A 57,671-nucleotide genomic window follows, 5' to 3' on the forward strand; every position below is an offset into this window, starting at 1 on the left:
TTCATCCGCTTTTGCACAGCAGGCATATAGGGTTCAAAATACTGCTCTAATTCGGTTTGGGTATAGCCTAATAAGGTTGCTGCACTGTAATCCATCGTCAGATCAAACAGGTTATTTAAATCGGAAAAAATCGACACACGACTGAATTTCGATACCCCCGTAATCAGCAAAAATTCCAGATGTGGGTCACTATCTTTGAGTACCGAATAAAAGGTTTTCATCACCTGCTGATTGGTTTTAGCTTGGGGAATGTCATCAAGGTAATCAATCAAGGGTTTGTCGTATTCGTCAATGAGCAGCACAACTTTGCCATCACGAATAGCCAGTTGACGGAGTAATTCACGGAACTGGCGGTCAATTTCAGTGGGAGGTAGTACTAAACCCAATTGTTGGGCTAGGGCTTGCAATTCGGCTGCAATCGCTGCTTCTAAGCCCATGGTACGGTAGCCCATGCTAGCAAAGGATAAGTGAATGACCGGATGTACCTTGTTCCAATTCCACTGATCCGCAATCCATAAACCGTCAAATAGAGTGCGCTTGCCTTGGTAAATTTCCTTGATGGTGGAGAGCAGTAGGGATTTTCCAAAACGGCGCGGGCGTGAAAGGAAATAGTAGCCTGCATTGCTACAGAGTAGCTGATGGATGGCTTCGGTTTTGTCTACGTACAAGTAATTGTCTTGCCGAAGTTTCTCAAAGGTTTGGATACCGACGGGTAGGCGTTGCAACATAGCGAGACTCTGTTTTCAGTGGCTATGGGGTTAGGATAGCATTTTGTAGTTAAGTCCCCAACCTGCTGATCTTAACCGAACCATCGAGCCAAACCCTTTTAGCATGCTCAAGATATTGCCTTTAGTAGTTTGCTAGACACCCGATGTCTAACGCTGAAACAAGGTGCAGACTAGATTGAGTATTGCCCTAGCGAAATGGTAAGAATCGTATTTTTAACACTAAAGCCTATGTCTTTTTAGCCAGTAGAGTACACCCAGATTAACAACACTAAGCCCAACTATAGCGGGCACTAGATGCGCCAATGCTGCATGCTTATCAAAAATAACCAATGTCCATAGGATCTTGATAAGCACCATAGCATTGATAACGAGTAGACCTAGCATATAAGAGCGCTTCCAAAATGCCGCCGCAAGAGCAATAAAGCTTGCTGGCACTAATAGGGCTAGCAATAGTTTCCAAATAGTCCAAGAGCCAAGCAAATATTCCTTTTCAGCTTGTAATGCTGACAGTACCTCAGTACTGACGGTCTTGGGTGCTGGAAACCAGAACATGCTGGTAGCCAGAGCAAGGACTGTAATGAAAATACCCAACCCAGAGCGTCGATAGGCGAAATAGCAAAATGGTAGTAGAAACAAAGGGCGAATATACCAGCTCAATATGTTGTGATGTCTAGCCCAAGCCCATTCTATGAAAGTATCTATAAACGCCATTATGTTACCTGTCATGCCTAAACAAATATTACCGGAACAGCCCAAGCCGATATTACAGTGGTCACACACTACCTACTCGCCTTGCAAACCGTGGAAATCTTTTGGATATTGCATTAACAACTAAGATCCACCGGAGTACAACAATGGCGATGATCAAGCGCTTCTAGGAGGCGGCAATGTTCAGCATTATGACTGTTACATCCTTGTAATTGTTCTAAAACCTGTTGGATCGCTTGTAAGTCACGGATTTTAGCTTTGACTTCATGCAAATGATTTTGCACCAATTCATCCGCTTGAGCACAAGGTTGTTCGGGGTGAGCTGCCAATTGTAATAAGGTCTTAAGCTCCTCAATACTAAAACCTAAATCTCGTCCACGCCGGATAAAACGTAATCGTTGGGTATCGGCTGAGCTATAGCGTCTATAGCCATTGTGACTGCGTTTGGCTTTAGCTAGTAAGCCGCTTTTTTCATAGTAGCGAATAGTCTCAATCGCAACACCCGATGCGCTACTTAATGCGCCTATGGTTAATTCCTCAGTCATGGCTTGACCCTGTAGTGACTACAGGCTTTAGCATAATCCTAATGTCAATTGAGGAGCAAGAGATTATGGCTTGTGATCATGAGCACGGTTGTAGTGTGGAGTCCGCACCAAGTAATCGTTATCGTAAAGTATTGTGGGCAGCATTGATTATTAATGCGCTGATGTTTGTCGTTGAGATTAGCTACGGTTTAAAGGCTAATTCCTCCGCATTACTAGCCGATTCACTCGATTTTTTAGGGGATGCGGCGAACTATGGGATTAGCCTATGGGTATTAGGTTTAGCTGTTACTGTGCGGGCGCGGGCTTCATTGATTAAAGCAGCAACGATGGTAGCGTTTGGTATTTGGGTTTTGGGTGATGCACTCTGGGGTTTGATGACTAATAGCGTGCCTGAAGCGCTGACGATGGGAACGGTAGGGGCATTAGCTTTGGTCGCCAATTTGACCGTAGCTGTTATGCTCTATGCGTGGCGTGAGGGTGATAGCAATATGCGTAGTGTGTGGTTATGTAGTCGTAATGATGCGCTAGGTAATATAGCGGTGATGTTGGCGGCATTAGGTGTGTTTGGTACGCAGTCCGGCTTACCGGATTTTATTGTGGCGATCATTATGGCAAGCCTCGCTTTAAGTGCTGCCTATCAAATTATTAAGCAAGCACGGAGTGAGTTGGCGATAGCGTAAGCGCCTAAAAGCCATTATGTGTTTCTGGAGCAGTTTTGGCGGCAAGGATGCCGCCTTGAAGCGTACAAGGATGTATTCACAGCGTCTGCGGAGGAAATGCATAATGGCTTTTAGGCGGGTGCTTTGCACTCAATCACTATTAGCAACCATTATGTAATTTCCATTTTTCCGCGTGCCCCATTTTGACTGCCCAGTCGGGTGGGGTACAGTCTTTAGTAGGATGCGCCTGTGGGGTTGAGGTAGCAGGAGCGCTCATGACGGTAGGTTTTAATAAGGTATGACTCATAGCGAAGAGTAACCCGCTAACACTAGCTAAAATTAGCCATTGAACTAGGCTAACCGATTGCGGTGTATGGGTTTCACAACTTTGTCCCGCACAGTACTGAGGTGTTGAGCGTCGGAAGAGTTGATAAAGCTTACAGCCTAAACAAATACCAAATACACTTTCAAAGCCTAATAAAATCAGGCAGGTAGTACAAACTAAGATATTAATAGGTCCTACTACCTGATTGAGTACCACCAGATAAAACATAATCAAAGCGAGTACTAAACCAATCGCCCAAGCGAAGCGTTTTTGGGGTGCACCCACATAGTCAGGTGCTTGGTGACGGACGATAAAGCGCCCTACAATCATACTAGGCGCATAGCGCGGATTAATCAGTACTCGAATAATGAAGTCGATTAAAAAGCCCGTGACCATTAAACGTGTCCAATAAAAATCACCTACTAGCCACGCATTCATAAAAGCAATCAGCCCTAAGACTAATAAAATACCCGCCGCAGCCCGCACTTCGCGTTCATTCAGTACCGGAATATTATAACCCGCTTGCTGTTCGCCAAAACCTAATATTGCCATAGTCACTCTTTAAGCTAAGACCTATAAATTAGTTGGTATCTTGCCAGTAGCAGACCGTGCATGACATGATCGTGATCATGTCTGATTATTTAATTGACCAATTTATGGCGTTAGCGGGTGGGCGTGAACGTGAGTTTGCGGCAGGTAGCTTTCTGTTTCATCAGGGTGAGGTGGTCGATTATGGAATGATTGTATTAGCGGGTCAGGTAAGTCTAATACGTCACCAAGTCGACGGCTCAAGTGTGATCTTACAGCGGGCAAGCGTACAGCAAGTTGTAGCGGAAGCCTCACTGTTTTCAAAAGTCTATCATTGTGATGGACTCGCGGAAGTTGATTGCCGTTTATGGCTGACGCCTAAAGCGGGTTTACTGACGGCGCTACAACACGACACTACTTTAGCCTTTAGTTGGATGCAGTACTTAACTCAACAAGTGCAGCAAGCCCGTTTTCAACGCGAATTACTAGCCTTAAAAACGGTAGCGGCTCGCCTTGATGCATGGTTGAATTGGCATGAAATACCATTGCCACCGAAAGGTGAGTGGAAACCATTAGCAGCTCAATTGGGTGTGAGTCCTGAAGCGCTGTATCGAGAGCTGGCTAAGCGAGATTTAACCCACTAGAGAACTAGGCATTGAAAGCTAGCTGTGTTATTACCGTTGTAGCGCAATCAATAGGAGGAATGTGATGATAACTTTACGTGCTGTTTGGGTTTCAGTGGTGCTGTATTTGAGCTTGGGGCTAGCTCCCTTATTCGCTCAGGAGGTTACGGTTAAACAAGATCATTTGACCCTACGTGCGGATCTTAATTTAGCCAGTGATAAAAAAATTCAAGATGGTGTTGTGCTGCTGTTACACGGCACATTGGCTCATAATCGGGTGGAGATTATTAAAACCGTCGCGGAGTTGTTAAATGACAAAGGCTTTAATACGCTGAGCATTAATCTGAGCTATAGCCTTGATCAGCGCCCTTCACAAATGCTGGATTGCGCCATTGAGCATCAACATCAGCATGAAGATGCCATGCAAGAAATCGGTACTTGGATGCGATGGCTCAAAGAGCAGGGAGTAGAACAAGTCTATCTGATGGGGCATTCACGCGGCGGTAATCAAATCGCGTGGTATGCCAGTGAGCAAGATAATGATCTGATTAAGAAAATAGTATTAATTGCCCCTGCGACTTGGAGTGCAGAAAAAAGCGCTAGTGATTATGAGGAGCGCTATAAGACACCTTTAGTAGAGTTGGTGAATAACGCTCAAGCTAAAGTAGCGGCTGGGCAAGGTGCTGAGGTATTAGATACAGCGGGTTTTGTGTACTGTGAAAAAGCCAAAGTGAGTGCTAAGTCTATTGTGTCTTATTACCGTGCTGATGAGCGTAAAAATACCCCTAGTCTATTATCTAAAATAACTAAGCCTACTTTGGTCATTATGGGGTCAGAGGATACTACTATGCAGGACTTACCGGCTCAGATGGAACCCATCAAACAAGCTAATGTGCAAGCCGTTATGATTGAGGGGGCAGACCATTTCTTTTTAGATTTATATGCCGATGAATTGGTTGAAAAAACAGTAGAGTTTTTTGAGTGATTTTCAATAGGTAAACTCATAAATCAGTGCTGAGCAAGCAGATGCTTAAGGTATTGCCAAGAGGTTGTAGGATTAGTCGGTGGCTAATAAGTTTTTCACCCGTGCTTTAAGCCCTAGCTGTACATCGGACCAAAAATCATCTTTATGAGACCATTTAGTTAAAGGCAGACCTTTAGTAGGTAGGGCGGTAATATCGCCTAGCTTAAAGCCGTTTATAGCTTGTTCTGCCCAGTCGGGTGTATCGCGCACAATGATGGGTATGACAATCGTTTGATTAGCTTGATAGCGCTCTAGGGCTAAGGGTAGCTCAATCTCATAACAGTAGTCGGTAGCCATAAAATCAGGGCTGATCAAGAGTAGAATCAAGTCGGCTTTAATCAGTTGCTCCTTAATGTCCGCATGAACTAGCCCACCTGCTAATAATTGTGCATCAGTCCACGCTTGAACCTTAAACTGACGGCTAATATTTTTAAGACGTTTTTCTAGTTCTAGGCGATGCTCTTTATCTTCTTTAGAGTAAGAAATAAATACCTGAATCGCAGGTTTGGCTATCGGTTTATCTAAGCGTGAGGTCATAGTGTCTTGCTCCTGAAAGGCGGGCAAAGGGCTAGGTTCTGTACAAGGCTCTTTTTGTAGAAACTCTTGATAACGCGAGTGAGGACTGATTTCTTTAACTAATTTACGCAAGGCATAGAGTAAGCGTTCTTGATCACTACCGCGTAGGCTAAACTGCAAATAGCCCTTGTTGGATTGGGTTTTATCGGGAATCTGAGACACTAAAGACACTTGTCCCCATTCAGTCTCACAATAAATCCCCTCGCGCCAAGGTTGAGCATTATCTTTATAGGTTTCGCCCAAGCGAATAATCAAACGCTCGATAATGCTGCGGTGTAGGAAGGGATAGTGAACGTTATACTGCCAGTCCTTACTAGGCTCATAGCGCCATAATTTCTCCGTCGGATTTTTCTCTGCTAAAAAGGCTGGAATGATATATTCGCGCTCTTCAAAGGGAGTGTTCCAATCACGATTGATCTCATAGCAAATATGGCAATCGCGCATGAAATTGAGATAAATTTCCCGCTCGGACTCCTCGGTATTTTGCCAAATCAATTGAGTCTCAAAACCTGATAAGCGCCCCCCTTTTTTAAATAGTCGTTGTCGATAGGGGGCGTTACGGTCAAACACTTTATAAACCGCTTCGATGATCCAGTTTTGATCTAAGATCATGTGATCTTGAAATGCGCCTTGTTGATAAAACACCACTCCCGTCTTATGCAAATAGTCGGCAAACCACTCGGCATAATCAATCTGGTGCTGTTGGCAAAGTGTGGTAAAGCTGTCAAAGCTCAGAGTTTTTTGGGTGGGCTTGAGTTGGTTAATCGCCTCCTCGACAGCTAGCCATGAGCGTGGCAACTTGAGGCAAACCCGCCCTTGGAGTTCTTCAATCACATCGTGGATCATGCCCTTTAAGCTATTAATATTCTTATACTGCAAGGCTGAAATTTTGGCAGCTTGGCGAATTTGATCAGCGCCTAGCATCGTACTATTGACATCAGCGGGAGAAGCGTTGGGGTATTTATCAGAACGATCTATCTGATTTTTTACTAAAATCACGGGACTATGCGGGGCGAGATCATGAATAGCTTCCAGCCAGTAACTCACGGGATGATTAATTTCGTCGGGTTGCTCTTCGGTTTCTTCTGCCCACACCAATATATATAAACAGTCGTCACTTAAAAAAAGTCGATGGGTCGCATGATAGATTTCTTGTCCACCAAAATCCCAGAGTTGCCATGTGATGGGTGCATCACTGTGAGGGGTGGGTGAGCAGGTTTCGATGGTAATACCATGCGTTGAGGGCATTTGTGGGGGCGCGGCTTTTTGGTGTTGTAGGGTATAGGCTAAACTACTCTTGCCTACCCTCCCATTGCCTATGAATTGAATTTTTAGTTGCCGCTTCCATTCATAGCCCCGCTCTAGTGCCTTGTAATAGCGTAATAAGTTCTCATAACAATCCTCGTATTCACTGCCTAATATAACGCTAGGTAGGTAATCAATTTTAGTTCCTGCTAAATACAGTATCCTTTCGCGTTCATAAATAAATTGATCAATATGGTGTGGGTCGATCACTGAGCATTCATTTGCAGTCAGCTGACTTAACAGAGGAAATTGTTGCTCGCCAAAGAAGGTTAACGAGGGAAGCTTTAGCCTACTGCAATCAAGCTCTACTAAATAGGGCAAAGCCACTAAGGGGCTGATGTCATCGATGGGGTTGTAACCGCAATTGAGAGATTGTAATTGTGTGAGGGCTTGCAGGGGGCTGAGATCGGTGATTTTATTGTGACTGCAATCGAGGTATTGTAATTGGTTAAGGGCTTGCAGGGGACTGAGATCGGTGATTTTATTGCCACTGCAATCGAGGGATTGTAATTGGTTAAGGGCTTGCAGAGGTCTGAGATCACTCAAGCGTTGCCCCGCTAGGTTTAAATGTGAAAGTCGACTTAAACGAGTTATTTCAGGAGGAAGTACCTTAATAAATCCTCTGAGCCAAGGAAACATCTGATGTTGGATAGATAAGTCTAACTCCTCTAACCACACCAGCTCGAAAACACTGGGCGGTATTTCCTTAAGCAATAAATTACTCAAATCCAAGCGAGGCGCTTGAGTTTGGCGGCACACGTCAATACGTTCTAAAGCAATCTCAAGGGGACTGAGCATAATAGACCTAGGGTTAAGGGCGCGGATTGCTGAAGTTTAATGCAACCTACTAGAGCGAGTAAATCAGTAAACACTGACTGCTAATACACTTATTAATTAAGCCGTTCTTGTCAAAGTACAGACGAGTAATGATAGACACTCATGGACTTTCTAGAGAGTGGTGAGTAGTATGGTATACAATGAATTACAAAAAGAGGATTGAACCATGAAAATACAGACCAGTATGCGCATTGAAGAAGAAACCTTTAATGAAGCTAAAGCGATACTTGCCAGTTTAGGGATGAATTTTACTGATGCGGTCAATATTTTTGTCAGCATGGTGGTACAAACCAAAGGATTACCCTTTGAAGTCAAGATACCTAATGCTGAAACCCTTCAAGCCATGCAAGAAGTCAGAGAGGGCAAAAATATCGATGATTTCAAAGTTGAAGAGTTGCAATGAAACTAAAGCGTCATTGACTATTCATCAGAGATTTTAGGAATGTAAACCTTGCGGATTCACAGTTTGATAAGCTCATCTACTTTTTGAGTGTGTTACGCAAGGGAGAGTTACTACCGGAGGAGGCAAGAGACCACGCGCTATTAGGAGAATGGAGCGACTTTAGAGAGTTTCATGTAGGTGGTGATATGTTGGTGATCTATCGAGTCATTGATGATGAAGTAGTATTGACACGATAGGTACACACGCACAGTTATTTCGTTAGCCTAGAGCTTGTTCAGCTTACTACACGAAAATTTAGGCTCTAGTGGTATTTGGCAGAACGTAAGCGGACAATAAAACTAGGGTAAAGTGCTGATTTTTGAAGGATTTAGGACGCTATAGAACGATAAGGAACGAATGACTGGAGCGGGTGAAGGGAATCGAACCCTCGTATGCAGCTTGGGAAGCTGCCGTTCTACCATTGAACTACACCCGCTTGAGAGGCTTGCTATTGTAGGTATTCAAACCCTAAATGGCAATGCTCTTTTACTACACCATCGCTAGGCTAATCCCTCACACCCCTCTAAAACACAGTACACTTAGCCCATCAACCACAACAACGGATGACGCTCAGCATGTATCGCTTTAGAAGCTATTGGTATTACTGGTATACCGGACACAAAACTATTGCCGTGATTAGCATGATACTCACCGCAATGGTTTTAACCCTAGGGCTATTAGTCAATGCACAATTTGCACTCTGGGCAATCATTACCGCCGTATTGCTCGATATACTAGGCATCTGGCTCTTGATCCTCTACGTACTCATCATTCGCGCTCAAATACCCGCCCTCATGCTCGCCCTCATGCTCGCCCAAGCTGATCAATGGGTAATACATCAACTCATGATTCCGGTACTCATAGCCTTTTTCGTGGGGCGCTTTGTGACCTATATTGTCGCCAAGCAAAGCATAAGCGCTACTTCCACCAAGCGCCCGCTGCCATGACTATTGACCTAGCGCTACACCATCACGACGTGGATCAGCACCCCCCTCCAAACCATCAGCCTTAATCGCCACCGCATGTAAACCTGAATTGAGATTATCGACTTTGACGGTATAGCCCATTGCTTCAAACTTAGGTTTATAGTCCTCAGCGCTAGTACCTTTTTCTAAATAATAATCACCAGTGCGATTCACCATATGCGGCATAGAGACTGCTTGTTGCACATCCATGCCCCAATCAATCACGCCAATCAGCGCTTTAGCCGTATAAGATATAATATTACTCCCGCCGGGCGAGCCAATCGCTAATACAGGTTTCCCACTTTTCAGCACAATAGTCGGTGACATAGAGGAGCGTGGGCGCTTATTTGGCTCGATTTTATTAGCCACAGGTAAACCATTTTCTTCAGCAACAAACGAGAAATCGGTTAGCTCATTATTCAATAAAAAGCCGCGTGTCATTAAGCGTGAGCCAAAGCCATTTTCAATAGTGGTAGTCATCGATACGATATTGCCGTCTTTATCGACAATGACAAAATGGCTGGTAGAGGGCAATTCTAAAGCACGATCATCCGCAAAGCGTTGCGTCAAATACGGATTAGTAGCGGGGTCTCCCGGAAACACCGATTTAAGCGGTGCACCCGTTAATAAGGCTTGTGAACGTTCTTCCAAATAATCGGCGTTAAGTAATGCATCGACCGGAACATCGACAAAATCACTATCGGCTAAATAACGATTACGATCCGCAAAGGCGAGACGGGTAGCATCACCCATTAAACGCCAGCTCTCAGTGCTGTCATAGCCCGTCTGCGCTAAATCGAAATGGCTTAATATACCTAGAATCTGGGCAATGGCGACACCACCTGAAGTGGGTGGTCCCATACCGCATACATCATGTGCACGATACTCCATACACACAGTCGAGCGTTCTTTGACGGTATAGTTAGCTAAATCCGCTAGGCTCAGTGACCCCGCATTAGTCGGTGCTTCATTAACCGTTTTAACTATATCCTGAGCAATTTCACCTTCATAAAATACCTTGGCTCCTTGTTCGGCAATGAGCTTTAAAGTGGCGGCATAGTCTGGATTAGGACGTAAAGTACCGGCTTTGAGAGGAGCACCTTCAGCATCAAAGAAATAAGCTTGGGTTGCAGGAAAGCGTTGTAAGGATTCAGCCGAGCTAGCAATTTGTTCAGCCATATGCGGGCTGACGATAAAACCCTGTTGCGCTAATTGTAAGGGCGTTTTAAATAAGTCTGCCCATGCTGCTTTGCCATACTTTTTATGTAAGTGCTCTAGTAGTTTCAGAGTGCCCGGTGTGCCGACTGATTTACCGCCTACCACTGCTTCCATAAAGGCGAGTGGCCTACCCTCTTTATCCAAAAACATATCAGGCGTTGCCGCTTGGGGTGCGGTTTCGCGTCCATCTAAAGCGACTAAATGTTTTTCCTGATTATCCCAGTAAAGTATCAGTGCACCACCGCCTAACCCTGAGGATTGCGGTTCAACTAACCCTAAGGTGAGCTGTACCGCAATCGCAGCATCCGCAGCAGAGCCTCCCGCTTGTAACACTTCTAAACCCGCTTGAGTAGCATAAGGATTAGCGGTCACTACCATAAACTCTTGGGCTTTGACTAATTGCTTAGTGATATTAGTGGTAGCGATTTGTGGATTGATAGTGTCGCTGGTTTGTTTGGCGTAAGTGCTAGGTATTAAAAGCGCACTAATAAGCACACTGAGGGTTAATAGTTTCATACTGATCCTTGCCCTTGTGGTAGGGCGATTGAAGAGAGTCTGTCAAGGTGCAGAGTTTTATATCAGATTATGAGTGTAACCGAAGATCAGTGAATCGAGGAAAACCTTAGAAAAAACGTTAGAGCAAGAGTTAAGGGGCTACCTAAAAGTAATTGCGTGTTTCTGGAGCAGTCTTGGCGGCATGGATGCCGCCTTGTAGCGTACAGGGATGTATTCACAGCGGCTGCGGAAGAAATGCGCAATTACTTTTGCTCAAGTGCTTGCTGATATTCGTAATCAAGAACTAAGCTGTAGAGTAGCGTATAGCTCTACAGCTTAGTTAACAGGAGATAGGCTAAGATTTTAAAAACGTGTGCCAAAACTAGGATCTGTTTCATTACCGAGAGGGGGTAAGTTGGCTAGTTCGTGAATGGTAGACAGTGGGCCACTAGGAAACAGTTGATACAAATATTTTCTTCCCCCTTCCATCGCAAATTCTGCATCCAGCAGATCGGCTAATTCACGGGCATTTTCGCAATCATCACAGTGCTCATAAAAATCTAATACAAAATCAATCACCTCTTGGTGATCATCCGTGAGGTCTAGGTGATGCGCTTGAGCATTATGTTGAATGAGCTGATAGGTAGCAGGGGTCTTTAATTTAGGCAAGGGAGCGCGAGTTACCACCTCAGCGCGTGGGAACATTTCGTCTAAAGTAGCGGTATGAGCCATAGCAGACATTAGTATCCTCCTTTTTTTAATAACTAGCGGTAGTTGAGTTAAATACTCAACCTTAAAGCTACGCCGAGCCTTTGCAGGGGTCAAGGCTGGTGAAGAGATACTCCTTACTGCGGAAAACTTGATAGTTTCGTGAAACTGCCCGCATTTTTGGTTATGATTGCCCCTTTTCATAGCGCTGATGCTGGATGAGCTAGACCATGCAAAAATTCTTGATTGAAGGTGGGGTCGCCTTGGAGGGCGAAGTTGAAATTTCGGGAGCTAAAAATGCCGTTCTGCCCTTGTTGGCAGCTACTTTATTAGCTAGTACCCCCATGACCATTCGCAATGTACCGCGTTTAAAGGATGTAAGCACCTTAGCGGCGGTGATTGCGGGTATGGGTGTCACCCTGAATACCGATGAACATAATAATATTCATACGGACACCTCCACGATTCATACCTTTAAAGCGCCTTATGAATTAGTTCGCACTATGCGAGCCTCGATTTTAGTCTTAGGGCCTATGGTGGCGCGTTTTGGTGAAGCCGAAGTGTCACTCCCCGGCGGCTGCGCGATTGGTGATCGTCCGGTCAATCTGCATCTCATGGGCTTAGAGGCAATGGGCGCAGAAATTGTAGTCGAGGAAGGCTATATTCGCGCCAAAGCTAAACGCCTCAAAGGTGCGCGTATTGTGATGGATATTGTCAGTGTCACGGGGACTGAAAATCTACTAATGGCGGCGGTACTGGCTGAAGGGACGACTGTATTAGAAAATGCAGCGCGTGAACCGGAAGTGGTCGATTTGGCGAACTGCCTAGTCCAAATGGGCGCCAAGATCGAAGGCATTGGCTCTTCTAAAATCACGGTTGAAGGAGTCGAGAGCTTAACAGGTTGTGATTACACCGTGCTCCCTGACCGTATTGAGACAGGTACTTATCTAGCCGCCGCCGCGATTACGGGGGGGCGAGTCAAAGCGCTCAAAGCAGCGCCTGATACGCTGGATGCGGTATTACAAAAATTCCGCGAAGCCGGAGCTTTAGTTGAAACGGGTGCGGACTGGATTGAGCTGGATATGCGCGGTCGCACCTTAAAAGCGGTGGATATTCGTACTGACCCTTATCCCGCTTTTCCCACCGATATGCAGGCGCAATTCATGGCGATGAATGCGTGCTCGCAGGGCATTGGCGTGATTGTCGAGACTATCTTTGAAAATCGCATGATGCATGTCGCTGAATTGAAACGTTTAGGGGCGAATATCCGCTTAGAGGGCAATACGGCGATTGTAGCCGGTATGCCGAATCTAAAAGGTGCTCCCGTCATGGCAACTGACTTACGTGCTTCAGCTTGTTTGATTTTGGCAGGCTTAGCCGCGCAGGGTAAGACCTTGGTAGATCGTATTTATCACACGGATCGAGGTTATGAGCGTATTGAGCAAAAGCTTGCACAGTTGGGCGCTAAGATTACGCGAGTGAATGAGTGATGAAAGATAAACTCACCATAGCCTTATCCAAGGGGCGTATTTTTAAAGATACTGTTCCCCTGTTGAAAGTGGCTGGTATTGAGCCACTCGATGATCCTGAAACCAGCCGTAAACTGATTCTCGATACCAATCATCCTGATGTGAAAATCGTCATTATCCGCGCTACCGATGTGCCTACCTATGTGCAATATGGGGCGGCTGATATGGGAGTAGCGGGTAAAGATGTCTTGATGGAGCACGGTGGACAGGATATTTACGAAGTGCTCGATCTTAAAATTGCTAACTGTAAATTGATGGTAGCGGGTTTTACGGATCGTCCTTTACCTAAAGAGCATTTAAAAGTCGCCACTAAGTTTGTGAATTGTGCGCGGCATTATTTTGCTGGCCAAGGTCGGCAAGTAGACATTATTAAATTATACGGCTCGATGGAATTAGCGCCTTTGGTAGGATTAGCCGATTGTATTGTCGATTTAGTCGATACGGGCAATACCTTACGCGCCAATGGATTAGAGCCTTTAGAGCATATGGCAGACATTAGTTCCCGTTTAATTGTGAACAAAGCGTCTATGAGATTAAAACACGAGCGCATTCAAAAGCTGATTAATCACATTGAAGCCGCTGTGCAAGTAAAGAGATAAGCATGAAATATTTAACCGATGACTTGCGTATTGTAGGTATGCACGAATTAATTGCACCCGTAGAGCTATTGCGTGATCTTCCTTTAAACGAAGATGCGTCAATGTTGGTTTTTAATGCCCGCCAAGAGGCCCATGACATTATTCACGGTCAAGATGATCGTTTATTAGTGGTGGTCGGACCTTGTTCCATCCATGATGTGGATGCGGCCCTAGAATATGCAGGACGCTTAAAAGTATTGCGCGAAAAGCTCAAAGCAGATTTGCATATTATTATGCGCGTCTATTTTGAAAAGCCGCGTACTACGGTGGGCTGGAAAGGCTTAATTAATGACCCTGATCTCGATAATAGTTTCCATATTAATAAAGGTCTGCGTCTAGCTCGTCAGTTATTACTCGATTTAGCTAAGCAAGGTATGCCTGCTGCCACGGAATATCTGGATTTAATCAGCCCGCAATATATTGCCGATTTAATTAGCTGGGCAGCGATTGGTGCAAGGACGACTGAAAGCCAAGGGCATCGTGAATTATCCTCAGGTATTTCGTGCCCGATTGGGTTTAAAAATGGCACGTATGGCAATCTGAATATTGCGGTCGATGCGATTGCTGCTGCTTCCCGTCCCCATCATTTCTTGTCTGTCACCAAAGAGGGGCGCACTGCGATTTTTGCCACACGCGGGAATGAAGATTGCCATGTAATTCTGCGTGGTGGGCGTGAGCCTAATTATGATGCAGCTAGCGTACAAGCGGCGGTAGATGCCTTAGTCAAAGCTAAGCTACCCCCTTATCTAATGGTCGATTTCAGCCACGCCAATAGTAATAAAGACTATCGCCGTCAACCTGAAGTCGCCAATAGCGTGGCGGAGCAAATCGCCTCTGGTTCTAAAGCCATTACTGGAGTGATGATTGAGAGCCATTTGGTAGAAGGCAATCAAAAAGCCGACGGCAAAAAACGTGAAGAGTTAGTGTATGGTCAAAGTATTACCGATGCCTGCATTAATTGGGATACTACCGCGCAAGTGCTAGAGCAATTAGCCGAAGCGGTGCGCCAACGTAGGAGAGTCAATGCATGACTAGGGTACGAGAATTAAATTCCACTGCTCCCAGCTTTTGGCAAGACTTACAACAGCTATTAGCTTGGGAAAGTGTTTCAGACGATGCGGTATTTAATACCGTGAATGGTATTTTGAAAGACGTGCGTACTCGCGGCGATGCGGCGGTGGTGGACTACACCAATCGCTTTGATCGTATGCAGGTCAGCAGTATGAGTGAGCTAGAAATACCCTTAGCTCGCTTACAGCAAGCTCTGGCTAATTTGCCCGCTGAACAACGTTCTGCCTTAGAGCAAGCCGCTAAGCGTATTAAAGCCTATGCTGAGCGCCAAAAGCTGGAGTCATGGAGCTATGTTGAGGCGGATGGTACGTTACTCGGTCAACAGGTGAGCTGTTTAGATCGGGTGGGGTTATATGTGCCCGGTGGTAAGGCGGCTTATCCGTCTTCGGTACTAATGAACGCTATCCCTGCCAAAGTTGCAGGTGTTCCCGAATTAATTATGGTAGTTCCGACCCCAGCGGGTGAAGTGAATGAGCTGGTATTAGCCGCCGCCGCGATTGCTAATGTGGATCGTGTATTTGCTATCGGTGGCGCTCAAGCAGTGGCTGCTTTAGCGTATGGTACAGAAACGGTTCCCGCAGTAGATAAGATCGTAGGCCCCGGCAATATTTATGTGGCGACCGCTAAGCGTATGGTCTACGGCACGGTGGGCATTGATATGATCGCAGGGCCTTCGGAAATTCTGGTGGTGTGTGATGGTAAAACCAACCCTGATTGGATTGCTATGGATTTATTCTCACAAGCCGAGCACGATGAAGATGCTCAAGCCATTCTAGTCTGTCCTGATGCCGCCTTTATTGAACAAGTCAAAGCTAGCATTAATAAGCTCGTTGAAACCATGCCACGTAAGGACATTATTAATACCTCACTGGAGGGACGCGGAGCTTTGATTCTGGTTAAAGACATGGCTGAAGCGGTTGAGGTTGCGAATTACATTGCACCAGAGCACTTAGAATTATCGGTGGATAATGCGCGTGAAGTGGCTCAACAAATTCGTCATGCGGGAGCTATCTTTATGGGACGTTATACCGCTGAGGCTCTAGGAGATTATTGTGCTGGACCTAATCACGTATTGCCTACTTCGCGCACGGCACGTTTTTCTAGTCCTTTAGGGGTGTATGATTTCCAAAAACGCTCCTCATTAATTGATTGCTCGGCTGTGGGGGCATCTAGTTTAGGTAAGATTGCTTCCGTATTGGCGCGGGGTGAGGGTTTAATCGCTCATGCGTGCTCGGCTGAGTATCGGATTTAATAGTTAAGTAGTCATACAAAAGCTATCGAGCATTGCTTCAGCAGTCGCTGTGAATACATCCTTGTACGCTTCAAGGCGGCATCCGTGCCGCCAAGACTGCTCCAGAAATACTCGATAACTTTGATTCAAGTACTTAGCTACTAAAAAACCACTGAAAGCAAAAGGGAGCCTAGGCTCCCTTTTGTTTGGTTAGGTGAGTGAGATTAGCTTAAACAAACTTACCATTCACACTAGAGCCAATGGTGCTATTACCATAAACCACTGAACCAGTGCCACCTAAGTTACCAGTGATGCTGATAGGGCGACCTAAGGTTTGAGTCAGCATATTAATTAAGCTATTTACTCCCTGTGGTGAGGTAAGTAGCGCATTGAGGCGGGTATTGCTGATACCAAGACCATTAAACAATCCTGCTAATTCAGTCGCTGGCATGGCTAGATTAGTGGCTAAGCTATTCAATACTTGCATAGCGCTGGTATTTAAACCGCTGATCGTCACATTGCCAGTAGCATTAATGGTATTACCAGAAACATTGGACGTATTAGTCACAGTGGTGCTGGTGGTTGGTGCTGTCGTGGTGCTAGTTGTACTGGTAGCACTGGTGCTTGGGGTCGTAGTTGTGCTAGTAACACTAGCGCTAGTTTGACCTTGACCACTCATCGCTTGCGTCACTAAGCCCATTAAAGTACTTAAACCGCTAGGTGTGCTGAGTAGGGTATTCAATTGGCTAGAGCTAATACCTAAACCATTAAACATTGATACTAAGTCAGCAACTTGCATTCCCATGCCAGTGGCTAAAGTAGTTAAGGTACTTAATGTGGCACTATCTAAACCTGCTAGACCTGTACTAGCTGTAGTTGAACCTGTGCTGCTAGTGCTAGTTGGGCTGGTGCTAGTAGTACTGGTAGTTGTAGTGGTTGAAACCGGTGTTGTACCAGTGCTGCTAGTAGTACTGGTGCTAGTAGTGGTACTAGGTGTTACAGGTTGTCCACTTGCAGCTTGAGTTAATAGACCCATCAAGTTATTCAAACCCTCTGGTGTACTGAGTAAGCTATTTAATTGTGCAGTGCTAATCCCTAAGCTATTAAATAAGCCTGCTAATGCATCAGCAGACATACCTAAACCGGAGGCTAGACTCGTTAAAGTAGCTGTCGCTTCGGTGCTTAAGGTAGTGGAGCTAGTAGTAGTACTGGTAGTAGTGCCCGTTGTGGCAGAACCAGAAGTTGTACCTGTAGTCGCTCCGGTTGTGGTAGAACCAGAAGTTGTACCTGTAGTAGTTCCTGTCGTGGTGGTTCCAGTAGTAGTGCCTGAGGTAGTAGTGGTACTAGGTGTGGTTGTTTGACCACTAGCAGCTTGAGTTAATAAACCCATTAAGCTATTCAGACCGTCAGGAGTACTTAGTAAGGTATTTAGCTGAGCAGTGGTGATACCAATGCTATTAAATAAGCTTACTAGAGCAGTAGGTTGCATACCTAAACTAGAGGCTAGGCTCGTTAAAGTCGCAGTGGCTTCAGTACTTAATGTAGTAGAACTAGTGGTTGAGCCAGAGCCAGTAGTAGAACCTGTTGTTGATCCAGAAGTTGTACCTGTGCTAGAGCCAGCAGTCGTTGAACCCGTGGTTGATCCTGAAGTAGTGGAGCCAGTCGTTGATCCAGAAGTAGTAGAGCCTGTTGTTGTACCGCTGGTAGAGCCACCTGTGCTACCTGTAGTAGGGCCTTGAGATAAAATTTCAGTCAAAGCACTCATCAGTGCATTAACACCTTCTGGACTACTGAGTAATAGGGTGAGTTGATCAGCACTCAGCCCGACACTAGCAAAAATACTCATTAAATCTGCCGCAGAGATACCAATGCTGGTTGCTAAGCTAGTCACCACGGCATTCAGATCAATGGGATTAGTAGAGCCTGTACCTGAGGTAGATCCAGTACCAGTAGTTGAACCCGTCCCTGAGGTAGAACCGGTTCCAGTGGTTGATCCAGTACCTGTTGTAGAGCCGCTACCAGTAGTGCTGCCGGGAACAGTCGTACCCACAGGACGTGAGCCGTTAATAATGAAGTTAGCTGAGGCAGTACTATTGCCGGGGTGTTGTAATACATTGCCTAAAATAACGTTGGTATCGTTATTAGGACCTGCGTAAATGGTTTTACCGTCTAAGTTTAAGTCAGTATTTTTATAACCATTTAGAATATAGTTTACGTTACCACCGCTATTACCTAACGCGGTTAACACAGCGGATAACACTAAATTAGGGTCGTTATTCGGGCCTGCTGCGATGACATTATTATTTCCATTAGCATCCCCTGCCCACATTAAAGCAGTACCATTTTGAGTTAAGGCTTGTGCATTCGTGCCATAAGTTTGAGTAGTAGCTTTGGTAAAGTCTACTGCTACGGTTTTATCATCCATGATAGTCACAGGCGCTTTAGTCATTACGCCTAAGTGATTGCGATGGGTTAAGGAGATGAAGTAATCGCCTTCTGGAATATCTTTAAAGCTCAATACAGGGTTATTAGTGGCTGCATTCGCTACATCACCATCACGTTGTAGAACAGCAGCTTGGCGCGTAATGATTTTAGAAGGATCGTTTTTATCACGTAATTCCACCATCACCCAATCGACAGGTGCATCATTGCCAGTAGTTGATGCGGTAGCAGCGGATAAGGTCTCACTTCCATTATAACCCATGCTGGTATAGGGTTGGTTAGCGGGTAAAAAGCCTTGAGTGCGTAAATCATCACGCATTAAACCATTGGCTGAATTATAAGCACCTTGTAATAAGCCTTTTACCTGAACAGTGACCGTACCACCACTAACAGTAGGAGGAGGAACGACTTCAGTAGGAATAGGTTTCGGTGCTGGTGCGGGAACAGGTGTTGGTACAGGGATCGGTGCAGGTACTGGTTTAGGCGCTGGCACAGGGGCAGGCACTGGTACAGGAATCGGTGCAGGGACGGGCACTGGTTTAGGCGCGGGTTGTGGCGCTGCATTTTTAATAGTGACCGTGACATCATTATAGTCTTTATCATTAGGTGCTTTAGAGCCAGTACGATCCTCGAAAGCCATAACAATAGTGCCATCAGTGGTGATATTAACCTTTACCCCATTATTACTGGCACTAGCGATAGAACCTTGGGTTTGGTTGTACAAACGCACATTATTGGGATCTAGTTTGATGCTAGGAGGGTTTCTAGGGTCAAGCGTTTTCCATTGACCGGTGCTGTCTTGGTATTGGATAACATTGTTATCGGCAGTGCGACCATCTACCGTGATGCTCACAGTAGGTTTACCTGCAATCGTAGTGCCTGTCACAATTACCGGACTAGGAGTGGGCGCAGGAGTGGGGGTAGTAGTGCTATTGGGGCTAACATTACTAGGTTTAGGAGAGCTACCACTGGTAACACCACCTAATAAGGAGCTACCCATACCTGTAACTTGACCTAACAGCGATCCCGCTAAATTTTGCACACTCCCAAATAAACCACCTGAGCTTTGAGTAGTAATAGGGGAGGAGGTATTACAACGATTAGTCGTAGTGGGGACTGGAGCAGGTGCTGGAGTACGAGTACTTTGTGTAGTACGAGTGCCAGAACCAAAAATATTAAATAGGTTAAACATTAAGGTAGCTCCTTATTGTGATTTTTCACTAAGAATTGTTAATTAATTACGCACGGAGTTATTAGTGCTGCTCTTATAGTTTCTATTTATTCATATAATGGTAATTTTTATAATAGCAATTAGGATAAGCTGCATTTATAGGGATATGATCGGCAAGTAGTGCTAAAAAGTGTTGTTTTTTTAGGCTTTAAACGGCGGATTTTGGGTGGAGTGTGGAATAATGAGTCGTAAAATAAGAAGTTTCACAGGTTTTAATGACCCTGTGTCTGTATGGGAGTAGTTTAAGCACTAAGTGTAATCTAGAGACCTCAGCTACCTCTTTCTATGAAACCTATAATAGCTATACTAATCAGTATCTTAATCATTACCGTGGGGTGTGATTCATCTACCTCTCCACCTCCTCCGCAACCCATGCCTAGTCCTAGTCCTAGTCCTAGTCCTAGTCCTAGTCCTAGTCCTAGTCCTAGTCCTAGTCCTAGTCCTAGTCCTAAAGATCCTATTCGGACTGAAATAAATACTTCAGACCCAAACTTAGCCGTCTTACCTTTTGAGCGAGCAGCACCCGCTGTAGGCACTAAAATACAAGACCTTATTCCTAGTGGTGGTGAGGGTGAAGCGCCAGATCAACCGAGTGTCTATCCAGTCATTGCTTGGGAAAGTTTAGAGCTTCCCGGACAAGGGATGGCAGATATTATTAAACATTATCAACCGCTTATTGATCGTATTCCCGAAGGTGATCCCGAAGAAGACAAGGTGATGGAAGAGATGCAAAAAGCACTGGACACCGCACCGGTTAATCCCGCTATGCACGGTAAAAAGGTTAAGTTACCCGGTTTTATTGCGCCCTTAGAAATTGATGAAACTAAAGGGCTGGTTAAAGACTTTTTATTAGTACCTTATTATGGTGCTTGTATTCATTTACCACCGCCGCCGTTGAGTCAAACGATTTTAGTCCAACCACAAGCAGGTAAAGGGATTGGTTTAGAGCGTATAGCTGAGCCAGTTTGGGTATATGGTACATTAATTGCTGAAAAAGCGACCACGGATTTAGCTTATGCAGGCTATCAAATTAAAGACGCCTATGTCGAAATTTATCAAGATAGTAAACTAGATCAATCACTTAGTTTTAACCCTACGCCTCAGTAAGTACTTGAGTGAAAGTTATCAGGTATTTCTGGAGCAGTCTTGGTGGCACGGATGCCGCCTTGAAGCGTACAAAGATGTATTCACAGCGACTGCGGAAGAAATGCTCGATAACGTTTGAATCACTACTTAGACCTTGCTTTTATTAGTCATAAAGTCAGGTGATAAAAAATTTGATTTAATAGGGCTTTAGTTGATGATTTCAGGACTCACGATGACTACTACCTCAAAAGCACGTATTCCCGTCACGCTATTAACGGGCTTTTTAGGCAGTGGCAAAACTACTTTACTCAACCAATTACTACAATCTGATTGGGCACACGGCGAGCCAGTAGCCTTATTAATCAATGAGTTTGGGAGTGTCGGATTAGATCAGCAATTAATAGGGGAAACGGGTTTTCCTATGGCGTTATTAGCAGGAGGTTGTGTGTGTTGTGCTATGCAAAATACGCTATTGCCGACCCTAAAAAATCTCTGGATGGAACGCAATAGTGGCAAATTCAAGCCCTATCAACGCATTATTATTGAAACCACGGGTTTAGCCGATCCTACCTCTATTTTAGCCACGTTTGTGCAAGCTAAATGGGCAGCCGAGCGTCACTATATTGATGGAGTCATTACTACCGTTGATGCAGTATTTGGTATGCACCAATTAAATGAGCATTTTGAAGCAGTACAACAAGTCACCCGTGCCGATAAATTACTAATTACCAAAGCTGATTTAGTAGATTCGGCTAACTTGAAGATACTACAACAGCGCTTACAAGCATTAAATCCCTTAGCCATTATTCAAACGGTACAACACGGACAAATAGAGCCTGATCAATTATTTAATTTGCGCAAGACCATTACTAGTTTAGTCAGTGCCTTTAATCCCCCAGCATTAAAATTACTGAATATAGACTACAAGTTGCCAATTTTATATTTGAATGATAAGGCTTCTATAAAAACAGATAAGCGTATCCAGAGTTTTATAGTTCAATTCGATCAACCTGTTGATTTAGAGCGTATCAAATTAGGTTTATCAGTAGTAATGGGTTTTTGTGATCAGCATTTATTACGCATGAAAGCGATTTTGCATACTGTGCAGTATGCTAATCCCGTAGTACTTCACGCTGTGCAGCATTTGCTCTTTCCAGAGCAAGTACTAGAACATTGGAGTAAGGCAGATCAAACCAGTCGAGTGGTGTTTATTACGGCTGATAGGGAGGAGCGAGCGATGGAGGGGGTATTGCAAGAGTTTAGGGCAGTCATAGAGCGAGGGGCTTAGCCCTCCTATTTAGTCTCAAGACCAATGTACTTTTGAAGTATAATAATCACATGATCACTAGGCGCTATACACCATGACTACAACTAAGGCAATTGAGTATTTAACCATCAAAGGTTTTAAATCTATCAAGCAGTTAGAGCGGTTTCCTTTGCGAGAGTTGAATGTGTTGATTGGAGCGAATGGTTCGGGGAAAAGTAATTTTATTTCGTACTTTCGGATGCTCAGTGAATTAGTTGAACAACGTTTACAAAGTTGGGTAGCTAAGCAAGGGGGGGCAGATAGAGTTTTAAGTTTTGGAGTGAAAGAGACTAGTAAAATCGAGTCTTTTATCCTATTCGGTCTGAATGGATATAAGTTTACTTTAGAGCCTGATTTCATTGGTGACTTTTTCTTTTCAACTGAAGCTCTCTATTTTAAAGGTGTATATTTTGGGAAAACATGGAGAAACCTAGGAGATAGTCATGTAGAGTCTAAATTAAAGCATGAATATTACGAAAGACCTCAAAATGATATGGTTGATTATTGCTACGAGTCTATTTCTAATTGGAAAGTTTTCCATTTTCATGATACCAGTGATACCGCTGGAGTAAAGCGTTTAGGTTCCTTGCATGATAATGAGTATTTGCGCCAAGATGCTTCTAATTTAGCTGCGTTTTTGTATCGTTTAAAACTAGAGTACCCCGATGTTTATCAACAAATTCGCAAAACGGTTAGTCTAGCTATTCCCTTTTTTGATGACTTTGTTTTAAAGCCTAATAAACTACCCACAGAAGAGGAGCAAATTCGTTTACTCTGGCGACAGAAGGACAGCGATTATGCTTTATGGCCTAGTCAACTATCAGATGGCTCTATTCGATTTATTTGTTTGGTCACTGCATTATTACAACCAGAAGCGCCCTCTACCATTATTATTGATGAACCTGAGTTAGGTTTACATCCTTATGCGATTACTTTATTAGGCTCACTATTACGCTCCGCTTCTAAACGTATGCAGGTCATTGTTTCGACCCAATCAGTGCCCTTAGTCAATGAGTTTAGTTTGGAGGATTTAATTATTGTGGAGCGGGAGAAGGGCGCATCTATTTTTAAAAGGCTTGATGCTGATGAATTTGACCTGTGGTTAGAAGAGTATTCGACAGGCGAATTATGGGAGAAAAATATTCTCGGCGGGAGACCACAACCATGATTCGTATTCATATTATTTGTGAGGGACAAACTGAGGAATCTTTTATTAATGAAGTACTAGCTGATTACTTTATTGCCCGTAATATTTACTTAACTCCTTCATTAATTGGTCGTCCAGGACATAAAGGTGGTAATTTTCGCTTTGAGCGCTTATTTCAAGATGTGCGTGGTCGTTTACTAGGTGATAAATCTGCTTATTGTACTACCCTATTTGATTTTTACGGTTTACCAGAAGACTTTCCCGGAAAAGAGGATGCCTCTTACTGTGTTGATTTTAAAGTTAAAGCTGAGACAGTCGAAAATGCTTTAAAAAGTGAATTGCAAAATAAGCTGGGTAGTGAGGTATTGCAACGTTTTATTCCTTATGTGCAGATGTATGAGTTTGAGGGTTTATTATTTAGTGATGTGAATGCATTAGCTAATGGTCTAAGTCAACCACAATTGCTGAGTGCATTACAAGCAATTCGTGACTCTTTTGTTTGTCCTGAAGTGATTAATAATAGTCGAGAAACTGCCCCTAGTAAGCGCTTATTAAAATTATTTACTGCCTATGATAAACCATTGCATGGTTCACTGGTCGCTTTAGAAATAGGGTTAAGCACAATTCGTGCTCAATGCCCACGTTTTAATCAATGGTTGACTCAATTAGAACAGTTGCCGGCCTTGTAAAAGCCCCTTCGAGCCTTGCCCTATCTCTTGCTATGATATTGAGCCTTTAGATTGAATTGAGAGCATAGCAATGACCATTAGCCTAAATGCCTACAGTGCGCAGTTTGGTGAGCATTTTATTTTACAGCCAACCGATTGGCAGATAGAGCTAAACCAACATTGGGTGATTTTAGGCGCTAATGGTTCAGGTAAGTCAGCATTAGCGGCGACCCTAGTAGGAGCAGGTGAGTGCTTATCCGGTACGATCACAGGCTTACCCCACGAGGTGGCTATTGTGTCGTTTGAAGCTCAGGCGGAACTGATCGAGCAAGAACGACGCAAAGACGACGCTGATATTCTCGATATTATTAGTGAAGGTACTCCAGTATTTGAAATACTCACCGCAGAGCCACACAATACCGAATTGCTGCAACAACTGATTCAAGCCTTTCAATTTGAGCCATTACTCCAGCGTAGTTTCCGCAAACTCTCTACCGGAGAAACGCGCAAAACTTTACTCATCAAGGCACTATCTAAAAAGCCGCAACTACTTATTTTGGATGAACCCTTTGATGGCTTAGATATCGATTCCATGGGATTTTTGCAGCAGCTATTACAACACTACTCGCAAACAACACAATTGATTTTGGTATTAAATCGTTTAGATGAAGTACCTGATTTTGTTAATCATTTTGCTTATATGGATCACGGCGCTTTAGTCCATCAAGTACCTCGCTCTGATCAGGTTGCGTTAGATAATCTCTATCAATTACTGCATTTAAAAACCTCTAACCTCACCATTCCACCAGCCATCAAAAGTACCGCACCTGCACTAGATCCCGCTCAACCTCTAGTCAAAATGCGCCATGTTCGGATTGCTTATGAGGAAAAAGTAGTCTTAGACAACGAGGAGTGGACTATTGAAAAAGGACAACATTGGCAACTTACAGGGCCTAATGGAAGTGGTAAAACCTGCCTACTGAATCTGATCACGGGTGATCACCCGCAATGCTATGTGAATGACATTTTCGTGTTTGGTATGCAACGCGGCACGGGGGAGAGTATTTGGCAGATTAAGCAGTATATTGGCTATGTATCGAGCGCTTTACAGTGGGAATATCGGGTCAGTATTAGCGTGCGCAATGTGATTATTTCCGGCTTTTACGATTCGATTGGCTTGTACCAGAAATATACTGAAACTGAAAAAGCACTGGCTAATCAATGGCTTGATGTATTAGGTATGCGTCAACGTGCCGATCAGCCTTTTAATCAACTCTCATTTGGTGATCAACGCTTATTACTGATTGCCCGTGCTATGGTTAAGCATCCTGCCTTATTGATTTTGGATGAACCGTGTTTGGGATTAGATGATATGAATCGACGTTTAGTGTTAGCCCTGATTGAAAAAATTTGTGCGGGGACTGAAACTACGGTGCTTTATGTCAACCACCATCCGCATGATCGTATTGCTGGGATTACCCACTATAAAGCATTAGGATGAGTTAAGAACCAAGGATAATGAATTAGTTATGACGATACCCTCTTCTGAGAACCCAACGCATAGTAAGCATTTTAAAGCCTTTAAACCCATGAGTGGACGTTCACCACATGAGCACCCGCGTGTAGCGACCACACTGGAGTTATTTTTTGATTTAATTTTTGTGGTAGCGATTGCGCTAGCTGGAGCACAATTGCATCATGCCATTACCGAGAATCATGTAGCTCACGGTGTTGTGAGCTATGCCCTCGTGTTTTTTACGGTGTGGTGGGCATGGATGAATTTTACTTGGTTTGCCTCCTCCTTTGATAACGATGATGTGCCCTATCGGATTGCAGTCTTTGTCCAAATGGCGGGCGCTCTAGTGATTGCAGCGGGTGTACCTAATGCCTTTGAGGGTAACTGGTGGGTGCTGACCTACGGTTATGTACTCATGCGGGTAGCGTCTATTAGTCAATGGTTGAGAGCTGCTAAGCAAGCCCCGCAATATCGTAAAACCGCTTTACGCTACGCATTAGGCATTTTTGTGGCGCAAGTGGGTTGGATGGTGGTGGTTACATTGCCTAAAGAATCGGTGATGTTGCCATTTTTATTCATGATCGGTGTTGAGTTATTAGTGCCTATGTGGGCTGAAAAAGCAGGTATGACCGCGTGGCATCCGCATCATATCAGTGAGCGCTATGGACTATTGACGATTATTGTCTTAGGCGAGTCGATTTTAGCCGCTGTGATGGCGATACAAAAAGTAGCTGCCGATACTAATATGATGAGTTTAAATCTAATAGCGTTTTGTGTCGGGGCGCTATTGATAGTGTTTTGTATGTGGTGGATTTATTTTGAGGATGAGGCCGCCGAGTTTTTACGGGATTACAAAACCGCGTTTTACTGGGGCTATGGTCATTATTTGATTTTTATGGCAGCAGCAGCGGTAGGCGCAGGTTTGGCGGCGCAAGTAGATTTTAATACCGGATCAGTAGCCGCCAGTGCTTTAACGATTGGTTATGGTCTAGCTTTACCTGTGGCTCTATTTGTCATGACCCTGTGGTTAATTCATAAGCGGGTGAGTCAGGCTCAAGGGGTATGGGTTTACCCACTAGCTTCCGTATTAATTCTCATAGTGCCTTGGTTGCCCGGCTCGAATACCTTACAAGTGGGATTAATTTTGGCTGGAGCGATTGCAGTACGTTTAAGTATGTGCCATCGAGCGCAGCAAAAAGCCCAATAATATTAGTATTTTGTAAATGGTTAATAAAAAGTAATCGAGTATTTCTGGAGCAATCTTGGCGGCAGGGATGCCGCCTTGTAGCGTACAAGGATGTATTCACAGCGACTGCGGAAGCAATGCACGATTACTTTTAGGTCGCTCCCTATCACAATAGGTAGGGAGTATGCATGACAAGCTTATAAAGCCTTTGGGCCTAAGCAATATACTTTCTCATGAAGATAGGTAATACCTGCATTTTTAAAGCCCGGACTTTGCGGCAATATGTCCACATCCAACCACAAATCCACTTGGAAATCGTTTTGATATAAAGCTCTCACTTCTGACTCCAATACCGCGAAGGGAGGTCCTGGACGTTCGGTTTGATCATATTCAAAAGTGATTAATAAAGTCGAGCAATCAGGGGGCGTAATACGTTTAACATGTTGCGCATAGTGTTCACGCATAGCAGGGGGTAAGGCTACTAATGAGGCACGATCATACACACTGCCACAGGCTGCTAAGTCTTGTGCACTCAAAGCAAAGAAGTCACCTACTAATATAGCAATACCTTCGGCTTCCCAGCGTTCAAATACACCTTGAGGGGTAACATTGGGAATAATATCTTGTTCTTTAAAGAAATCACTGACAGCAATCGGGCTAATTTCAACCCCTAAGACTGAATAACCTTGAGTACGCAACCAAACCATATCGATGCTTTTACCACATAAAGGCACAAATACGGCTTTATCATGAGGAGCATTCAGTTGTGGCCAAAAAGGCTGTAAATAAGGGTTGATTTTACTTTGATTAAAGCCTATTTCATTGTTTTGCCAGCGGGCATGCCAAAAGTCTGCTTCCATAGATACCTACACTCACACATCTAAAAGCTCAGTAGTGTAGGGCAAAGTGTTGGGTAGTCCTAGTTTATCCCTAGGGTCGAGTGTTTTCGCCGGAGTAGCCTCTTTACATCCTGTAAGTCCGAGCCTTAATCCTTAAGTACTAGCTCCATTGAAAACACTCGACCCTAGGGATAAAAAACAGCAATACTTCCCTAGGTGTTAGCAAGCGGCGTCGCGGTATTGCTCCAGAAATACCGGCTTAATTTTAGTTAGGTATTTCAATTAATGAAATTTAATTAGCTCAATCGAATATAAGAAGCTTGACGATTAAATAATTGTGTCAATGAGTCAAAAGCCACACGTTTAAAACCATGCAAACCTAATTGATGCTTTTTATATAGACCATCGTACATCAAACGTGCAAAGTATCCTTTCACAAATACCGTTTTTTGTTCCTGTAAATGATTTAATCCACCAATAGCTCGATTTTTGCCTAATGAAACTAAAGAACCATGATCAGAGTAGTGAAAGCTTTTTAAAGTTTTACCCTGTAAATGATAGATCAGTTGCTGGGCTAAAAAGCGAGCCTGTTGATGGGCGACTTGAGCGCGGGCGGGTACGGTTTTGCCGCGTTCTTGTCCTAGCCACGGAGCAGCCGCGCAATCACCAAAGGCGAAAATCTGAGGGTCTCTAGTAGTTTGTAATGTGCTTTTAACTACTAATTGATTAACGTGATTAGTTTCTAAACCATTTAAATGCTTCAAAAAGGCAGGTGCTCGTACACCGGCTGCCCACACCATAATTTCCGCCGGAATAAATTTACCACTATTAAGCTTCACGCCTACCGGTTTGACAGCTTCCACGCGTGCATTAGTCAGTACATTAATTCCTAATTTCTCTAACGTTAATTCGGCTTCTTGCGACATTTCTTCGGGTAAAGCCGCTAATAGACGTGGGGCAGATTCAATAATAGTTAAGCGTACATCTTTTTCAGGATTGATTTGATTTAAGCCATAAGCAATTAAAGAGCGAATACTGTAATAAAGTTCAGCAGCCAGTTCTACTCCGGTTGCGCCGCCACCCACAATCGCAATGTGTAGTTGTCCGGGTTTAAGCGGTTGTTGTTGGTTATGCGCTCGCATAAAGGCACTGAGCAATTTGCGGTTAAAGCGTTCAGCCTGTTGCACATTATCCATGCGCACCGCGTAGTCGGTGACTCCCGGAGTATTAAAATCATTCGTGCTACTCCCCACCGCAATCACTAAAGTATCGTAGTGTAGCGTGCTACGTTGGGGCATAGTGGTATCTTCATCATTATTCGACTCAAGGTAGATCATTTGGCGCTGGCGATCTAAACCACAAAGTGAGCCTTGGCAAAAGCGAAAATGATGCCAATGGGCTTGTGCCATGTAGTCCACTTGATGGTGTGCTTGATTGAGGCTACCGGCTGCCACCTCATGCAGCATGGGTTTCCACATATGAGCACGGTTTTGATCAATTAAGGTAATGCGAGCTTGTTGCTTTTTGCCTAGTGAATCGCCGAGTAGAGTTGCTAGTTCTAGACCACCTGCGCCGCCCCCTACAATAACAATATGATGAATACTTTTAGGTCTGAGAGTATGAATACGTGTGCTCATAAGTTTTAAGGGTGCTTTGTTGGTGTTGTTATAGTGTGATTAGGTGAGAGGGGAGGTTTTTGTAATTAAGTACGGGGATTCTGCCGCTAATGAGCACACTTTAGGTGTCTAGTTCAGGTTTGATGGTTTGATTTTTCCGTTGAGAAGGATAAAACAGGGGTAAAATACAGATGAGCTGTAGTAACCTTGATCTAGGTAAGTTGATACGGTTTTTAGGTTAAAATTTAACATCCCTTGCAGGATAACTAGCATTATACGGTCATGTATTAAGCCTACTTGGTGGTAGGCTTCCATCATTTCCAGCAGTGGAAAATCTAGTTAAAGTTGATTTTGGCATCCAATTTTCGTTCGGCAAGGCTTTTAGACCGAGCTCACCGGTTTTCATGTGCTCAAGCTTTAACGGTGTCTAGGGGTGCTGATAGTGGTGGTAGCACACGACGCTGTTGAGCAGATAAAAATCATGCTACATTCATGCTCCACTTAATCTTGGAGGAGAGTTTTGATGCGCGTCACCATAAAAGCCTTGTTTATCAGTCTGTTTCTAGTATTGCTGTATGGCTGTTCTACCCTAGAACAGACCGACAACAAACCCGCAGACACTTCTTATCGGACTACCAATGCGGATTGCCATATCATGTATGATGCAGGTAGCAGTGGTACACGTCTGTACATTTATCAGCGACAAGGTAAGTCATGGGCGGAGCACGCAGGTCCCAAGGTTAGTGCATTGGCAGATCCAGTAAGATCTATTCGTGGTAAAAGCCCCCGCGATCTAGATGCCGTTACGACTGAGGTAGTTGCCGCTTTGGACAGTATCCAACAAGATGGTCCATTGAAAGATGGTAAACCCAAATGGCAAGCATTTGACTGGACCAAGCAATGTCATCTAGTTTCTGCCAACGTGTTTGCGACTGCTGGTATGCGCATTGCCGAACAGGAAAATCGTGCTGCCAGTTCCACCCTATGGAGCACCCTGAAGCAAAAGCTGCAAGCCAAGGTAGGTAGCAATGTGACAGTCAATACTCGTACACTGACTGGCTTTGAAGAGGGTTTGTATGCGTGGCTAGCAGCTCGTACAGAGCAAAAGAGCAACCAGTTTGGTATTGTCGAAATGGGCGGTGCGTCCACCCAGATTACTTTCCCTTGTGCCAGATGTAATAGCACTAATGATGCAGTGCGAACTGTACGGGTAGAAGGTAAACCACTGCAAATGTATAGCTACTCCTTCCTTGGACTTGGACAAGATGAAGCACCAAAATCATTGGGATTGGCTTCCTCTTGCGCATACGGTATCAAAACCATACTACCCGAATGGCGGGAAATGCTATGTGCACGAACCATGCGCCTAACCGATAAGTTGGGTATTCGTGACCCTTACAATTTCGCAGGCAATCGGCGTGGGGCGTATGAACAGGTTCCCACCCAGCTAGCAGATGCAGGGAAATGGTATTTGACAGGGGCATTCAATTTTATGGATGACAACAATATCGATACCTGTTGTGGTAATAAAGGTCAGTGCTTTGAAAAGCAGACTTCTTGCTTTCGTGCGGTTTACCTGAAGGAGTACCTACGCAATCTGAAGGTTCCTGCTAATTCAGCAAAACTGGATGTCAGTTGGACACTGGGCGCGGTGCAATGCACGGCAGATAATTGCTTGCAACAAACCAAACCACCTACCTGTGATTGGACAAACAAGGGATGTCTAAAATAAATAACTAAGGCTCATCTGATTTCAGAGGCCTTATCCCATTAAGTACAAAGGGAGTGTAGCACAGCACTCCCTGACTGAAATTCGTCAGGCTAATGTTAAACACTATTACAACCACTTGAGAGTTTGCTATGAAAACTATAATTAAGGCTTTATTACTAAGTACTTTAGTATTCAATACCCCTAGTTTTGCAGATAGTGTTAGTTTGAGTGCTCAGCCTAGGGTGACTATTAAAGCACCCTTAGCCCCAGCCTTACTAAAAGCTCAAGCACAACTTAATCAAGCACAGGCTAAATGGAAAAAAACACAACCTCAGCATTATAGCTATTATTTACAACGCTCCTGTTTTTGTACTCCTGATTATACTAAGCCTATTATGCTCAGAGTCTTCAAAGGTAAGGTGCAACAAGCTACTTTAATGCCGGAAGGTAAACCTTTACCTGCGAATCGGAAAACAGAAGCTATACCGATGGAGGGCGTATTTAAACTGATTCAAGAGGCGATTAATCGGCGTGCCGCTAAAATCACTGTCACTTATCATGTTCAGTATGGTTATCCTAAACAGGTGAGTATTGATTACGATCAAAGGATGGCAGATGAGGAATTATATTTAACCATTAGTAATTTTAAAGTCGCTAGCGGTTTAAAGCCCAATCAGAACACTAAGTAGTGATTAAATACGTGTTTAGCTAAAAGTAATCGTGTGTTTCTGGAGCAGTCTTGGCGGCCGGGATGCCGCCTTGAAGCGTACATGGACGTATTGATAGCGTCTGCGGAGGAAATGCAGGATTACTTTGGCTCAAATACTTAGCTTAGAGTATGAAAGATTAGATCATAATAGTTGATGTATGATCTAATCAGCAAAAAAGTGATTTGAATAAAGGATACTAGCATTAAGTTCTATTCTTCAGGAGGTTGTTTATCCTTAGGTATATCGTAAAGATTACTCAATAATCCAAATAAATACATTAGGCGATTCGTGGTGGGTACTCCCAAGCGCCTTCTAAGCTGTAACAGCAAATTATCGGCATAGTTTTTACTGATCCCTGTTGACTCTTTAATGCGTTTCATTGGGCTACCACTAGCTAGGTAACGTAAAATCATACGCTCTTTATCAGTTAGGCTGTCAAATACAGGGGCAATAAATTGGTTTGGTCAGTTCCTACTATTAAAGTTTATATCATGAAAGACGCGTACCATGGCTAAGAGCGTATCCATTTGCTCTTGCTTGATTTTTTTATATTCGTCGTCGCCTTTATTACTAATCACACTCATGCCCGCAGCTCCATGCTCACGGGTGGTAGGAATAGATATAGCATTTAAAATGCCATAACGCTCTCGTGCTAAACGAATTAACTCTACTTCTTCATTTAATAGCTCGCCAGTTAGTTCATACTCCCGCCAGTCCATAGGGTGTGTTTCACCATTTAATACTTTACGCACCGTAAAGTCGCTACGGTCAAAACGCTTTTCACTATAGTCTTGTAGAAACTCTGTGGGGAAGGTGTCGGTGCGCAAAAATACCATGGGTAGTTGCCGCAAAGCTTCCATCTGCATGGTGGGCGCAAAGGTATAAGTCGCACCGGTAAAACCTAAAATTTGCAGATAGCGACTGAAAATCTGGAAGCGCTCTTCAATCGACTGCACTTCATACATTTCCGCTAAATACTTACCCAGTAAAGCATAATTGATAGCCATCAGCAAACACTCAATAAAATAAGAATAGCAACCTCGCTGTCGCTGTCCTAGTAGTTCTAACGTACTTAACATCCCTTTGTCAGTACTAGCTAATTCTAATCGCCTTTTAGCCCTAAAACTAACCTGTCATAGATAACGCTCATACTGAGCCTGCGGTTGGCATAAAAATACAAAATATTTCTGGCAAATAAAAATATCTCAAGCGTATTTAGCGACGCGGAGTGCTAGTTAGCAAGTTCTAACGGATACAGTTCTTAAAATCAAAATTAGGATGAAAATTAATGCTATATTTAATAGTAAGCATTAATTTTTCGATACTTATTAATCCTATTATCGTTCCTAATGAGAGGCTAGAAGCGGGGCATAAAGCATTAATAATCGCCATCCTTTTTGTTGCTTAACCGACATCATTCTATGACAACATAGCCTGTGGTAGTGCCAAAAGCAGCGTAACTTGGATACTACCACGCTTACAGTCTACTACGGGCGCAGTTAAATACAAGACAGCCTCCTTATAAAGCGTTATTTACGGCAGATTTTAGGAGCTACTATAAAGTTAAAAGGGTAATTTATTACTTTTATTAGTCCGTCTTCAAGGTTAAAACCACCGTCTTTAGACGGTCAGATTTATCTGCGATACTAGCTGGATGAAGGTTGGCATGAGGTCGTGAGAGATGGAGTATCGGTATGGAAGCCACACCGTCTACCGGATTGAGTATCACTTTGTATTTGTGACGAAATACCGCTATCCGGTACTGAAAGGGGATGTGGGGTTAAAGATACGGGAGTTGATCCGTCAAACCTGTCAAGCCTTTGAGATAGAAATAGTGAAGGGGGTGGTGAGCAAGGATCATGTGCATTTGTTGTTATCGGTGCCACCGGAGCTAGCACCGAGCGAGATCATGCGCCGAATTAAGGGTCGAAGTGCGGCAAAAATCTTTGAAAGCTACCCGGATTTAAGAAAGCGGTATTGGGGACAGCATTTTTGGGCGCGGGGTTATTTTTGTGCGACTTCAGGGGAATTGAGTGCTGAGATGATTAAGGCGTATTTAGAGCATCACTTTGAACCGAGGTTAGAGGATAACTTTAAGACAGAAGGCTAGACGGGTCTATTCGACCCGTATCCGGACTTTAGTCCTTTTAGCGAACCCTTCAGCTTTAGCTGATGGTTGTTAAGTAGAGCTTTTTAGCGCAGCAGTGATTTAATAAATAGCTATTGAGGCACTTGAGGCAAACTCGGCGCTACAGTGCTTAATGAGGAAGAGACAGGCGCATGCTATGATAGATAGCCCGCTTAATCGCGAGCTTTCAATAATTTAATAAAACTATTTGCCTATTAGGGCAAACCGCGCCACAAAGGATATGTCATGATCGAAACGACCTTACAGACCGTTTTTCCTGATCTCACGTCAAGTGAAATTCAACAGCTTGCTGCTATTACGACCACTAAAAAATTTGCCGTTAATGACGTGGCTATTCCCCAAGAGTTTGATATGAAAGCAGGGCAACCACGCCGTGTGTTAATGATCATTCAAACGGGTGAAATCGAGATTTTTCGCCATGAAGAAGGCTTCCAACAACATATTGCTTCACGCTATGAGAATGAGATTTTAGGTGAGGAAATGCTGTTAGAACCGGAAAAAGTACATCAGCTTTCCTATCGCTCTATTGTAGAAACGCAAGCCTTAGTTATACGCCGCATTGATATGGAACAGTTGCTCCTAGACCAACCAGAAATGGCGCGGAAGATTTATCGCCAATTAGCTATTAATGCTACGCGTCGCCTTGAGCGAGAAGATCATCCGGTGCGTTGTCATAGTGAACGCGACTCTATGGGCGAGGTGCAAATCCCTAATGATGCCTATTACGGCTCACAAACCGCACGCGCGATTCAAAACTTTAAAATTACTGGAATTCCGATTGCACATTTCCCGAAGCTAATCAAAAGCCTCGCGATTATTAAAAAAGCAGCGGCGCGTGCCAATAGTGAAGCACCTAATCTCAAACGTGTACCTAATGCAACAATGGGTTTAACGGTGGGCGAGGCGATTATTCATGCCTGTGATGAAATTATTGAGGGTAATCAATTTCTGCAACGACAATTTTTAGTGGACGTGATTCAAGGGGGTGCGGGTACGTCCACGAATATGAACGCTAATGAAGTGATTGCTAAACGCGCCCGTGAATTATTGGGTTTTCCTAAATTTCATCCTGATGGGAATCCGGTTGATCCCAATGATGATGTGAATATGGCGCAGTCGACTAATGATGTGTATCCCTCGGCGGTGCGTTTAACTTTGATGCTCACCTATACTGAGCTGACCAGTGCGATGCAAGAGTTGATTGCAGCCTTTTTAGCTAAGGGCGAAGCGTTTGCCTCGGTGATTAAAATGGGTCGTACCCAATTACAAGATGCAGTGCCCATGACCTTAGGGCAAGAGTTTCGTGCGTTTGGTGTCACTTTAGAAGAGGACATTGACAAATTAGAGCGCAATGTGCCGCTATTAGGTGAACTCAATTTAGGTGGAACCGCGATTGGTACGGGGATTTTAGCTAGCCCTGATTACCGAGCGCGGGTCTTAGATGAGGTTAATCATATTCTACATAACGAATTGAATTTATGGCGTATTGCAGTACGCCCAGCGCTTGACTTAGTAGAGGCGAGCTGGGATACGGGGGTATTTGTGCTGTTTTCGGGTGTGATTAAACGCATTGCGGTTAAGCTGTCTAAAATTTGTAATGATCTGCGCTTATTGAGTAGTGGTCCACTAGCAGGCTTTGGCGATATTCGCTTACCAGCCGTGCAAGCGGGTTCCTCGATTATGCCGGGAAAAGTCAATCCGGTGATTCCAGAGGTAGTGAATCAAGTCGCATTCCAAGTGATAGGTAATGATCTGGCTATCACCATCGCCGCAGAAGGGGGGCAATTGCAACTCAATGCATTTGAGCCGATTATTGCCTTTAACCTATTGCAGTCGATGCAAATGATGACACGCGCCATGCGTACTTTGACTACGCATGTGCAAGGGATAGTGGTGACTGAACAGGATAAGCAATGTCTACGTGAGCGCGTAGAACAAAGCCCCGGTTTGGCGACGTTTTTAATTCCCGTGATTGGCTATCAAGCGGCAACAAAAATTGCTAAGGAAGTGATTAGTAGTGGGCATAGTGTAAAAGATTTAGTGCTAGCCCAAGGCATTATGAATGAAACCCAGTGGGAGGAGTTCATGCACCCCGATAATCTCACTAAGCCCTATCGTCCGGCTACGCAAGCGAGTTGATAGAACAGGAGCACACTATGACTGCTTTTACCTATACGCTGGGAACGACTCGTTATGCGTTTGGTTCATTGCGCGAATTATTGGCGAAAGCTTCACCTGCACGTTCAGGTGATTATTTAGCAGGTATTGCAGCGCAGAGTGCAACTGAGCGTGTAGCAGCACAAATGGCACTAGCCGATGTGCCGCTAAAACAGTTTCTCCACGAGCCTGTGATTCCCTATGAAAGTGATGAAGTCACACGCCTGATTATCGATACCCATAGTGCCGCTGCTTTTGCGCCGATTAGTCATTTCACGGTGGGGCAGTTGCGCGAATGGCTGCTAGGGCATGAGGCCAATCCAGTGACTTTGAGCGCTTTAGCTGCGGGTTTAACCCCTGAAATGGTCGCGGCGGTGTCGAAAATTATGCGTCTGCAAGATCTCATTTTAGTGGCGCAAAAAGTGCGAGTGTCGAGTGCATTTCGTAACTCATTAGGTGGGCAAGGAGTAATGGCAACGCGTTTGCAGCCTAATCACCCCACCGATGATCCCGCTGGAGTCTCCGCCAGCATTTTGGACGGCTTACTGTATGGCAATGGCGATGCAGTGATAGGTATTAATCCCGCCACCGATAATCTGACCTCCATTAGCGAGTTGCTTAAGCTCTTGGATGCCATTATTCAACGCTATGAAATCCCTACTCAAGCCTGTGTGTTGACACATATTACCTCCTCCATTGCCGCTATAGAACGCGGTGTGCCACTGGATTTAGTGTTTCAGTCGATTGCGGGTACTGAAGCGGCTAATGCTAGCTTTGGGGTCAGTTTAGCGCTTTTGCAAGAAAGCTATGAAGCGGCACTGAGTTTAAAGCGCGGTACGGTCGGGCAAAATGTAATGTATTTTGAGACCGGACAGGGCAGCGCTTTGTCGGCTAATGCGCATCATGGTGTGGATCAACAAACCTGCGAGGCGCGTGCTTATGCGGTGGCGCGGCGCTTTAAACCTTTATTGGTCAATACCGTAGTGGGCTTTATTGGTCCTGAGTATTTATACAATGGTAAGCAGATTATTCGTGCGGGACTCGAAGATCACTTTTGTGCCAAATTATTAGGTTTACCCATGGGTTGTGATATTTGCTATACCAATCATGCTGAAGCAGATCAGGATGATATGGATGTGCTACTAACCCTATTAGGTACGGCTGGCGTGAATTTTATTATGGGTATTCCCGGGTCGGATGACATTATGCTCAATTATCAAACTACCTCTTTTCATGATGCGCTCTATATCCGCCAAGTGTTAGGTTTACAGCCCGCGCCGGAGTTTGCCGCGTGGCTAGAACGTATGCAGATTATGCAGCAAGACGGTAAAGCGCTAGCGCTTAATCCACAATTACCCCCCGCTTTTCAATCGGCTCTATTAGCCTTGAACTAGGTGAATCCTATGAACCCACTCACCAGCACTATTACACCTAACCCTTGGCAAGCATTACGTCAATTGACTGCGGCACGCATTGCACTAGGACGTGCGGGAGGGAGCTTGCCGACCAATGTACATTTGCAATTTCAACTGGCTCATGCACAAGCGCGTGATGCGGTGCATTTAGCCTTAGATCGTGAAGCTTTGGCATTTGCGCTTACCCAACAAGGTTTAGCTACGCTAGCGGTGCAAAGCCAAGTGCTAGATCGTGATGAATATTTACAGCGTCCTGATCGTGGGCGGCGTTTAAGTACTGAATCCTTAGAGGTTCTACAAGCTCATCGTGCTCAAACGACCCCAGCGTTTGATGTGGTAGTCGTGGTAGGGGATGGTCTGTCGGCGTTGGCTATTGAGCGTCATGCCGTGCCTATGGTGCTGGGTATTCAAGCCTTATGCAGTCAAGAACGGTGGTCATTAGCGCCCATTGTGTTAGCTCAATATACGCGTGTGGCGCTCGGCGATGAAATTGGGCAAATGTTGCAAGCTCGTATGGTGGTGATGCTGATTGGTGAACGTCCGGGTTTGAGTTCACCAGATAGTTTGGGAATTTATTTTACGTGGCAGCCGCAAGTGGGATTAACTGATGCAGCACGTAATTGCATTTCTAATGTGCGCTTAGAGGGTTTGAGTTATCCGACCGCGCTTTATCGTTTGGGTTATTTAATGCGTGAAGCCATGAAACGGCAATTATCCGGTGTGCATTTAAAGGATGAGGCCGATACGCCTTTACTAAACACCTCTGTACACGACAAAACCACTAACTTATTGATTTAGCATGTTTGTCATGGAGATGGTGAAAGTCCACCGCTCCTATGTTTTACTCTCTAGTTACCACACAGGAGAGCAAAATGGATCTGAGCGATGGACTACGTGACAGTTTAAAAGCCCACTTGAGTTGGGGCAAGCCCCGTTTGGATTGTTTTGTGGGAATGCTGCAGTACTTTGCTGAGTGCGCGACAAATGAATTTGGCGTTGTTGGCGGTACACATAGATTCTGACACCGACATTGGTTCCCGCTATCGACGGATGCAACGCTTTTTTAGCCAAGTGTTCTTTAATTACAATGACATTGCCCATTTTCTTATGGGAATGTTCGCCTTTAGTGGTCAACAATACTACCTCACACTCGACAGAACCAACTGGAAATGGGGCAAATCCAACCTCAATCTCCTGACTTTGGCGGTTGTTTACCAAGGTGCGGCTATCCCCGTTTACTGGATGGTGTTGAACAAACGCGGTAATTCTAACCAACGTGAACGTATTGCCCTGCTGCAACGATTTATCAGCCAATTCGGGCGCAACAACATCTTGGGTGTGTTGGCTGACCGTGAGTTTATTGGTGGTCAATGGTGGAAGTGGTTGTCTTCCAAAGAGATTCCCTACTTGATTCGTATCAAGGGTAATCAGTTGATGACCGACAAACACAAAAAGAGGCGCATGTCCGCTCGCTGTTTGCCAACCTCAAGCCGGGTAAACGGCGCGTTCTCCGTCACCGTCGCGACGTTAGCGGGGAATGGGTTTGGCTCAGTGGCTCAAAGCTGCCCAGTGGTGAGTTGTTGATTATCGCCAGCAACCACTACACGGCTGATCCCATTGGCACTTATCGGCTACGTTGGGAAATTGAAAACCTGTTCCAATGCTTGAAAGGGCGTGGTTTTCACATGGAAGCCACTCACTTCACCAAACCCCTCGCATCAAAAAGATGATGGCGTTGCTTGCCATTGGCTTCTGTTGGGCGCACAAAGTCGGCGAATGGAAGGAAAAAGCCGTCAAGCCTTTGAAGACGAAAAACATGGACGCAAAGAGCAAAGTGTCTTCCGTTACGGCTTGGACTACTTGACCGATTTATTGAATGGAAGGGTACGGGAAAAAGTGGATAGGCTTAGGCTGCTGCTTCTGTTCCTTTGTCCACCACAATTCATGGCGATCGAGGATGGACGGATGAAACTCAGGCGATTTTCTTTTGAAAAAGATTCAATGAGTTAAGCGAATTGTCGTGTACAGAGACTAAACACACTAGAAACAACCCAAGCCTCTAGCTTTTTATTAGCAGCACCATAGTGCGGTTAGATCGAGATGCTCAAAGCCTACAAAACCCTAGACAAAGCATTATGAGGATTTAAAAAAGTGGCTAGCGCTGATTAATCCAGCCGCTGCCATACAATACGATCAAAGCCTAAAGCCACCACAGCGATACAGATTAAGCGTTGAGGTTCATTATAACGACTATTGATAGTATTACGATAATCAACCAATTGAGTCAGCGCTTGATTTAACGTGTTTTGCACTAGTGGTAATTGGGCTAAATCCTGTCGAGGTATTTGCTTAATTTGCTCAGCCGTTAAATTCAAATCCCCCAGCTTGAGATATTTAAATTCTAAAATAAAATCATATAAAGAAGGCAGTGATTCACGTAAGCTATAACGCACTATCATAATTAAATCACTATAGCGCCTGCCCAAATTCGCTTCTGAGTCAATCATATAATAACTATCATCAAATAAAGGCGTTAAAAATGCCATTTTAATCGTAAGCTCATTACTCCATTGATAGTCTCGATTACTTAAGCTCTGTAAGGTTTTAGATTCTAGATAGTTAGCCAGTGGTTCTAAATTGCCTGACTGATAAAAGTCCTCCACAATACGTTGTAAATGACGACGCTCTTTAGATTCGGGTAATAAATACCTTTTAAACTCATCAATATATAAGGCTTGAACGACTAAGTTAGGTGCTTTTAGGATCATTTTTCTTAAGCCCTGAATATCAACTAAGGTTAAGACTCCAAAGAAATAGAGTAGTGAAGCCATATAGTCAGGATTATTATTAAGCTCAGCGAGTTTATCTACACCAAACTGAGTAATAAGATGCTTTAAACTAATAGGATTTTGCTCATCTAAAATTTGTGCTATAACATCTCTACCAGCAGGTAATTGCATCATATATTCAATACGACTAGCATCCATTGCTAGATTACCATCTAGCATTTCAAACGGCATTTCACAATTGAGCTGATAGTACTGTAGAAAGTAAAAACACAAGGTAGGGTTATATAAACGTGGTTTGCTTAGGTCATAACTAAAGCGATAGCCATTATAATACTGTTGTAGGGTTGCTAATAAATGAGTTTGATCAGCAGGAGCAGGGCATTGTTTGATAATATCAGCAACCAGTTGGGCTAATTCATCATGAGCAATACCACATAGCTCATGAAAACGCACATCTAAAAAAATATTAGTAGCCACATTATAGCCGCTAGTCATATCAGATAACACTAATGGCGAAACACCTGTAATAAAAACACGCGCTAAATTGCCTTCGGTACTTTGTGCCTTAATAATTTTAAAGAGCGTTTTAAAAATTCCCTCACCAGACAGTAACTCCTTATAGCGCTCTGGTCCTTTATCTTTATTAATCAGTATTTCATTAGCAAAGTTATCGTACTCATCAATCAGTAAATAAACCGCATGACCACTAGCTTTAACTGCCGATAGCACTGCTTGCAAAGAAGCTAAAGCATCATTAGGATAAAAATCGAAAGAGCTAGTAATTAAATCTTGATAATAATGAGTAAAGTTTTTCAGCGTGATAGTTAAATAATTAAATAAACTAGCTTTAATATCAGCACTAGAGCCTATACCTGAAATTGCCGAGAAATCCCAGCGTAGAACCAGATAACGATTATGCTCATCAGTGGGTTGCTGACCAATGGCTAACTCACCAAACAAAGCATTAAAGTTAGAGCTTTGATTAATATCGTAATAATGCTCTAAGGTAGATAATAATAAGGATTTACCAAAGCGCCGAGGTCGTAAAAAAATGAGCTGCTTACCCGCCGCTTCTAATTCAGGAATTAAATGAGTGCGGTCTAGATAGTAGTAACCCTCAGTGCGGATTTGGTAAAAGTTACTAATTCCATAAGGGAGCTTAAGCATAATACTCTATCCAGCAAGGGTTGAAAGGCTAGTAGCATAAATTAACTATCTAAAAGTAATCGTGTGTTTTTGGAGCAGTCTTGGCGGCAAGGATGCCGCCTTGAAGCGTACAGGGAAGTATTCACAGCGCCTGCGGAAGAAATGCACGATTGCTTTGTTTCAAGCAATTTCTCAATTCAAGGAAATTTAATGACTTTCCAACCGCTTGGTTGAATAGAGCCATCGGATAATAATATTTTTTGCACCGCTGTTGAGTTTGAATAGCGGCTTAAATCCGTTTCACTCATACGCCCAAACGCAGTTCTAAAAATAGAAGATTTGGCTTTAATCGTGGATAAATCACCTAGTAAGGCTTTATCTGTGCCAATCGTAATCCGTTTATAACGGGTATTACTTTCCAGATTTTTAATCCAATCTTCCATAGCACTAAACTGCGGTTTAAGCGCAAATGAGGTATCGACGACGACTAAAATCTCAGCCCGATTAAGGCTGAGATAATAATGGGTTCCTACCCAAGCAGCAATATTAAGCAGCAAAAAGACACTGAAAATTTTAATAAACTTCATCGAATTACCTACATCTCAGCATTGAGTAAATTGCCAATTCGATAGGAAGCAGCACCCGCACTTGATTCAATATAAGCGCCTTCTGCTAAACCAGCATATTCTTTTAATTCCTGTGAGCTGAGCTCATAAGCAATGGTATGAATCGGAATGGCGGTTAAACTCATTAGGTTTTTAGCGGTTTCAAAATCAACACCGAGATTAGTTTCACCATCGGATAACACAAATATTACCGTTTTATAGTCTGGATTTTGCTTTTTAAATTCGGTAAGCATATTCGCCGCAACTAATACTGCGCTATTCGTGGCGGTTTTGCCACCTGTAGCCATTTTTTCTACAGCACCAATAAATAATGATTTTTGTGACACATTAAAGGGGCGAATCGGCAAGTCAACATTCACGGTATCACTATAAGTCACTAAACCAATGGCATTATTGGTACTAATTAAATCGGAAGATTCAACTAAAGCCTTGCGTAGGTTTTTAATCCGCGTACCTTCCATAGAACCAGAAATATCCGCGACAAATACTGCTGCAATCGGTTTGCCACCCGATTTCTTTTGTTTCCATAAGCGTTGAGCTTGGGCAATGATAGAGCCGTCTTTAATAGCATAGGCGTCTTTATAATCCTTGACTTGATCAAAACCAAAACGGCTTAATTCCCCTTTTTGTGACGCAAGGAATTTAGCAAAGAGCGCCAATACTTCACGCTCTGCGGGATCGGCTTCATTGGTGGCGTATAAAGGACCATCATGACGTACACCAAATGGTACAAATTGATAATCTTCTAAGCCCGTCGCATTTGCCCATAGCTGATATTCCATGACAAACGCATCTAAAACCCCACTGCCTTGGGCGGCTTCGCGCATTTGTAGGGTATTTTGTGCCACAAACGGAACCCCTTGCTGGAAGGCCTCAAAGGCACTAGCGACATCGGGTGAGAGCATTTGAGTTTCATCGCCATTGGCAAAGGAATTGAGCACCGTGAGCAGAAAGTTTAAGCCCGTACTGGATTGATAGGGGTTGGTATAGCCCATAGCAAACGAACCATTACTTACATTGGTGAGTAGCTTGGCAATGTCCAGTTTACCTTCGGTGGTGATTTGGTCGGCTTTAGCTTTTTTAACCACAATCCCCGCCACATTAGGAGCAGTAACTGGTGCGATAGTGGTGAGATTATTACCATTTGCATTCACCATTGCACCCCAGAGCGCATTACTAGGGGAAAAAGCATCCGGTACATATTGTCCAGTGAGAATAAATTGTGCCCCTAAACCCGAATCCATTTTACGAATGGCAATCGCGGCTTGTTTACCATTACTAATGGTTAGACCCTGTTGGTTAAAGCGTTGCGCCATTTCTAAATAAAGCGCATCTCGGTTATTGCCCGCTTTTTCGGGTGAGGTAAGAATTTCAGCGGCTTCTACACGCGGCGAGTCTTGTACATCGAGTGTAATAGGGTATTCATTTAAATCGGGTAGCAGCGAGGATAAATTAGTACGAGTGAGTTGAATATTGGCACGGCTTTGATTTTCGTTGTAACTCGGTTGAATCGTACCATCGACTAATTCTTTGATTTTAGCTTCGGCTTTGTCTTTAGTATCAATAGTATCTCCTGCGAGACAACCGCTGAGGATGATAGCGCTAAAGACTAAAGTACTGATTTTGAGTAAGCCATTGAAGGGTAGGCGCATAGTTATTTTCCTGTTTGCTTAGCGATTTGAGCAAGACTCATGAGGCGAGTCATGGTATCTAAACGGTCAAAATCGCTGATCGATTTAATATTGGCCACTTCTACTGCGGTTTCAGTCAGAGCATTGAATAATTTAGTATTTTCATCGAGTAGGGTACGAATACGAGTTTGTTGCTCTTTATAAAGCTCCGCTTGTTTACCGATAGCATCACTCACCTCTAAATTCCGGCTCAGACCTGAAATACTATGTCCAATAGCGACAATATCGGTGAGATTTTGAATAGCGTGTTCTTGTACGGTACGAGCCGCATTGAGGTAGTTAATAGGGGTGAAGTGTTTACCGACAAAGCGCGTGGCGACTACCGATTGATAGTCTTCTAAAATATCAGTTAACACTTTGGCTTGGCGTACACCCTCTTGAATACCGAGTTCCTCTAGTCCTATGCGTGCCGTTTTTAATTTATCTAGCAAAGCTTGATGTGCCGCCTGATTACGATCTTCTAACCATTCGCTTTCATCCTCACCACTAAATCCGGCTAGGCGATAAATGATAGGTACGCTGAGTACCGCAAGCAGGCCAATACCTGCATAAGCACCTAATAACCACCAAGGCGGTTGAAACCACCAAAAGTAAACACCTGCTAGCATCAAAGCTAGTACTGCGGCAACTAATCCATAACGGAGTGCTGCATTGTCGGGGGCTGAGGTTGAAATAGTGCTTCTCCTTTGCTGTCGAAGTCAGGGGAACTTTGAGTATAAGGCTAGTTCAATTATTAGTGTATAAGCAAAAGTACTCATAAAATCATATACCCAAATACTCGAATCGCCAAAGTTAGGAACCTTGTTTGGTGTGTTTAACTGAGCCGTACAACATCCCATCCAGTTGGGTTTAGGGTGCTACACTTGCTCCACTTCAAAGCCCACTACATTACGGGATACCTTACTGAACTCTACACCCATCAGATAAATGGGCTGATTCAGACCACGATACTTGTCTGCATAGAGGCGGTCTTTGAGTTGTTGGAGTGCCGATCCTGCTTCAGTATTCTCGATTACTTTAAATTCAAACAAATAAACTTGGTTGTTAAATTTAAGCGTCATATCAATGCGCCCTAAATTAGTGGCATCCTCGACTATCACCGTTAATCCTAATGAAGCAAAATAGGAATAAAATACACTGGCATAATAGCCTTCATAATTTTGAATATCGTTGTGGGTGTACCAGTGATGAGGGATACTAGCAAAGAAACTTTGGAATAATGCTCTTAATCTCTCAAAATCATTAGCCAACAATAAATCATATAAACGTAATGTCTGGATACTCTGAGCTTTTCTATCTTTTACCAACGCGGATAGTAAAATTTCATTAAGGCTTTGATAGATTTCTTTATTGGGATAAGTCAAAACATAAAAATCCCGATCACCTGCCTGCCTTATACCCTTTATAGTTAAATAACCCGTTTGAAATAACAACGCATCTACTTCAATGTCGTCTATATCAAATTTAGATAACATCTCTTCACTGCTAAGACTGTGTACTAATGACAGCGAGGTGATTTTACGCTTGAGCAATAAATCCACTAAAAAGGTAGGTGTCCCCGATTCAAACCAATAATTCTTGAATTTACGGGTACTGAATAATTGTAAGACATCATAAGGGTTATAAACGCTTTGTCCCAACCAATTATAGCCATTATACCACTCCCGAATATGCTCTCGATCTAGCCCTACTAATTCGGGTGCAAATACCGTATCCACATCATGATCGGTATAACCACAAATAGTGGAATAGCGCTCATCCAGAGTAATATCGGTTAGATTATTCAAGCCCGAAAATAAACTCACTTTAGAAAACTTACTCACTCCGGTTAAAAAGGCAAAGCGGATATGAGCATCATAGTCTTTAATCGTGCCATAGAAGCCGCGTAAGGTATCGCGGTTTTGTCTGGCAACCTCAGGATAATGTAGAGCATCGAGAATCGGCTTGTCATATTCATCCACCAAAATCACCACGGGTTTTCCGGTTTTTTGATGTAAATGTAGAATTAAGTCGGAAAAACGCCCGCCTGCATGTTTGAACCTAGGACTCAGGCTAAAATGCTGCTCCCATTGTGTTAACTGTGTATCTAAAGCATCTATTAAACCTTGGGGATGGGTAAAGGTTTCACTTCCAAAACTAAAGCGCAAGACCGGATATTGGATCGACCAATCCCACTGTGGATGTACCGCTAAGCCTTGAAATAATGGCTCATTCCCCTCAAATAATTCTTTCAAGGTGTCTAAAAATAGGCTCTTTCCAAAGCGGCGGGGGCGGGAGAGGAAGTAATATTTACCACGCTGGATGAGTTCTAGAGCAATAGCCGTTTTATCTACGTAGTAGTGATTATTAACACGAATTTCCCGAAAAGTTTGAATGCCAATAGGGAGTTTTTTACGTGGAGTCATGATAGGGCATTTTAGGTGATGAATGAGCGATATTGTGAGTATAACAGGAAATCATTCAAGGCGTTTGGACTAGATCTAGATCAGCAGTCATTTGCTGAGGTCGCAAACCATTAAATGACCAGTGCTGAATGCTCCAATCCCAAATAGCTTTCATAGGCGTTGTCCTTAACTCATCGGGTGGATTTTGGTTTAAAAATTTCAGGGCTTGATAAAGATTGTGCCGAATAGAGTGCTCGTCTAGAGGCAATGCAGGGGCATAGGTTTGTTTACTCAGCTTTTGTCCTTGTGTATCAAGCACTAGGGGAATATGAGCATAGTGTGGAGTGGCATAACCGAGTAAGGATTGCAGATAAATCTGACGTGGAGTGTTATCCAGTAAATCTGCACCACGCACCACTTCCGTGATTCCCTGATCAGCATCATCAACCACCACTGCCAATTGATAAGCCCATAAACCATCCGCGCGTTTAATCACAAAATCGCCAATCTCAGCGTGCAATTGTTGCGCATAGTCACCATAAATCAGGTCATGAAAGCCAATGGTTTCATCAGGCGTTTTAATACGAATCGCGGTAGCTTGAGGGTTAGGGATTTGAGGGCGAGAGCGGCAAGTGTCGGCGTAAATAGCCCCAAAGCGCCCTTGTTGAGCGTTTTGCTGCAAGTGTTTGCGACTGCAATAACAGGGGTAAGAGTAGGGCTGAAGCTGCATTAGCGCTTCTGTATAAGCGGCTTGACGTGTGGGACTACTCTGAAAAATTATTTCACCATCCCACTCAAAGCCATATTGCTTAAGCGTATGCAAAATGGACTCAGTAGCACCTGCTTGAATGCGTGGGGGATCTAAGTCCTCAATGCGTACCAACCAGCGCCCGTATTTCGAGCGGGCGCTAAGATAACTGGCAACAGCCGTAACCAATGAACCAAAGTGCAATGGCCCTGTAGGTGAGGGGGCAAAGCGTCCAGTGGGCAACATGGTTACGCGAGTTGTTTCTCTTTAATCTCTTGAGTGGTTTTGCAGTCGATACACAGGTCTGCGGTAGGGCGGACTTCAAGACGCTGTAGACCGATTTCAATCCCACATGCATCACAATAACCATAGTCATCCTCATCTAGACGAGCGATGGTTTTGTCGATTTTACGAATGAGTTTACGTTCACGATCCCGTGCGCGTAATTCGAGAGCAAATTCTTCTTCTTGAGTGGCACGATCAGCCGGATCAGAAAAGTTACTCGCCTCTTCTTTCATATGATCGACGGTGCGATCCACTTCCTGCATCAGCGCTTGTTTCCACGCTACAAGGATATTCCGAAAATGCTTAAGCTGAGCATCATTCATGTATTCTTCACCGGGAGTGGGAATGTAAGGATCAATACCTTCAACCGGCAAAGCAGACTTTCTCAGCATGTACGTGACATTATCAGACGCCATATTGTTCTCCATGTAAAAGTAGTCGACACCTATAAAATATTGAGTTTTAAGCTCTTTATTTAGTTGTTCGGGCTTGTGTCGCCACGAAAATATTTAATCAACAGCTAACTTCTTATTTGGCGCGCGATTATAGACTAAATTTCGTGAATGTAATGTTATTTATGCTTTTTTGTGAGTTATTTTTAATTTAATAAGAAAAAATCACTCCGATAATGAGCATAGTACACCTCATTCAAAAGCGCCATTGAGTATAAGACTGATGGTGTGTCACTACGTGACCAGGTACGGGATAAGGAGGAAAATGCAATGCTTGATTAAAGGAAGCGAAACTGAAAGCGCACTGCATCGGGGCCTGGGTCTTTAATATTAAGTGACAACTCACGAGGCTGATACGGTTGCATAATAGGTTCAATGGTGGGTTCTAGGTACTCCTCTGGTTTAAAGCGGCGCAAAGCTACCACTTCAGAAGCGCTATTGAGAAAACTGATTTCCACATAGGGGTATTTCTGCGGAAAATTCGCTTCATTTTGTAGTGAGGCTTTAATAATTAAAAACTCAGGCGAATTCGGATGCGAAAACACATTACGACTGAGCATCTTGATACTTTTTAGATCACGTTGCTCTAAATTGCAATCCACCCATTGACATAAGGTGGCAACGATAGGTTGAGTGAGTGGTTGTTGCGCGAGCCAGTAACGGGTACTGTACACTAATTGTAAAAATAACAATAAAGTAAGGCAAATAAGACTGATGGCTAACCACCAACTAGCACGCTTTTTTTCACGTCTGCCATTATAAGGCGCAGTAGGCGGTAAAGGATTATTTTCATTAGTAGGCGGGACAGAGCGCTTAAATAGTTTAGTCACTTTACTCCAGAGAGAAGTTTTCGGAGCCGAGGGGAGGAGTAGATTACTGTGGCTAATTAAGCGTTCTTCCGGTAACGCTGTACTCAAGGTTTTCATGGCATCAAAAATGACATCACACTCACCACAACGTAATAAGCCTTGAGCGGTGGTGAGTTCTTTCATAGTTACCCTAAAGGTAGCGCGACAATTACTGCATTGTGTGTACATAAGTAAAGGCCGTTATGAGTATTGATTCATAGAGTAGGTTCGCTTTAACATTAATCTGCTAATTATTAATAAACGCTCTAAGCTTAAGAGCGTTTACCTGCGGCGCGAATCCATTCTTCTTGACTCACCACGTCCAGCGCTGCTGATAGGCTAGGCTCATAAGCTTGACGAATCATTGCAGTTTGTGTTGCCAAAATCCCAGAAAGAACTAAATCTCCTTCAGAGCGTACAAACTTGATAATCTCTGGTGCTAACTGCACCAAAGGGCCAGCCAAAATATTGGCCAGTACTATGTCAAAGGTTTGCTTGGGTAAGTCTTGAGGATAACAAGTTTGTATAACCTCGGCGGGAATATCATTACGAGCGGCATTATCTAAGGTGGCTTGTAACGCTTGGGGGTCAATATCGGTGGCCCAGACGGTCTTAGCACCCATTTTTGCCGCAGCAATAGCGAGAATACCCGAGCCACAACCATAATCTAAAACGGTTTTGCCTTGCAAAGAAGGAAATTGCCCTAGCCATTCTAAACATAAAGCGGTGGTAGGGTGATTACCCGTCCCAAAGGCCAGACCCGGATCGAGTAATACTTTAACACCAGCACCTTCGGGGACTTCATGCCAACTAGGATAAATCCACAGATGCTCGCCAAATTGCATAGGATGAAAGTTATCCATCCACGCTCTGACCCACTCCTGCTCTTCTAGCGTTTCTACCTTAACACTTTGTAATTGCCACTCATCTTTATTGGCAGCCAGTTCGAGCAGTATCCAATCAATATCCTCATCCAGAGGAAATAGCGCTGTAATGATAAGATCATCCCAGAAGGGAGTCTCACCGGGTAAAGGCTCTAATACCGGTTGATCCGCCGCATCTTGGTAAGTAATCGAGGCAGACCCAGCCGCCTCGAATAAATCACTAATCACATCCTTATGGGTGAGATTAGTGTGACAGACTATTTGCTTCCAGCTCATTTAAGTCCTAATTTTTTCTCTAAATAATGAATATCCGCCCCACCTGCTTGGAAATGGGCATCTTCCATAATACGTCGTTGTAGCGGAATATTAGTTTTAATACCGTCAATCGCCAGCTCACTTAAAGCACCGTGCATCCGCGCAATCGCTACTTCACGATTTTCAGCATGCACAATTAACTTACCGATCATCGAGTCGTAATAGGGGGGTACGCTGTAATCAGTATAAATGTGCGAATCAACCCTTACCCCTAAACCTCCGGGGGCGTGATAGCGAGTGATTTTTCCGGGAGACGGTGCAAAGGTATCAGGATCTTCGGCATTAATACGACATTCAATCGCATGACCGTGGGGGCGAATATCCTCTTGCTTCAAAGTCAATGCTTCGCCAGATGCAACTAAGATTTGCAGCTTAACTAAATCTACACCGGTAATCAGTTCAGTGACCGGATGCTCGACTTGTAGACGGGTATTCATTTCGATGAAATAAAATTCGCCCTTTTCATATAAAAACTCGAAAGTACCTGCACCCCGATAACCAATGGCTTTACACGCATCTGTCAGTACTTTACCCATGCGAGCGCGTTCTTTAGCGGTAATACCCGGGGCGGGAGCTTCTTCAACCACCTTTTGATGGCGACGTTGCATCGAGCAATCACGCTCACAGAGATGGAAAGCATTACCATGCTGGTCTGCTAGTACTTGGAATTCAATATGGCGTGGGGTAACTAGGTATTTCTCCATATACACCACATCGTTATTAAAGGCTGCTTTGGCTTCGGAGCGTGTCATTTCAATGGCGCGTAATAATTCTTCTGCTTTATGGACTACGCGCATGCCGCGCCCACCACCGCCACCCGTTGCTTTAATAATGACCGGATAGCCAATTTTTTTAGCCATCGCTAAGCATTCTTGCGTGTCATCAGGCACTGCACCCTCTGAGCCGGGGACACAAGGCACATTTGCCTTAATCATGGCTTCTTTAGCTGAAATTTTGTCGCCCATTAAGCGAATAGTTTCAGCACGCGGACCAATAAATACAAAGCCGCTTGATTCTACTCGTTCAGCAAAATCAGCATTTTCAGATAAAAAGCCATAGCCCGGATGAATGGCATCCGCTCCAGTCACTTCGGCAGCGCTAATAATCGCTGGAATATTTAGGTAGCTGTCCACCGAGCGGGGAGGGCCAATACAGACCGATTCATCGGCAAGACGCACATGCTTGAGATCACGGTCAGCCGTAGAGTGTACTGCTACGGTTTTAATACCCATTTCACGACAAGCACGCAGAATTCTAAGAGCAATTTCGCCCCGATTCGCAATTAAAATCTTTTTCAGCATAGGGTGTACCTTGCCTTAGCCAATGACAATTAAAGGCTGACCGTATTCGACCGGCTGTTCATTCTCGACCAGAATAGCTTTCACCACGCCGGCTTTATCGGTGCTAATCGGGTTGAGCATTTTCATCGCTTCGATAATGCATAGGGTGTCACCTACATTGACACTTTGACCGATTTCCACAAAAAACTTAGCGCCCGGAGAGGAAGCACGATAAAAAGTTCCCACCATAGGCGATTCAATCACATGACCGCTAGGAATACCTGTTTCAGCCGGTGCTGGAGCTGCACTAGGAGCAGATGCAACAGTAGCGCGTGGTGGTTCAGCATTCATATAAATGGGTGCTTGCATTGGCATACCCATAGGCACAGGAGCAGGTAGGGCGGACGTGCGGCTAATACGTACCGAATCCTCACCTTCCTTGATTTCAATTTCAGCAATATCGCTGTCTTGTAGCAGATCAATCAGTTTTTTTATTTTGCGAACATCCATCATGATGTAGTGTTCCTGGCCTTAAGTTGTCAAAAATAGGATTAGCGCAAAGCTAGGTGGCTCGAATCCATCGCTTTGCCTGAAATTCAGTTGTAGTTAGGTCTCTCAACAGCGGATTTAGACTAGGAGACCGAGCAGAGTAGTGCGCTATGCTATCAAACCCTCTCAGGGGATAGGCGCGTTTAATAATTGGACTCCCTGATCATTATACTCGCCTTAAACGCTAATAATGCTGGTCACTTAACTAAATTTAACCAGATCCCAACAGATTGGTGGGAAGTTTACACGTATTGGCTGCAATTCGCAGCCATTTACCACTATTTCCCCAGAATTAGTATGCAGCGATTTGAAGTGATACCTCTTTAAAGTTATCCACAATTTCTGTGGATAACCCCGTGTATAACTCAATAAATTGCCTTTTAAGCTATTGTTTATTTTAAATATTTATCAATTTGATGATATTTTAATCAAATTGCGGATAATTTAGCTTTTAAGAAGGGTAAAATTTCAGACATAGCTACCTTTTCAGCCTCGCCCCCAAGACGTGCTTTATACTCCAATTCACCCGCTTGTAAGCCACGCTCTGAAACCACGATACGGTGTGGGATACCTAATAGCTCTTGGTCGGCAAACATCGCCCCCGGACGCATATTACGGTCATCTAATAGCACTTCAATGCCTTGAGCTTGGAGCTGTTGATAGAGTTCTTCCGCTTTTGCAGCGACTTCGGGCATTTTATGCATATTCAAGGGGGCAATCACCACACTAAACGGCGCCATTGCCGTAGGCCAAACAATTCCCGCCTCATCATGATTTTGCTCAATAGCCGCCGCCACAATGCGCGATACTCCAATACCATAGCAACCCATGAACATGATCTCACTTTTGCCCTGTTCATTGAGTACCGTAGCATTCATGGCTTGAGAATACTTCTTGCCTAGCTGGAATACATGACCGACTTCAATACCACGAGCAATGTCTAAAGTACCTTGACCATCAGGGCTAGGGTCGCCTATTACTACATTACGCAAATCAGCCATCCGCCCTTCGGGTAAATCACGACCCCAGTTAATACCAAAGTAGTGATGATCGTCTTGATTAGCACCTGCTCCAAAATCAGCCATATTCGCCACAGTACGATCAACGATATAAGGAATAGGGCAATTAACCGGACCTAAAGAGCCTGCACCCGCTCCCATGATGGAGCGAATGTCTTCATCGGTGGCAAATTCTAAAGGTGAAGCGACTTCAGGTTGCTTCTCGGCTTTGACTTCATTCAGGGTATGATCGCCACGAATGAGTAATGCGACAAACTTAGCCTCGACTTGATCAGACGCTTTTACGATTAAGGTTTTAATGGTTTTTTCAATAGGTAAAGCGTAATTGGTGACTAAAGCGTCAATAGTTTTGGTATTGGGGGTATGGATTAGGCGCAAGGCTTCAGCAGGAGCGGCACGTTCTGTGACTACGGGTAAAGCTTCGGCTAATTCAATATTCGCGGCATAATTGCTTTGATTAGAAAAGACAATATCGTCTTCACCGGAGCTAGCCAGCACTTGAAACTCGTGCGAAGCATTGCCACCAATAGAACCAGTATCGGCTTGTACGGCGCGGAATTTTAGCCCTAAACGGGTAAAGATGCGTGTATAAGCATCATACATATCATTATAAGTAGCTTGTAATGAGTCTTGCGTGAGATGAAATGAATAAGCATCCTTCATAATAAACTCACGCGCCCGCATTACGCCAAAGCGCGGGCGTACCTCATCACGGAATTTAGTTTGGATTTGATAATAATTCAGCGGAAGCTGTTTATAGCTGGTTACTTCTTTACGCACGTAATCAGTAATGACCTCTTCATGGGTAGGACCATAACAAAAATCACGTTGATGACGATCTTTAATCCGCAGTAATTCAGCACCGTATTGTTGCCAACGTCCAGACTCTTGCCATAGCTCAGCAGGTTGAACGGCGGGCATTAAGACTTCAATCGCGCCTGCACGATTCATTTCCTCGCGTACTACTGCTTCAACCTTACGTAATACCCGCAAACCATAAGGCCCCCATGTATAAAGACCAGAGGCTAAGCGGCGGATCAAACCGGCTCTAAGCATTAATTGTTGGCTGATTACATCCGCGTCATTGGGTACTTCACGCAGGGTATTAATAGGAAATTGAGAAACGCGCATTTAAATCTAGTCCATCCTAATGTTTGAATGGGCGCGATTATACTGGGTTTAGTCTTTTTTCTCACCCGCTGCGCTCGCCTTACCCAATACCTCCGGAGTACAAATAGTACTGAGGTTCTTTTCCGCCTCTTTAATTTTAGCGTCACGCTCTTCGGCAGTGAGTAGGCGCTCGCCTTGCTCATCTTTCCAGCGAATTAAAGTATTAGCCAACATTTGCTTTAACGATAGCTCTTGTTCAGTACAAAAGGTTTCGACCTTTTTCTTGTCTTGCTCGCCTTTAGCTTTGGCCTCAGCTAGATCTTTGGGGATTTCGGGTAGATCTTTTTCCGGAACAACCGGCTCTTTAGTAGTAGGCGGAGTTTTACCGCTGGCTTTGGAGCTATGTAGATAAAGCTCAGCATCCATATTTTTAGCTTTAACATTAGGCGGAGGGGTTTGTGAGTAATGGGTCTTACCTTGAGCATCTGTCCATTTATAAACTTCTGCTTGAGCATTAAGAGCGCTATAGCTGAATGCTAGCGCTACTAGGAGAGTGATAACAGGTTTCATAATTGATCTTTTATGCGTTAATAAGTGCTGTTTATCTTTGAATAGAGTATGCCATGAATTGTTGCCTAAAGGAGGTGCTAATCATCGGATAGCGAGCAAGCGTTGATTGAGTTCCTCAACAAAAAAGCGAAAACGTGCCGCATTGGGGTTGTCTTTCCATAAATACAGTAGGTATTCATTAGTCTGCGCATGGCGGAAAATGACTAGATTGGTGGTGTAGAGCAGGAATTTTTGCAACGGGATAAATGCACCCACAAAGAATACGACTGCCAAAATATAGAGCAATCCTACTTGCGTTTTATAAGCAGCAATGAGGCATCCGATAGCACAGGCAAACACAATAATCGTATTGAGTAACCAGAGCATGGAAAAGGATTGGGCATAGGTAGGATTGGGTTGGAGCATAGGCAGTGGAATGCGCGTTTGTGCTTGGTGCAGCAGTGAGGATTCGTTAATGGTGAGATGTTGCCCACTGAGGGTTAGGTGGCGTTTGCCAAACAGCCAGTGGCGCTGTTGGAGTTCAATAGGGGTATCAGGTTGCATTGCATTATCATCATTAGTATGGACTGGTTTAAGTATGGACGACGAGGCGAATAGTGCGCCAATACAAACCGATAATCTGCGAGTGTGGGGTGTTATGTAGCGCCTAAACTGTAAAAGTTTAGTGCTGTTCTAGCGTTCACCTGCAATCCGCAAAGCCATTTCAACAATAGTGCCCGATAAAAAATACCCTGAACGTTGTAACTGCTCTAGTAATGGTTTAGCTTCAGCAATTAACCCTTTACGCTTAGCAATAGCAATGACCCCAGCACTACCTAATATCTCTGTACACGACAAAACCACTAACTTATTGATTTAGCATGTTTGTCATGGAGATGGTGAAAGTCCACCGCTCCTATGTTTTACTCTCTAGTTACCACACAGGAGAGCAAAATGGATCTGAGCGATGGACTACGTGACAGTTTAAAAGCCCACTTGAGTTGGGGCAAGCCCCGTTTGGATTGTTTTGTGGGAATGCTGCATACTTTGCTGAGTGCGCGACAAATGAATTTGGCGTTGTTGGCGGTACACATAGATTCTGACACCGACATTGGTTCCCGCTATCGACGGATGCAACGCTTTTTTAGCCAAGTGTTCTTTAATTACAATGACATTGCCCATTTTCTTATGGGAATGTTCGCCTTTAGTGGTCAACAATACTACCTCACACTCGACAGAACCAACTGGAAATGGGGCAAATCCAACCTCAATCTCCTGACTTTGGCGGTTGTTTACCAAGGTGCGGCTATCCCCGTTTACTGGATGGTGTTGAACAAACGCGGTAATTCTAACCAACGTGAACGTATTGCCCTGCTGCAACGATTTATCAGCCAATTCGGGCGCAACAACATCTTGGGTGTGTTGGCTGACCGTGAGTTTATTGGTGGTCAATGGTGGAAGTGGTTGTCTTCCAAAGAGATTCCCTACTTGATTCGTATCAAGGGTAATCAGTTGATGACCGACAAACACAAAAAAGAGGCGCATGTCCGCTCGCTGTTTGCCAACCTCAAGCCGGGTAAACGGCGCGTTCTCCGTCACCGTCGCGACGTTAGCGGGGAATGGGTTTGGCTCAGTGGCTCAAAGCTGCCCAGTGGTGAGTTGTTGATTATCGCCAGCAACCACTACACGGCTGATCCCATTGGCACTTATCGGCTACGTTGGGAAATTGAAAACCTGTTCCAATGCTTGAAAGGGCGTGGTTTTCACATGGAAGCCACTCACTTCACCAAACCCCTCGCATCAAAAAGATGATGGCGTTGCTTGCCATTGGCTTCTGTTGGGCGCACAAAGTCGGCGAATGGAAGGAAAAAGCCGTCAAGCCTTTGAAGACGAAAAAACATGGACGCAAAGAGCAAAGTGTCTTCCGTTACGGCTTGGACTACTTGACCGATTTATTGAATGGAAGGGTACGGGAAAAAGTGGATAGGCTTAGGCTGCTGCTTCTGTTCCTTTGTCCACCACAATTCATGGCGATCGAGGATGGACGGATGAAACTCAGGCGATTTTCTTTTGAAAAAGATTCAATGAGTTAAGCGAATTGTCGTGTACAGAGACCTAATATATCAAGTGATAGTCTGCGGGCTACTTTGCGTCCTTTTGCTTCATCTATTATTAAAATGATAGCTTCACCCGCGCTTTTTAAACTAGAAGCCCACTGAATCGCACTTTTTTCACCCGGATCAAGACCCTCAGCTAAACCGATTAACTCAGTCTTAGCCATTTCACCTAAATCAGGTTGGCAGACCTGCAACCATCCTGCATCGAGTGCTGCTTGCAAAAGCGCTACCTCAGCAAACGCTCGGTTGCTAACTATTTCGAGCTTGATAATTTCTGTGATTTTCACTTGCCCAAATAAATTTTGTAGCAGATGTAAATGCTCAATGCGAGCGAGAGCAATCAAGGGGCTAGCATCAGCAATAACGATGGTCGAACTCATGCAGCCTCATCATTGCTATTATTGTGTAGCCACTGCTCAGCAAAGGTAGCCTCTGCTTCTACTTCATTCTGAGTGTAATCGGCAACAGGAATACCTTGTTCAGACACAATAGTGATCATTTCAGATAGGGACTTATTAGCCACTTTTGCCGCTGCCATCAGAGAAAGCTGCTTATTTCGGAATAGAGAAATACCTAGTACTAGGCGCACTTGTTCAAGATTAGGAATACCGGATAACTGCTCCATACTGATAATCAGTGAATCGGGTTCATCACGGTTAGTGACCATTACTAGATCTTGCTTAGCATAACGTAGAGCAACAGAAGGATTATTTTTTAATTGGCGTATATTTACAACTTGCATGCTATTCCCTCCCTATGTAGGAACATACAACAAAGTATAAGTGAATAGCACAGATCTGCAAGGGCAAAGCATTGTGCTAGCTAATCACTTTGAATCCCCTATAGCCCCTTTGCTATGATGCAGGCAGTTTAATCAGGGGTATGTACTCATATGGATTCGATTCTGACGCGCATTGCTAGTGAATTAGCCGTCAAACCACACCAAGTTCAAGCCACAGTAGAACTATTAGACGAAGGCTCGACCGTTCCCTTTATTGCACGCTATCGCAAAGAGCGCACTGGGGGCTTAGACGATACGCAATTACGCTATTTAGAAACGCGCCTCTTGAGCTTACGTGAATTAGAAAAACGTCGTGAGACTGTGCTCAATTCTATCCGTGAGCAGGGAAAACTCACCCCCGAACTAGAAGCACAAATTAATCAGGCTGATACCCGTACCGTCCTCGAAGACTTATACCTACCCTATAAACCTAAACGTCGTACCAAAGCGCAAATCGCCCGCGAAGCAGGCATTGCTCCCTTAGCTGAAGCTTTGTTAGCTAACCCTACTCTTGATCCTATGAGTGAAGCAGCTAAGTATCTCAATCCCGAATTAGAGTTTAATGAGGCTAAAACGGTACTCGAAGGTGCAAGGCAGATCATCATGGAAACGATGGCAGAGGATGCTAATACTGTGGGTGATTTACGCCAATATTTATGGGAGCAGGGCGTACTGAGTTCCAAAGTGATTGAAGGTAAACAAACCGAGGGGGCGAAATTTGCCGATTATTTTGCCTATCAAGAGCTACTGTATAAAATCCCTTC

56 protein-coding genes, 1 tRNA gene and 1 pseudogene (2 of these 58 cut by a window edge) are annotated in these 57,671 nt (G+C 44.1%); 28 read left to right on the forward strand and 30 right to left on the reverse strand.

The window, feature by feature from the left end; all coding sequences use genetic code 11:
- The 3 genes from IPL34_RS11465 to IPL34_RS11475 form a co-directional block, all read right to left on the reverse strand.
- A protein-coding gene (locus IPL34_RS11465; protein ID WP_296841587.1) for an ATP-binding protein crosses the window boundary here: on the reverse strand, positions 1-728 show its start. Its footprint begins 814 nt before the window's first position; the window shows 728 of its 1,542 coding nt (coding positions 1-728); its start codon is at positions 726-728; the stop codon falls past the left edge of the window.
- A 219-nt stretch (positions 729-947) separates the two neighbouring features.
- Positions 948-1,439: a hypothetical protein gene (locus IPL34_RS11470; RefSeq protein WP_296841588.1), complete on the reverse strand. Its 492-nt coding sequence runs from the start codon at positions 1,437-1,439 to the stop codon at positions 948-950.
- A gap of 113 nt (positions 1,440-1,552) precedes the next feature.
- Positions 1,553-1,981 (reverse strand): helix-turn-helix domain-containing protein, encoded by a 429-nt coding sequence (locus IPL34_RS11475; RefSeq protein WP_296841589.1) that lies wholly within the window; start codon positions 1,979-1,981, stop codon positions 1,553-1,555.
- Between the two features lie 65 nt (positions 1,982-2,046).
- On the opposite strand from IPL34_RS11475, the gene IPL34_RS11480 reads away from it, so the two are divergent.
- On the forward strand, positions 2,047-2,661 hold the full coding sequence (locus IPL34_RS11480; protein ID WP_296841590.1) for a cation transporter: 615 nt from the start codon (positions 2,047-2,049) through the stop codon (positions 2,659-2,661).
- A gap of 139 nt (positions 2,662-2,800) precedes the next feature.
- Here IPL34_RS11480 and IPL34_RS11485 read toward each other — a convergent pair whose 3' ends face one another.
- Complete coding sequence (locus IPL34_RS11485) at positions 2,801-3,517, reverse strand: DUF4395 domain-containing protein (protein WP_296841591.1); 717 nt, start codon at positions 3,515-3,517, stop codon at positions 2,801-2,803.
- A 77-nt stretch (positions 3,518-3,594) separates the two neighbouring features.
- On the opposite strand from IPL34_RS11485, the gene IPL34_RS11490 reads away from it, so the two are divergent.
- Complete coding sequence (locus IPL34_RS11490; protein WP_296841592.1) at positions 3,595-4,137, forward strand: Crp/Fnr family transcriptional regulator; 543 nt, start codon at positions 3,595-3,597, stop codon at positions 4,135-4,137.
- A 64-nt stretch (positions 4,138-4,201) separates the two neighbouring features.
- Positions 4,202-5,101: an alpha/beta fold hydrolase gene (locus IPL34_RS11495; RefSeq protein WP_296841593.1), complete on the forward strand. Its 900-nt coding sequence runs from the start codon at positions 4,202-4,204 to the stop codon at positions 5,099-5,101.
- A gap of 72 nt (positions 5,102-5,173) precedes the next feature.
- Here IPL34_RS11495 and IPL34_RS11500 read toward each other — a convergent pair whose 3' ends face one another.
- Positions 5,174-7,819 carry a COR domain-containing protein gene (locus tag IPL34_RS11500; protein ID WP_296841594.1) on the reverse strand — a complete coding sequence of 882 codons (2,646 nt, stop codon included), beginning with the start codon at positions 7,817-7,819 and terminating at the stop codon, positions 5,174-5,176.
- Positions 7,820-8,024: 205 nt separating this feature from the next.
- Between IPL34_RS11500 and IPL34_RS11505 the strand changes: the two genes are divergently transcribed.
- Complete coding sequence (locus IPL34_RS11505) at positions 8,025-8,261, forward strand: type II toxin-antitoxin system RelB/DinJ family antitoxin (RefSeq protein ID WP_296841595.1); 237 nt, start codon at positions 8,025-8,027, stop codon at positions 8,259-8,261.
- 74 nt (positions 8,262-8,335) lie between these two features.
- The gene (locus IPL34_RS11510; protein WP_296843065.1) at positions 8,336-8,497 is read left to right on the forward strand and encodes a type II toxin-antitoxin system YafQ family toxin; all 162 of its coding nucleotides are present in this window, start codon (positions 8,336-8,338) and stop codon (positions 8,495-8,497) included.
- Positions 8,498-8,662: 165 nt separating this feature from the next.
- Here IPL34_RS11510 and IPL34_RS11515 read toward each other — a convergent pair.
- Positions 8,663-8,736: transfer RNA gene (locus IPL34_RS11515), tRNA-Gly, on the reverse strand.
- Between the two features lie 139 nt (positions 8,737-8,875).
- Between IPL34_RS11515 and IPL34_RS11520 the strand changes: the two genes are divergently transcribed.
- On the forward strand, positions 8,876-9,247 hold the full coding sequence (locus IPL34_RS11520) for a hypothetical protein (RefSeq protein WP_296841596.1): 372 nt from the start codon (positions 8,876-8,878) through the stop codon (positions 9,245-9,247).
- Here the strand turns inward: IPL34_RS11520 and ggt are convergent, their stop codons facing one another.
- On the reverse strand, positions 9,248-10,999 hold the full coding sequence (gene ggt, locus IPL34_RS11525; RefSeq protein WP_296841597.1) for a gamma-glutamyltransferase: 1,752 nt from the start codon (positions 10,997-10,999) through the stop codon (positions 9,248-9,250).
- Positions 11,000-11,341: 342 nt separating this feature from the next.
- Positions 11,342-11,719 (reverse strand): TusE/DsrC/DsvC family sulfur relay protein, encoded by a 378-nt coding sequence (locus IPL34_RS11530; RefSeq protein ID WP_296841598.1) that lies wholly within the window; start codon positions 11,717-11,719, stop codon positions 11,342-11,344.
- A 197-nt stretch (positions 11,720-11,916) separates the two neighbouring features.
- On the opposite strand from IPL34_RS11530, the gene murA reads away from it, so the two are divergent.
- From murA to hisD, 4 genes are read left to right on the forward strand one after another with little or no spacing between them, the layout of a single operon-like run.
- Positions 11,917-13,176 (forward strand): UDP-N-acetylglucosamine 1-carboxyvinyltransferase, encoded by a 1,260-nt coding sequence (murA, locus tag IPL34_RS11535; RefSeq protein WP_296841599.1) that lies wholly within the window; start codon positions 11,917-11,919, stop codon positions 13,174-13,176.
- Positions 13,176-13,814, forward strand: coding sequence for an ATP phosphoribosyltransferase (gene hisG / locus IPL34_RS11540; protein ID WP_296841600.1), 639 nt, complete (start codon positions 13,176-13,178; stop codon positions 13,812-13,814). Before murA ends, hisG begins: the two co-directional genes overlap by 1 nt.
- Positions 13,815-13,816: 2 nt before the next feature.
- Entirely contained in the window at positions 13,817-14,884 is a 1,068-nt protein-coding gene (locus tag IPL34_RS11545; RefSeq protein ID WP_296841601.1) for a 3-deoxy-7-phosphoheptulonate synthase, read from the forward strand.
- Entirely contained in the window at positions 14,881-16,176 is a 1,296-nt protein-coding gene (gene hisD / locus IPL34_RS11550) for a histidinol dehydrogenase (RefSeq protein ID WP_296841602.1), read from the forward strand. The genes IPL34_RS11545 and hisD overlap by 4 nt, the downstream gene beginning before the upstream one ends.
- 208 nt (positions 16,177-16,384) lie before the next feature.
- Here hisD and IPL34_RS11555 read toward each other — a convergent pair whose 3' ends face one another.
- On the reverse strand, positions 16,385-19,789 hold the full coding sequence (locus tag IPL34_RS11555) for a hypothetical protein (protein ID WP_296841603.1): 3,405 nt from the start codon (positions 19,787-19,789) through the stop codon (positions 16,385-16,387).
- A 324-nt stretch (positions 19,790-20,113) separates the two neighbouring features.
- On the opposite strand from IPL34_RS11555, the gene IPL34_RS11560 reads away from it, so the two are divergent.
- From IPL34_RS11560 to IPL34_RS11585, 6 genes are all read left to right on the forward strand, one after another.
- A complete protein-coding gene (locus IPL34_RS11560; protein WP_296841604.1) occupies positions 20,114-20,935 on the forward strand; it encodes a DUF3299 domain-containing protein in 822 nt (273 codons plus the stop codon).
- Positions 20,936-21,146: 211 nt separating this feature from the next.
- Complete coding sequence (locus tag IPL34_RS11565) at positions 21,147-22,202, forward strand: GTP-binding protein (RefSeq protein ID WP_296841605.1); 1,056 nt, start codon at positions 21,147-21,149, stop codon at positions 22,200-22,202.
- Between the two features lie 73 nt (positions 22,203-22,275).
- Positions 22,276-23,388, forward strand: a complete 1,113-nt coding sequence (locus IPL34_RS11570) for an AAA family ATPase (protein ID WP_296841606.1) — start codon at positions 22,276-22,278, stop codon at positions 23,386-23,388.
- Positions 23,385-24,056 carry a DUF4276 family protein gene (locus tag IPL34_RS11575; RefSeq protein ID WP_296841607.1) on the forward strand — a complete coding sequence of 224 codons (672 nt, stop codon included), beginning with the start codon at positions 23,385-23,387 and terminating at the stop codon, positions 24,054-24,056. The genes IPL34_RS11570 and IPL34_RS11575 overlap by 4 nt, the downstream gene beginning before the upstream one ends.
- Positions 24,057-24,126: 70 nt before the next feature.
- Positions 24,127-25,536, forward strand: a complete 1,410-nt coding sequence (gene modF / locus IPL34_RS11580) for a molybdate ABC transporter ATP-binding protein ModF (RefSeq protein WP_296841608.1) — start codon at positions 24,127-24,129, stop codon at positions 25,534-25,536.
- A gap of 28 nt (positions 25,537-25,564) precedes the next feature.
- Positions 25,565-26,758: a low temperature requirement protein A gene (locus IPL34_RS11585; RefSeq protein WP_296841609.1), complete on the forward strand. Its 1,194-nt coding sequence runs from the start codon at positions 25,565-25,567 to the stop codon at positions 26,756-26,758.
- Positions 26,759-26,934: 176 nt separating this feature from the next.
- Here IPL34_RS11585 and IPL34_RS11590 read toward each other — a convergent pair whose 3' ends face one another.
- Both IPL34_RS11590 and IPL34_RS11595 read right to left on the reverse strand, forming a co-directional pair.
- Positions 26,935-27,597, reverse strand: a complete 663-nt coding sequence (locus IPL34_RS11590) for a thiopurine S-methyltransferase (protein WP_296841610.1) — start codon at positions 27,595-27,597, stop codon at positions 26,935-26,937.
- A 275-nt stretch (positions 27,598-27,872) separates the two neighbouring features.
- Positions 27,873-29,213: an NAD(P)/FAD-dependent oxidoreductase gene (locus IPL34_RS11595; RefSeq protein WP_296841611.1), complete on the reverse strand. Its 1,341-nt coding sequence runs from the start codon at positions 29,211-29,213 to the stop codon at positions 27,873-27,875.
- Between the two features lie 502 nt (positions 29,214-29,715).
- On the opposite strand from IPL34_RS11595, the gene IPL34_RS11600 reads away from it, so the two are divergent.
- Both IPL34_RS11600 and IPL34_RS11605 read left to right on the forward strand, forming a co-directional pair.
- Entirely contained in the window at positions 29,716-30,924 is a 1,209-nt protein-coding gene (locus IPL34_RS11600; protein ID WP_296841612.1) for a hypothetical protein, read from the forward strand.
- Positions 30,925-31,052: 128 nt separating this feature from the next.
- Positions 31,053-31,592, forward strand: coding sequence for a DUF6174 domain-containing protein (locus tag IPL34_RS11605; RefSeq protein ID WP_296841613.1), 540 nt, complete (start codon positions 31,053-31,055; stop codon positions 31,590-31,592).
- Between the two features lie 230 nt (positions 31,593-31,822).
- Here IPL34_RS11605 and IPL34_RS11610 read toward each other — a convergent pair whose 3' ends face one another.
- Both IPL34_RS11610 and IPL34_RS11615 read right to left on the reverse strand, forming a co-directional pair.
- The gene (locus IPL34_RS11610; protein ID WP_296843066.1) at positions 31,823-32,065 is read right to left on the reverse strand and encodes a LuxR C-terminal-related transcriptional regulator; all 243 of its coding nucleotides are present in this window, start codon (positions 32,063-32,065) and stop codon (positions 31,823-31,825) included.
- 12 nt (positions 32,066-32,077) lie between these two features.
- The gene (locus IPL34_RS11615) at positions 32,078-32,620 is read right to left on the reverse strand and encodes an autoinducer binding domain-containing protein (RefSeq protein ID WP_296841614.1); all 543 of its coding nucleotides are present in this window, start codon (positions 32,618-32,620) and stop codon (positions 32,078-32,080) included.
- Between the two features lie 674 nt (positions 32,621-33,294).
- Between IPL34_RS11615 and tnpA the strand changes: the two genes are divergently transcribed.
- The 7 genes and pseudogenes from tnpA (at position 33,295) to IPL34_RS11650 (ending at position 39,344) form a co-directional block, all read left to right on the forward strand.
- Positions 33,295-33,723, forward strand: coding sequence for an IS200/IS605 family transposase (gene tnpA, locus IPL34_RS11620; protein WP_296839491.1), 429 nt, complete (start codon positions 33,295-33,297; stop codon positions 33,721-33,723).
- 264 nt (positions 33,724-33,987) lie between these two features.
- A complete protein-coding gene (locus tag IPL34_RS11625; RefSeq protein ID WP_296841615.1) occupies positions 33,988-35,901 on the forward strand; it encodes an aspartate ammonia-lyase in 1,914 nt (637 codons plus the stop codon).
- Positions 35,902-35,918: 17 nt separating this feature from the next.
- Positions 35,919-37,313 (forward strand): ethanolamine ammonia-lyase subunit EutB, encoded by a 1,395-nt coding sequence (locus IPL34_RS11630; protein ID WP_296841616.1) that lies wholly within the window; start codon positions 35,919-35,921, stop codon positions 37,311-37,313.
- A gap of 9 nt (positions 37,314-37,322) precedes the next feature.
- The gene (gene eutC, locus IPL34_RS11635; protein ID WP_296841617.1) at positions 37,323-38,132 is read left to right on the forward strand and encodes an ethanolamine ammonia-lyase subunit EutC; all 810 of its coding nucleotides are present in this window, start codon (positions 37,323-37,325) and stop codon (positions 38,130-38,132) included.
- Positions 38,133-38,318: 186 nt separating this feature from the next.
- Complete coding sequence (locus tag IPL34_RS11640; protein ID WP_296841618.1) at positions 38,319-38,918, forward strand: transposase; 600 nt, start codon at positions 38,319-38,321, stop codon at positions 38,916-38,918.
- Between the two features lie 47 nt (positions 38,919-38,965).
- A pseudogene (locus tag IPL34_RS11645) lies at positions 38,966-39,108 on the forward strand (transposase); the annotation flags it as partial.
- Positions 39,109-39,110: 2 nt separating this feature from the next.
- Positions 39,111-39,344 carry a hypothetical protein gene (locus IPL34_RS11650; protein ID WP_296837418.1) on the forward strand — a complete coding sequence of 78 codons (234 nt, stop codon included), beginning with the start codon at positions 39,111-39,113 and terminating at the stop codon, positions 39,342-39,344.
- Between the two features lie 155 nt (positions 39,345-39,499).
- On the opposite strand, the gene IPL34_RS11655 is transcribed toward IPL34_RS11650, so the two are convergent.
- The 15 genes from IPL34_RS11655 to IPL34_RS11725 all read right to left on the reverse strand — a co-directional run bounded on the left by IPL34_RS11655 (position 39,500) and on the right by IPL34_RS11725 (position 54,867).
- Positions 39,500-41,290, reverse strand: a complete 1,791-nt coding sequence (locus IPL34_RS11655) for an AAA family ATPase (protein ID WP_296841619.1) — start codon at positions 41,288-41,290, stop codon at positions 39,500-39,502.
- A gap of 176 nt (positions 41,291-41,466) precedes the next feature.
- Complete coding sequence (locus IPL34_RS11660; RefSeq protein ID WP_296841620.1) at positions 41,467-41,856, reverse strand: hypothetical protein; 390 nt, start codon at positions 41,854-41,856, stop codon at positions 41,467-41,469.
- Positions 41,857-41,864: 8 nt separating this feature from the next.
- Positions 41,865-43,547, reverse strand: a complete 1,683-nt coding sequence (locus IPL34_RS11665) for a VWA domain-containing protein (RefSeq protein ID WP_296841621.1) — start codon at positions 43,545-43,547, stop codon at positions 41,865-41,867.
- Positions 43,548-43,549: 2 nt separating this feature from the next.
- Entirely contained in the window at positions 43,550-44,194 is a 645-nt protein-coding gene (locus IPL34_RS11670; protein WP_296841622.1) for a hypothetical protein, read from the reverse strand.
- A 249-nt stretch (positions 44,195-44,443) separates the two neighbouring features.
- Positions 44,444-45,991 carry an ATP-binding protein gene (locus IPL34_RS11675; protein ID WP_296841623.1) on the reverse strand — a complete coding sequence of 516 codons (1,548 nt, stop codon included), beginning with the start codon at positions 45,989-45,991 and terminating at the stop codon, positions 44,444-44,446.
- Positions 45,992-46,046: 55 nt separating this feature from the next.
- The gene (gene gluQRS, locus IPL34_RS11680; RefSeq protein ID WP_296841624.1) at positions 46,047-46,964 is read right to left on the reverse strand and encodes a tRNA glutamyl-Q(34) synthetase GluQRS; all 918 of its coding nucleotides are present in this window, start codon (positions 46,962-46,964) and stop codon (positions 46,047-46,049) included.
- Positions 46,965-46,966: 2 nt separating this feature from the next.
- Complete coding sequence (dksA, locus tag IPL34_RS11685; protein WP_296841625.1) at positions 46,967-47,419, reverse strand: RNA polymerase-binding protein DksA; 453 nt, start codon at positions 47,417-47,419, stop codon at positions 46,967-46,969.
- Between the two features lie 314 nt (positions 47,420-47,733).
- Positions 47,734-48,492: a zinc-ribbon and DUF3426 domain-containing protein gene (locus tag IPL34_RS11690; protein WP_296841626.1), complete on the reverse strand. Its 759-nt coding sequence runs from the start codon at positions 48,490-48,492 to the stop codon at positions 47,734-47,736.
- A gap of 83 nt (positions 48,493-48,575) precedes the next feature.
- Entirely contained in the window at positions 48,576-49,463 is an 888-nt protein-coding gene (prmA, locus tag IPL34_RS11695) for a 50S ribosomal protein L11 methyltransferase (protein ID WP_296841627.1), read from the reverse strand.
- Positions 49,460-50,803, reverse strand: coding sequence for an acetyl-CoA carboxylase biotin carboxylase subunit (accC, locus tag IPL34_RS11700; protein WP_296841628.1), 1,344 nt, complete (start codon positions 50,801-50,803; stop codon positions 49,460-49,462). Before accC ends, prmA begins: the two co-directional genes overlap by 4 nt.
- A gap of 15 nt (positions 50,804-50,818) precedes the next feature.
- Complete coding sequence (gene accB / locus IPL34_RS11705; protein WP_296843067.1) at positions 50,819-51,292, reverse strand: acetyl-CoA carboxylase biotin carboxyl carrier protein; 474 nt, start codon at positions 51,290-51,292, stop codon at positions 50,819-50,821.
- Between the two features lie 467 nt (positions 51,293-51,759).
- Positions 51,760-53,481, reverse strand: a complete 1,722-nt coding sequence (locus IPL34_RS11710; protein ID WP_296841629.1) for a proline--tRNA ligase — start codon at positions 53,479-53,481, stop codon at positions 51,760-51,762.
- 48 nt (positions 53,482-53,529) lie between these two features.
- Positions 53,530-54,030 carry a DUF4124 domain-containing protein gene (locus tag IPL34_RS11715; protein WP_296841630.1) on the reverse strand — a complete coding sequence of 167 codons (501 nt, stop codon included), beginning with the start codon at positions 54,028-54,030 and terminating at the stop codon, positions 53,530-53,532.
- 81 nt (positions 54,031-54,111) lie between these two features.
- Entirely contained in the window at positions 54,112-54,573 is a 462-nt protein-coding gene (locus IPL34_RS11720) for a hypothetical protein (RefSeq protein WP_296841631.1), read from the reverse strand.
- 129 nt (positions 54,574-54,702) lie between these two features.
- Positions 54,703-54,867, reverse strand: a complete 165-nt coding sequence (locus IPL34_RS11725) for a DUF3368 domain-containing protein (protein WP_296841632.1) — start codon at positions 54,865-54,867, stop codon at positions 54,703-54,705.
- 96 nt (positions 54,868-54,963) lie between these two features.
- Here IPL34_RS11725 and IPL34_RS11730 point away from each other — a divergent pair, with 96 nt between their 5' ends.
- Positions 54,964-55,821, forward strand: coding sequence for an IS4 family transposase (locus IPL34_RS11730; protein ID WP_296837415.1), 858 nt, complete (start codon positions 54,964-54,966; stop codon positions 55,819-55,821).
- Positions 55,818-56,102 (forward strand): hypothetical protein, encoded by a 285-nt coding sequence (locus IPL34_RS11735; protein WP_296835791.1) that lies wholly within the window; start codon positions 55,818-55,820, stop codon positions 56,100-56,102. The genes IPL34_RS11730 and IPL34_RS11735 overlap by 4 nt, the downstream gene beginning before the upstream one ends.
- Here IPL34_RS11735 and IPL34_RS11740 read toward each other — a convergent pair.
- Both IPL34_RS11740 and IPL34_RS11745 read right to left on the reverse strand, forming a co-directional pair.
- A complete protein-coding gene (locus IPL34_RS11740) occupies positions 56,099-56,506 on the reverse strand; it encodes a hypothetical protein (protein WP_296841633.1) in 408 nt (135 codons plus the stop codon). The genes IPL34_RS11735 and IPL34_RS11740 overlap by 4 nt on opposite strands.
- Complete coding sequence (locus tag IPL34_RS11745) at positions 56,503-56,868, reverse strand: UPF0175 family protein (RefSeq protein WP_296841634.1); 366 nt, start codon at positions 56,866-56,868, stop codon at positions 56,503-56,505. Before IPL34_RS11745 ends, IPL34_RS11740 begins: the two co-directional genes overlap by 4 nt.
- 150 nt (positions 56,869-57,018) lie before the next feature.
- On the opposite strand from IPL34_RS11745, the gene IPL34_RS11750 reads away from it, so the two are divergent.
- On the forward strand, positions 57,019-57,671 hold the start of the coding sequence (locus IPL34_RS11750; RefSeq protein ID WP_296841635.1) for a Tex family protein. It continues 1,651 nt past the right edge of the window; 653 of the gene's 2,304 nt are visible here — the first part of the coding sequence; the start codon lies at positions 57,019-57,021; its stop codon lies off the right edge, out of view.

The sequence above is a fragment of the Thiofilum sp. genome (assembly GCF_016711335.1).
Classification (GTDB): Bacteria; Pseudomonadota; Gammaproteobacteria; order Thiotrichales; family Thiotrichaceae; genus Thiofilum.

Coding starts and splice junctions, on each gene's coding strand:
- IPL34_RS11490 (WP_296841592.1), top strand. CDS start 3,595: ATGTCTGATTATTTAATTGACCAATTTATGGCGTTAGCGGGTGGGCGT.
- IPL34_RS11500 (WP_296841594.1), bottom strand. CDS start 7,819: ATGCTCAGTCCCCTTGAGATTGCTTTAGAACGTATTGACGTGTGCCGC.
- ggt (WP_296841597.1), bottom strand. CDS start 10,999: ATGAAACTATTAACCCTCAGTGTGCTTATTAGTGCGCTTTTAATACCT.
- IPL34_RS11470 (WP_296841588.1), bottom strand. CDS start 1,439: ATGGCGTTTATAGATACTTTCATAGAATGGGCTTGGGCTAGACATCAC.
- IPL34_RS11720 (WP_296841631.1), bottom strand. CDS start 54,573: ATGCAACCTGATACCCCTATTGAACTCCAACAGCGCCACTGGCTGTTT.
- IPL34_RS11675 (WP_296841623.1), bottom strand. CDS start 45,991: ATGACTCCACGTAAAAAACTCCCTATTGGCATTCAAACTTTTCGGGAA.
- IPL34_RS11740 (WP_296841633.1), bottom strand. CDS start 56,506: ATGAGTTCGACCATCGTTATTGCTGATGCTAGCCCCTTGATTGCTCTC.
- IPL34_RS11605 (WP_296841613.1), top strand. CDS start 31,053: ATGAAAACTATAATTAAGGCTTTATTACTAAGTACTTTAGTATTCAAT.
- IPL34_RS11545 (WP_296841601.1), top strand. CDS start 13,817: ATGAAATATTTAACCGATGACTTGCGTATTGTAGGTATGCACGAATTA.
- IPL34_RS11505 (WP_296841595.1), top strand. CDS start 8,025: ATGAAAATACAGACCAGTATGCGCATTGAAGAAGAAACCTTTAATGAA.
- IPL34_RS11475 (WP_296841589.1), bottom strand. CDS start 1,981: ATGACTGAGGAATTAACCATAGGCGCATTAAGTAGCGCATCGGGTGTT.
- IPL34_RS11640 (WP_296841618.1), top strand. CDS start 38,319: ATGAATTTGGCGTTGTTGGCGGTACACATAGATTCTGACACCGACATT.
- IPL34_RS11670 (WP_296841622.1), bottom strand. CDS start 44,194: ATGCTAGCAGGTGTTTACTTTTGGTGGTTTCAACCGCCTTGGTGGTTA.
- IPL34_RS11485 (WP_296841591.1), bottom strand. CDS start 3,517: ATGGCAATATTAGGTTTTGGCGAACAGCAAGCGGGTTATAATATTCCG.
- hisD (WP_296841602.1), top strand. CDS start 14,881: ATGACTAGGGTACGAGAATTAAATTCCACTGCTCCCAGCTTTTGGCAA.
- eutC (WP_296841617.1), top strand. CDS start 37,323: ATGAACCCACTCACCAGCACTATTACACCTAACCCTTGGCAAGCATTA.
- IPL34_RS11665 (WP_296841621.1), bottom strand. CDS start 43,547: ATGCGCCTACCCTTCAATGGCTTACTCAAAATCAGTACTTTAGTCTTT.
- IPL34_RS11530 (WP_296841598.1), bottom strand. CDS start 11,719: ATGTCTGCTATGGCTCATACCGCTACTTTAGACGAAATGTTCCCACGC.
- IPL34_RS11710 (WP_296841629.1), bottom strand. CDS start 53,481: ATGCGCGTTTCTCAATTTCCTATTAATACCCTGCGTGAAGTACCCAAT.
- IPL34_RS11690 (WP_296841626.1), bottom strand. CDS start 48,492: ATGTACACACAATGCAGTAATTGTCGCGCTACCTTTAGGGTAACTATG.
- gluQRS (WP_296841624.1), bottom strand. CDS start 46,964: ATGTTGCCCACTGGACGCTTTGCCCCCTCACCTACAGGGCCATTGCAC.
- IPL34_RS11565 (WP_296841605.1), top strand. CDS start 21,147: ATGACTACTACCTCAAAAGCACGTATTCCCGTCACGCTATTAACGGGC.
- IPL34_RS11730 (WP_296837415.1), top strand. CDS start 54,964: ATGGATCTGAGCGATGGACTACGTGACAGTTTAAAAGCCCACTTGAGT.
- IPL34_RS11625 (WP_296841615.1), top strand. CDS start 33,988: ATGATCGAAACGACCTTACAGACCGTTTTTCCTGATCTCACGTCAAGT.
- IPL34_RS11495 (WP_296841593.1), top strand. CDS start 4,202: ATGATAACTTTACGTGCTGTTTGGGTTTCAGTGGTGCTGTATTTGAGC.
- IPL34_RS11745 (WP_296841634.1), bottom strand. CDS start 56,868: ATGCAAGTTGTAAATATACGCCAATTAAAAAATAATCCTTCTGTTGCT.
- IPL34_RS11575 (WP_296841607.1), top strand. CDS start 23,385: ATGATTCGTATTCATATTATTTGTGAGGGACAAACTGAGGAATCTTTT.
- IPL34_RS11660 (WP_296841620.1), bottom strand. CDS start 41,856: ATGAAGTTTATTAAAATTTTCAGTGTCTTTTTGCTGCTTAATATTGCT.
- IPL34_RS11655 (WP_296841619.1), bottom strand. CDS start 41,290: ATGCTTAAGCTCCCTTATGGAATTAGTAACTTTTACCAAATCCGCACT.
- IPL34_RS11595 (WP_296841611.1), bottom strand. CDS start 29,213: ATGAGCACACGTATTCATACTCTCAGACCTAAAAGTATTCATCATATT.
- IPL34_RS11600 (WP_296841612.1), top strand. CDS start 29,716: ATGCGCGTCACCATAAAAGCCTTGTTTATCAGTCTGTTTCTAGTATTG.
- IPL34_RS11715 (WP_296841630.1), bottom strand. CDS start 54,030: ATGAAACCTGTTATCACTCTCCTAGTAGCGCTAGCATTCAGCTATAGC.
- IPL34_RS11570 (WP_296841606.1), top strand. CDS start 22,276: ATGACTACAACTAAGGCAATTGAGTATTTAACCATCAAAGGTTTTAAA.
- IPL34_RS11735 (WP_296835791.1), top strand. CDS start 55,818: ATGATGGCGTTGCTTGCCATTGGCTTCTGTTGGGCGCACAAAGTCGGC.
- prmA (WP_296841627.1), bottom strand. CDS start 49,463: ATGAGCTGGAAGCAAATAGTCTGTCACACTAATCTCACCCATAAGGAT.
- dksA (WP_296841625.1), bottom strand. CDS start 47,419: ATGGCGTCTGATAATGTCACGTACATGCTGAGAAAGTCTGCTTTGCCG.
- IPL34_RS11630 (WP_296841616.1), top strand. CDS start 35,919: ATGACTGCTTTTACCTATACGCTGGGAACGACTCGTTATGCGTTTGGT.
- IPL34_RS11480 (WP_296841590.1), top strand. CDS start 2,047: ATGGCTTGTGATCATGAGCACGGTTGTAGTGTGGAGTCCGCACCAAGT.
- IPL34_RS11560 (WP_296841604.1), top strand. CDS start 20,114: ATGAAACCTATAATAGCTATACTAATCAGTATCTTAATCATTACCGTG.
- IPL34_RS11615 (WP_296841614.1), bottom strand. CDS start 32,620: ATGGCTATCAATTATGCTTTACTGGGTAAGTATTTAGCGGAAATGTAT.
- accC (WP_296841628.1), bottom strand. CDS start 50,803: ATGCTGAAAAAGATTTTAATTGCGAATCGGGGCGAAATTGCTCTTAGA.
- IPL34_RS11555 (WP_296841603.1), bottom strand. CDS start 19,789: ATGTTTAACCTATTTAATATTTTTGGTTCTGGCACTCGTACTACACAA.
- accB (WP_296843067.1), bottom strand. CDS start 51,292: ATGGATGTTCGCAAAATAAAAAAACTGATTGATCTGCTACAAGACAGC.
- hisG (WP_296841600.1), top strand. CDS start 13,176: ATGAAAGATAAACTCACCATAGCCTTATCCAAGGGGCGTATTTTTAAA.
- IPL34_RS11650 (WP_296837418.1), top strand. CDS start 39,111: ATGGAAGGAAAAAGCCGTCAAGCCTTTGAAGACGAAAAACATGGACGC.
- murA (WP_296841599.1), top strand. CDS start 11,917: ATGCAAAAATTCTTGATTGAAGGTGGGGTCGCCTTGGAGGGCGAAGTT.
- modF (WP_296841608.1), top strand. CDS start 24,127: ATGACCATTAGCCTAAATGCCTACAGTGCGCAGTTTGGTGAGCATTTT.
- IPL34_RS11585 (WP_296841609.1), top strand. CDS start 25,565: ATGACGATACCCTCTTCTGAGAACCCAACGCATAGTAAGCATTTTAAA.
- IPL34_RS11590 (WP_296841610.1), bottom strand. CDS start 27,597: ATGGAAGCAGACTTTTGGCATGCCCGCTGGCAAAACAATGAAATAGGC.
- tnpA (WP_296839491.1), top strand. CDS start 33,295: ATGGAGTATCGGTATGGAAGCCACACCGTCTACCGGATTGAGTATCAC.
- IPL34_RS11520 (WP_296841596.1), top strand. CDS start 8,876: ATGTATCGCTTTAGAAGCTATTGGTATTACTGGTATACCGGACACAAA.